Genomic DNA, 57,671 nt, shown 5'->3' on the forward strand with positions numbered 1-57,671 from the left:
GGTCAGCACCGACCCCCGACACCGACTGGAACACGCACCAGCTGGTGCAGCACGTCATCGAAGAACAGCAGTGGGTGCCGCTCCTGTTGGCCGGCCGCACGATACGCGAAGCGCAGCCCCTGATCGCGAGGCTGGGCGACGACCTGATCGCCGAGTGGCACAAGTACTCCACCGCTGCGGCCTCGGCGTGGTCCAAGGCCGACCGTGAAGCGCCGGTGCATGTCTCCTACGGCACCATCCCTGCTCATGAGTACCTCCGTGAGCAGGTCTCCGACGTGACCATCCACACGTGGGATCTCGCCCGCGCCACCCACTCCAGCGACACTCTCGCCCCGGCCCTCGTCGAGGCGGTCTACACCGTCTTCGAACCCCAGAAAGACACCCTGGAGGCGAGCGGGCTGTTCGCCTCCCCCGTTCCGGTCGCGGGCGACGCTCCGCTCCAGACCCGACTGCTCGCCCTGACCGGCAGGGACGACCGGGTGTGACTTCCGAACCAGCGCGCGACCGCCCCGCCATCCGCCATGACATCGACCTGCCCGACCTCACCGGTCGGCGGGCACTGGTCACGGGAGGCAACTCCGGACTCGGCCTCGAGACGGCCGCTCGCCTGGCTGCGGCCGGAGCCCACGTGACGATCACGTCCCGCTCCAGAGAGAAGGGCGAGGCTGCGCTGGGGCAGTTGCGCGGCCGCATTTCAGATGAGCACGCTGAGCTCCACCTCGCCGCGCTCGACTTGGCGAACCTCTCGTCTGTGGCGCGGCTCGCCGACGAGCTGGTCTCGTCCGGGCATCCGCTCGACCTGCTGTTCAACAACGCGGGAGTGATGGCCGTTCCAAGGCGCACCCCCACCGATGACGGCTTCGAGCTGCAGTTCGGCACCAACCACCTCGGCCACTTCGCCCTCACAGGCCGACTCATGCCCGCGCTCCTCCGTGCCGACCATCCCCGGGTCGTCACGATGTCGAGCATCGTGCACTGGATCGGGCGACTCGATTTCGATGACCTCCAGCGGGAGCACCGGTACAACGCGTGGACGGCCTACGGCCAGTCGAAGCTCGCAAACCTGATGTTCGCCAAGGAACTCGGCCGACGCAGCCAGGAACACGGCTGGGAGATCACCAGCGTCGCCGCCCACCCCGGCTTCAGCCGCACCAACCTCCAGTCGTCGGGCCCGAACCTCGGCCGGGCAAAACCCCGCACCAGCTCGGGGCGCGGCCTCACCGTCCCGGGGCTGTCGCAGTCCGCTGCGGAAGGAGCCCTGCCCGAACTCTTCGCCGCAACGACGCCAGAAGCCCTGAACGGTGACTACTACGGCCCGTCCGGCCTGTTCGAGCTGACCGGCAGCCCCGGCTTCGCCCACTTCACCAAGCGCGCGGAGAAGGAACGGGCCTCCCGTCACCTGTGGTCGGTATCGGAGGAGCTCACCGGGGTGACCTTCCCCTCAGACTGACCGCCTGGGCGAGGTGCAGGCCGCGGGCGACGCGGCCCCGCTCAGATTCCGAAGTCGCCGAAGTCGCCGCCGAAATCGGACCCGAAGTCTGTCTGGCCATCGAAGCCGGATCCTCCGTCGTCACCCGCCAGGACGGTTCCGTCGTCGACCGCACCGGCGTCTGTGCCAGAACCATCGCCGCCAGAACCATCGGCGCCCGAAGCATCGTTGCCCGATCCGTCCGCCGCTGCCGCCTCGGACCCGTCGCCCGTGCCGTCCGAGGCCTGGTCGTAGCCGACCGAGTCCGGGATGAACGCCTGCGCGATCGCCGACCCGATGACGAACCCGGCCACCGAACCGAGCAGCGAACTGGCGAACATCCCGCCGAACCCGAGTCCGCCGCCTCCACCGCCGAGACCAGCCGCGCCCGTACCACCGCCGGCGCCGGCCGCGCCGCGGCCCGCGAACGACTTCTCGAGCATGCCGGGCTGGCGGAGCTCCGACCGCGTCGCCGATCGCGCAAGGGATGCCGGCGACTCGTCGACCGGAGCGTCACCCGCGGAAGCGTTCTTCGTGAGTTCGTCGAACACCAGCGCACGCTGCTCGGTCGTCAGCTTTCCGAACGCTTCCGTGTGCACCTGCTCGATCGTCTCGGGCGGCGCGGTGCGCAACAGGTAGCGGTAGCGTTCGACCGCGATCTCGTCTTCACTGCGCGCCCCGGTCTGCCGGGCATCCGGAGCCCCCGTCGGTCGAGTCTCCGCGGGGGACTCTTCGCGGCCCAGGATCCGATCCAGAAAACCCATCGTTCTTCTCCCTCAAATGTTCCGACCGTGGTTGCTCCGTGGCGACCCGGCACCCTCCACGCTAGGGCGTGAGTTCGAGTCTTCGCTGAGCGAGCACGCGCCTCCGAGCGACGGAGGCGCGTGACATCCTCACCGTACCGGCCGGCTCAGCGGCCGGCCCATGATGGCCGACGTCAGCGCCTCGATCGGTTCAGCCGCCGCCAACGGATTGGACAGCAGCCGGAAGTCGACATGCCCGAGCTGCGGCAATGCGAACCTCTCCCCCACGATCACCAGATCGTCCGGGATCAGCGACTGCGGGAAAACGGCGATGCCGAGCCCCGCGCGCACTGCCGCCAGCATGCCGTTCACCTCCCGGGTGTTACAGGTGATGCGCCAGGTGCGCCCGCTCGCCTCGAGGGCGTCGATCGCGCTCTGCCTGCTGATGCTCGGAGCCTGGTACACGATCAGCGGCACATGCGCCCCCGGCTCGATGGTCGTGCGCTCCTGCCCGACCCAGACCAGGTCGTCGCGGCGCACGAGGGAGCCCTCATCCGAGTCCGAGAGTTGTTTGATGAAGATCAGGTCGAGCTGGCCGCTCTTCAGCCGCCGGTAGAGCGGGGTGCTCTGGTTCACCGTCAGCTCGAGGTTGATCTGCGGGTACAGCTGACGGAAGTGCCGGAGGATGCGCGGCAGCTGGGTGATCGCGAGATCGTCGGCGGCACCGAAGCGGAGCCGTCCGCGCATCGCTGACCCCGAGAAGTAGGCCTCGGCAGAGGAGTGCGCCGCGAGGATGGTTCGGGCGAACCCCGCCATGGCGTCGCCGTTGTCGGTGAGCCTCACGTCCCTGGTGTCGCGGGCCACCAGCTGCCGCTTCGCCGCCTCCTCGAGCTTGCGGATGTGCTGGCTGACCGTGGGCTGGCTGATGCCCAACCGGCTCGCCGCGAGCGTGAAACTGTGTGTTTCGGCTACAGCAAGGAACGTGGCCAACAGCACCGGATCGAACACGGGACGCACCTCTCATTCGAAAACGTAATGTTACTAATAGTCGCGATTCACCCTAACAATGAACACGATACCGGTACCGTCGAAAGGACATATACGAAACTTCTGAGGTTCTTCCGTGACTCCCCCCCACCACTCCGCACTGCAGCAGACCGCTCCCCTGGCCATCATCACCGAACGCCCGGCCTGGCGGGACACCCTCATCTCGCTCCGGATCCGCAACTACCGCCTCTTCACCTTCTCGAACATGCTCTCCATGACCGGCACGTGGATGCAGCGCATCGCCCAGGACTGGCTCGTGCTCGAACTCTCCGGCAGCGTCGCCGCCGTGGGCATCACCGTCGCCATGCAGTTCGCGCCGATGCTGCTGTTCGGGCTCTTCGGCGGAGTGTTCGTCGACCGCCACTCCCGGCGCGCCATCCTCATCGGCACCCAGATCGCGCTGTTCCTGTTCGCCTGCCTGCTCGCCGCCCTCACCCTCACCGGTGTCGTCGAGGTCTGGCACGTCTACGTGATCGCCTTCCTGGTCGGTTCGGTCACCGTTCTCGACAATCCGGCCCGGCAGGTCTTCGTGAACGAGCTGGTCGGGCCGGCGAACCTGCACAACGCGATCAGCATCAATTCGTCGGTCTTCCAGCTCGGCGGCCTGGTCGGTCCTGCGGTGAGCGGGGTGCTGCTGGTGGCGGTGGGGGCCGGATGGTCGTTCGCCATCAACGCCGTCAGCTGCCTGTTCGTCGTGGCCGCGCTGCTGATGTTGAAGGTCGACGAACTCCACCCGATGCAGCAGGCCCTGCGCGCCAAGGGGCAACTGCGCGAGGGGCTCCGCTACGTGGCATCCAAACCCGCCATCCTCTGGACGATCATCATGATCGCGGTGCTCTCGCTCTTCACCTTTTCGATGCCCGTGCTGCTGGCCGCCTTCGCGAACGACGTCTTCGTGGTCGGCGCGAGCGGGTACGGACTCTTCAACTCGCTGCTGGCGGTCGGAGCCTTCACGGGAGCGATCGCCTCGACGCGCCGCCGCGGCATCCGGCTCCGTACTGTCATCATCAGCGCCGGCGTGTTCGGCCTGCTCCAGGCGCTGGCCGGATTCATGACGAACCAGCTCTTCTTCTCGGCCGTGCTGATCGGAGTGGGCTTCGCCAACCTGCTCTTCATCACGGGCGCCAACTCGCTCGTGCAGATCTCGTCGAACACCACGGTGCGCGGCCGCGTGATGTCGGTCTACGTGCTGGTGCTGCTCGGCGGCCAGGCCATCGGCGGACCGCTGATGGGCTTCATCGTCGAGACCTGGGGCGCCCACGTGGGCATGGCGATCTCGGGGTTGGTGCCGGTGTTCGCGGCCTCCGTGATCGGTGTCATCCTCGCGCGCCAGGGGCGGCTCCGCCTCCGGCTGCACCTGCTGCGGGCCCCGCGGTTCGTGAGCATCGAGCCGCACCCCGGTTCGACTGGTACAGCCGCCCGAACGCAGTTGGTGACGAGCAGGACGCCCGGCTGAGCATCGGGGGGGCGGGGGGCAACCGTCTGGTGGGGCAGCTGACGGCGACTCGGATGCCCGGCTGAGCATCCGGCGTCGACCGACGTGGCAGGATTCCCCTCATGACCACTTCCCGGCCCGCCGCCCCTCGGCTGATGCACCGTTCCGCCGCCCGCGTCATCACAATGCTGATCGTCGGGGTCGTGGCGGGGGTACTCTGCGGGCTGCTCGGCTACTGGGCGGGAGCGGCGGTCGTGGGCTGGATCTTCGCCGCGGCCATCTACATCGGAGTGGTCGCGGTGCGAACCCACGGGATGGCTGCCGACCAGACAGCGAAGCACGCGACACGGGAGGATCCGTCGCGCGGGGCGAGTGAGCTGCTCATCCTGTTGGCGAGTCTCGCGAGCATCGCGGCCGTGGTGATCGTGCTGCTCGGGTCATCCGACTCGCGCGGTGTCGAGCGCTTCGGCGTCGGCGCCCTGGCCGTGCTGAGCCTGACGCTGTCGTGGATGCTCGTGCACACACTCTTCATGCTGCGGTACGCGTCGCTCTACTATCGGGGGCCTGATGGCGGGATCGACTTCAACCAGAAGGAACCGCCGCGCTACAGCGACTTCGCGTACATCGCCTTCACGATCGGCATGACCTACCAGGTGTCGGACACGAGCTTCCAAACGAGCGACTTCCGCTCGGCGGCCCTCCGGCACGCGCTGCTGTCGTACCTGTTCGGGGCGGTCATCCTGGCGGCGACGATCAACCTCATCGCCGGGCTCGCCGGCTGAACGGGGGCTGTCGCCGGCTGATGCCGGCAACAGCCGGGTCAGGCGTTCGCGCGCTCCAGCACCAGCTCGCGCACGCGCGCTGCATCAGCCTGGCCCTTCATCGCCTTCATCACGGCGCCGATGACGGCCCCGGCGGCCTGCACCTTGCCGTCGCGGATCTTCGCGAGCACGTCCGGCTGCGACGCGAGTGCGTCGTCGATCGCCGCGATGAGCGCCCCATCGTCGGAGACGACGGCGAGCCCACGGCCCGCAACCACCTCGTCGGGCGTGCCCTCACCGTCGATGACACCCTCGAGCACCTGGCGGGCGAGCCGGTCGGTGAGCGTTCCGGCGTCGACCAGCGCGACGAGTTCCGACACGTGCAGGGGCGACACCAGCGTCGAGGCGTCCACCCCGCGAGCGTTGGCGACTCGCGCGATCTCTCCGGTCCACCATTTGCGGGCGGACTGGGCGGAGGCCCCGGCGGCCGTCGTCTCGATGATCTCGGTCAGGAGACCCGAGTTGACCACGTCCTGGAACTCCAGGTCGGTGAAGCCCCAGTCCGCCTTCAGCCGGCGCCGGCGAACGGCAGGCGCCTCGGGGAGCGCAGCGCGCAGCTCCTCGATCAGTTCGGCGGAAGGTTCGACCGGCAGCAGGTCGGGCTCCGGGAAGTAACGGTAGTCGTCAGCGTCGCTCTTCGGCCGGCCCGCGGAGGTCTGCCCCGTGTCTTCGTGCCAGTGGCGGGTCTCCTGGATGATCGTTCCGCCACCATCGAGAATCGCCGCCTGGCGCTGGATCTCGTACCGGATCGCGCGCTCGACCGACCGCAGCGAGTTGACGTTCTTCGTCTCGGTGCGGGTGCCGAGCTTTGCGGCCGGTTCCCCGGGACCGGTGCGGCGGCGCAGCGAGATGTTCGCGTCGCAGCGCAGGTTGCCGCGTTCCATCTTCGCGTCGGAGATGCCGAGCGACACCACGATGTCGCGGATCGTCGAGACGTAGGCCTTCGCCAGCTCGGGCGCGTCGTACTCGGCGCCGTAGATGATGTCGGTGACGATCTCCACCAGCGGAACCCCCGCGCGGTTGTAGTCGACGAGCGAGTACTCGGCACCCTGGATGCGGCCCGTCGCCCCGCCGACATGCGTCAGCTTGCCGGCATCCTCTTCCATGTGGGCCCGCTCGATCGGCACCGTGAAGAGCCGCCCGTCCGGCAGTTCGACCTCGACCGAACCACCGAAGGCGATGGGCTCGTCGAACTGCGAGATCTGGTAGTTCTTCGCCAGGTCGGGGTAGAAGTAGTTCTTGCGGGCGAAGCGCGACGAAGGTGCGATCAAGCAGCCGAGAGCCAGCCCCAGGCTGATCGAGTACTTCACCGCCTGCTCGTTCACCACCGGCAGGGAGCCCGGGAGCCCGAGGTCCACCGGCGTCACGTTCGTGTTCGGTTCACCGCCGAAGAAGTTCGGAGCGTCGGAGAACATCTTGGTCTTCGTGTTCAGCTCGACGTGCACCTCGAACCCGAGAACCGGCTCGAACAGCTCGAGAGCCCTGTCGTAATCCATCAATTCGGCCTTGGCCATCAGACTGCACCTTCTTCGGACGCGAACATTTCCTGCGGGGCGAGATCCGGGGCCTGGCTGAGCAGGGCGTGGCCCCAGCGGTCTTCGAGCAGCGCTTCGAGCGTCGCTCCCACCGAGTAGAGCCGGGCATCCTCACGCGCCGGCGCCATGAACTGGATGCCCACCGGCAGCCCGTCTTCGGGCGCGAGCCCGACGGGCAGGCTGATCCCGGGCACGCCTGCGAGGTTCGCCGGGATCGTGGTCAGGTCGTTGAGGTACATCGACAGCGGGTCGTCGAGCTTCTCGCCGAGCTTGAAGGCTGTGGTGGGCGCGCTCGGGCTGACCAGCACGTCGACGTCGGAGAAGACCCGGGCAAAGTCGCGCTGGATGAGCGTGCGCACCTTCTGCGCGCTGCCGTAGTACGCGTCGTAGTAGCCGGCGCTGAGGGCGTAGGTGCCGAGGATGATGCGCCGCTTCACCTCCGGGCCGAAACCGGCCTCCCGGGTTGCCGCCATCACGTCTTCGACCGTGCCGCCGCCTGTGGGGTTCACGCGGAGGCCGAAGCGCACGGAGTCGAACTTGGCGAGGTTCGACGAGGCCTCGGCGGGCAGGATCAGGTAGTACGCCGCGATCGCGTACTCGAAGCTCGGGGTGCTGACCTCGACGACTTCTGCTCCGGCCGAGGTGAGCAGCTCGAGAGCCTCCTGGAATCGCTGGGTGACGCCGGCCTGGAAACCATCGCCGCCGAGTTCCTTCACGACGCCGATCTTCAGGCCCTTCAGACTGAGGTTCTGCTGGCCGGCCCGGGCGGCTGCCGCGAAACTCGGCCAGGCGTCCTTCAGGCTGGTCGAGTCGCGCGGGTCGTGGCCACCGATCACGTCGTGGAGCAGCGCAGCGTCGAGCACGGTACGACTGACCGGACCGACCTGGTCGAGGCTCGAGGCGAGGGCGATGGCACCGTAGCGGGAGACACCGCCGTAGGTGGGCTTCATCCCCACCGAACCGGTGACGGCTGCAGGCTGGCGGATCGATCCGCCGGTGTCGCTGCCGAGGGCGAGGGGCGCCTCGAAAGCGGCGACGGCAGCGGCCGAACCACCGCCGGAACCGCCGGGGATCCGGTCGAGATCCCACGGGTTGTGTGTCGGACCGTAGGCGGAGTGCTCAGTGGAGGACCCCATGGCGAACTCGTCCATGTTCGTCTTGCCGAGCGGAATCAGGTCGGCATCGCGGAGCTTGAGCACGACCGTCGCATCGTAGGGCGGCACCCAGCCCTGGAGGATCTTCGAGCCGGCCGTCGAGGGCATGTCGATGGTGCAGAGCACGTCTTTGATGGCGATCGGAACGCCGGCGAGCGCGCCGAGCGTCTCACCGGCGGCGCGCCGGGCATCGACGGCTCTCGCCGCGGCCCGGGCCCCGTCGGCCGCGACGTGCAGGAACGCGTGCACGTCCGAGTCGACAGCATGGATCCGGTCGAGGTGGGCATCCGTCGCCTCGAGGCTCGAGACGTCACCGCTCGCGAGCTTCGACGCGAGGTCGGCCGCGCTCAGGCGGGTCAGGTCGTGGCTCACTGCTCTTCTCCCAGGATCGCGGACACCCGGAAACGGCTGCCGTCATGGTCGGGCGCACCCGAGAGCGCCTGTTCCTGCGTCAGCGTGACGCCGACGACGTCGGGGCGGTAGACGTTGGCGAGCGGGATCGGGTGGCTGGTCGCGGGCACGTCGGGCGTGGCGACCTCGGTCACCTTGGCCACGTTCTCGACGATGGCGGCCAGTTCACCGGTGAGCTTGGTGATCTCGTCGGGCGAGAGGTTGATGCGCGCCAGACCCGCGAGGTGTGCGACCTGCGCGGTCGTGATCTCACCGGGCTCGCCCGATCCGGCCGGACGGCTGTTGGCGCTCGTGCTGACGGTCGGGGGTGTTTCAGATGACATGCGACTCCGTAATGCTTCTGCCCGCAGGAGAACGGGCTGGACAACCACACAATTCTATTCGCTGGCGCTTTCCAGCGTCGGCGCAGGCGTCTGTTCAGACGCCAGCTCCGGCGTCTCGGTCAACGTCGCTGGGGCGGCCGGCTCGGCCTTCGCCTTTCCGCGACCCCGCGATCTCGTCGGCGTCTTCTCGGCTGGAGGCCCGACCGGGGCGGAATCGTCTTCGCCTGCTTCCGGGATGACCGCCGCGGGGAGCGCTTCCGGCCCTTCGGCCAGCAGGAGCGCGAACTGCGCGGCATCGATGATGCGCACGCCGAGCGCCTCGGCTTTCGGCAGCTTCGAGCCGGCACCGGGGCCCGCGGCCACGAAGTCCGTCTTCTTGCTGACGGAGGATGCGGCCTTACCGCCGGCGGCGATGATGGCCTCGATGGCGCCTTCCCGAGTGAACCCGTCGAGGCTGCCCGTCGCCACCACGGTCAGCCCGTCGAGCGTTCCGCCCGCGCCCGTCGCCGCGCCGGGACCCGGGTGCCCCGGTGTGCTGAACTGCACGCCGGCCGCCGCCCAGCGTTCGACGATCTCGGCGTGCCAGTCGACACCGAACCAGTCGATGAGCGCATCGGCGATGATCCCGCCCACGCCGTCGACCGCGGCCAGCTCTTCGCGGGTGGCCGCGCGGATGGCGTCGAGCGATCCGAAGTAGTCGGCCAGGGCGCGCGCCGCGACCGGACCGACGTGCCGGATGCTGAGCGAGACCAGGATCCGCCAGAGCGGGCTGGTACGGGCCTTCTGGATGTTCTCGATGAGCTTCAGCGCGTTGCTCGACGGCACGAACAACTCGTCTCCGTCGAACGGCCCCTCCGGATCGAAGACGCCGTCCTTCTTCTGCCGTCGGCGACGGAACGGTGACTCCCGTTTGGGCGCACCGGTCTCGCCCAGCTTCTCGAGCCCGGTCTCTGAATCGCGCACGACCGTCGTGATCGGGAAGATCTGCTCGACGGTGAGCTCGAACATGCCGGCCTCGGTGTCGAGCGGCGGTTCAGCGGGTTCCACGGGCTGGGTCAGCGCGGCCGCGGCAACCTCGCCCAGCACCTCGATGTCGAGGGCACCTCGGGATCCGACGTGCTCGACCCGCCCGCGCACCTGCGCCGGGCAACTCCGCGCGTTGGGGCAGCGGAGGTCGATGTCGTTCTCCTTGGCAGGAGCGAGCTTCGTGCCGCACTCCGGGCAGAACTCGGGCATCACGAACTCACGCTCCGTGCCATCGCGCAGTTCGACAACAGGCCCGAGCACCTCGGGGATGACGTCGCCCGCCTTGCGGAGCACGACCGTGTCGCCGATCAGCACACCCTTCGCCTTCACCACGTCTTGGTTGTGGAGCGTCGCCTGCCGCACCTCTGAGCCTGCGACGCGCACCTTCTGCATGACGGCGAACGGCGTCGCGCGGCCGGTGCGGCCCACGCTCACCACGATGTCGAGCAGTTTCGTCTGCACCTGCTCGGGCGGGTACTTGTAGGCGATCGCCCAGCGCGGTGCCCGGCTGGTCGCACCGAGTTCGGTGTGCAGCGCGAGCTCGTCGACCTTGACGACGACGCCGTCGATCTCGTGTTCGACGCTGTACCGATGCTGCCCGAAGTATTCGATGAACTCGGCGGCGCCGGCCCGGTCGGGCTTCACCCGGTAGTGCGAACTCGTCGGCAGCCCCCAGGACTGCAGCAGCGTGTAGACCTCGGACTGCGAGTCCACGGGAGGGTTCGGCCACGCGCCGATGCCGTGCACGAGCATCCGGAGCCGACCGAGCCGTGCACGCATGAGGGCGAGCTGTGCCTCGGTCTTGTTCTCGGACTTCTGCCGGAGCGAACCGCTCGCGGCGTTGCGGGCGTTGGCGAAGAGGCGGTCGCCGGCAGCCAGTTGCGCGGCGTTCAGGTCATCGAACGCGGCGGTCGGGAAGAAGATCTCCCCACGCACCTCCATGAGCGCCGGCGGCGCCACCGGTTCACCGGGCCGGGTGCCCTCCGCTCCGCTCTGCCATTCGAGCGACTTCGGGATACCTGGAATGAGTGCGACGTTCTCGGTGACATCTTCGCCGACGACCCCGTCGCCCCGGGTCGCCGCGGAGACCAGCTCACCGTTCTCGTACCGGAGGTTCATCGCCAGTCCGTCGATCTTGAGCTCGCAGAGGTAGTGCACGCTTCGCCCAGAGTCTCGTTCGACCTTCGACGCCCACTCCGCGAACTCGTCGAGCGAGAAGACGTTGTCGAGGCTCAGCATGCGTTCGGCATGCTCGACCGGCGAGAACAGGGTGGTCTCGGCCCGGCCCCCGACGGTCTGGGTCGGGCTGTCCTGGCTCTGCAGCTCGGGGAACAGCCGCTCGAGCTCGCCGAGCCGGCGGAGCAGGGAGTCGTATTCCTCATCGGAGACGAGCGACGCATCACGGTCGTAGTAGGAGTCGCGCAGCTGCTGGATCTTCGCCGTCGCCGACGATGCCTCGGCCGCTGCCGCTTCGAGGCTCAGGTCTTCGGTGTTCTCAGCCATGGCTCAGGAGGCGTCCGCCGGAGCCCGACCCGCCGACACCGCTCCGACAGGCACAGCACTCACCGTGCGATCGATGGTCGTCTGCCCGAGAACGCGCGTGCCGATGTAGACCACCGCCGTCTGCCCGGGTGAGACGCCCACCAGCGGCTCGTGCGGACGGATGACCAGCTCCCGCGCACCGTCGACCGCACCCCCGGCAATTCCGTCGACAGAACCCCCGGCGGGAACGCCAGCACCATCGAGCCCCCCGGATGCCATCACCACCGGCGCCGTCACGACCTGCGCTGTCGCCGGCACCGGGTCGGCGTGCGCACGGATTTGCACCTCACACTCGAACGCCAGCTCCGGATGCTCGGGGGCGAGCCCCGCCCAGGTGAACCGTGACCCGGCGATCTCACCGATGGCCAGCGCCTCCTTCGGGCCGACCACCACCGTGTTCGTCGCCGGCTTCACCTCGAGCACGAAGCGGCGTCGGCCGTCTTCGGCCAGGCTGCCGAGGTGGAGACCCCGCCGCTGACCGACCGTGAACCCCCTCGCGCCGTCGTGGCTGCCCACCACTGTTCCGTCGCGTTCGACGATCTCGCCGCCCGGCTGGGTGCCGACCTTGTCGGCCAGCCAGCCGCGGGTGTCTCCGTCGGGGATGAAGCAGATGTCGTGACTGTCTGGCTTGTTGGCCACGCTGAAGCCGCGCTCCGCCGCCTCCGCGCGCACGAGCGCCTTCGATGGCGTCGCTCCGAGCGGGAACATCGAGTGCGCGAGCTGCTCCGCGGTCAGCACCCCCAGCACGTAGCTCTGGTCTTTCGCCCAGGCGCTCGCCCGGTGCAGCTCACGATTGCCGTCGGCATCGGTGAGGATCGTGGCGTAGTGACCGGTGGCGACCGCGTCGAAACCCAGGTCGAGCGCCTTCTCGAGGAGGGCGGCGAACTTGATGCGCTCGTTGCACCTCATGCAGGGGTTGGGTGTGCGGCCGGCCTCGTATTCCGCGATGAAGTCGTCGACCACGTCGAGCTTGAACCGCTCGGAGAAGTCCCACACGTAATAGGGGATGCCGATGATGTTCGCTGCCCGCTGCGCGTCGGAGGAGTCTTCGATGGTGCAGCACCCCCGGCTGCCGGTTCGGAGGGTGCCGGGCATCCGGCTGAGAGCCAGGTGCACCCCCACGACGTCGTGCCCCGCCTCCACCGCGCGTGCCGCGGCCACCGCGGAATCGACGCCGCCACTCATTGCTGCCAGAACCTTCATGTTTAAAGTGTAGGTGCCGCCACCGACGCCGGCCGGGGCTTGCTCACATCTGTGGAGAACTCGCGACACGGCCCGGCTGTGGAGGACGCTGACACGAAGTCTCCAGACTGTTCGGCGATGATGGCAGGGATGTCGTTGCTCTCCTCTCCTCCCCGCACCCCGTCGGCCCCCGCCGGCGCGTTCGGCGCGGCCACCGACGGATCGGCTGGCCAGCGCTCCCGGCAGCAGCGCCTCCGCCGGCCCGCTCTCGCCGTGTGCGTGGTGCTCTTCTCCGTGCTGCTGGCGGCCCTCTTCCTCTTCCACCGCTCGGTTCCGGATGTCGCGGGCGTCGGGCTGCTCGTCGACAGTGTCTCGCCGTGGTTCGGCCTGTTCATCCCGGTGCTGGCCGCTCTCGCCCTCGCGAGCCGCTACCGCCGGACGCTCGCCGGAGTGCTGGTGCCGGTCGTGGTCTGGGCGCTGCTGTTCGGTCCGGGCATCCTGCCGCTGCAGACCGACGCGGCGGCCTCGACCGGTACAGCAGCCACGGCCGATACAGCAGCCACGGCCGGCGCGACCACCGCCGAGCTGACCGTCGCCAGCCAGAACATCGAGGCCTCGTCGGGAACGGGTGACATCTCGGCCCGCGCTCTGGCCGCCACGGGCGCCGACGTGATCGCACTCGAAGAGATGACCACCGACGACTTCGACGCGATCTCCGCGACGCTCGCCGCCCAGTATCCCTACTCCTACGGGGTCGGAACGGTGGGGCTCTGGAGCACGTACCCCGTCGTGAACGCACAGCCGCTCACCCTCGGGCTCGGCTGGAACCGTGCCCTCGCCGCCGACCTCCAGACGCCGCAGGGGCTGGTGAGCATCTACGTGATCCATGCCGCGTCGGCCCGGCCCGGCGACGTCTCCGCGCGCGACTCGATGCTCGAGGCGCTGGCCGAAACGCTGCCGAACGACGAGAACGAGCGCGTCATCGCTGTGGGCGACTTCAACGCGGCATCCACCGACCGTTCGCTCGTCGGGATCGACGGCCAGCTCGCCGAACCCAACCAGACCGACGGAATGTTCGGCAACACCTGGCCGTCGAACCTCCCCGTGACGCGCCTCGACCACCTCTTCCAACGCGGAATGACGCCGACGTCGAACACGACGTTCCCGGCCGGGGCCAGCGACCACCGGGCAATCCTGACGACACTCCGGCTCTGAGCCGCTCGGCCGGACCGACCGGTGGCGCGAGTCGCGTGGCCACGCGCGGGGCGAGCACGCCGCGGGCACGGCGGATCTCGCGGGCATGCGGGTCGCCCCGGTGCCACTCGCGCCGGGTGGCGTGGGCGGAACGCTGCCGCGCAACATCCTTCTCGACGGGGCTGGGCCGTTCTAAGCTGACGGAATGACCGACGACGCGCTCCGAATCGCCCAAGAGGAGGCCGCCGCAGCGGTCGAAGCCGCCCGCCAGGCGCAGGAGGCAGCCGAGGCCGCGCTGAAGCGGGCGCAGGATGCCCAGGCCACCGCCGTGGCGAACGCCGCCGCCGCGCAGGCCGCTGCCGCGCAGGCCGCCGCGACCGCGTCCACCACGGCTGTTGATGCCGAGCCCGCCCCCACGGTGCCCGCCAGTGCCGCCGCCGCCAGCCCCACGACATCCACCACAGCACCAGCGACCGGCGCCACCCCGCCCGCCGCACCCGCCAGCCCCGCGACATCCACCAGCGCCGCCACCGCTGCAACCGCCGGCGCCACCCCAGCCATCGGCCCCCTCGACCCCGCCGCCGTCGACACCATCCGCGCCGGCTACGCCTTCACCGGCCCCGCCCTCGAGATGGGTGCGCTCGTCAACGGCGACGCCCTCCCCGGAGTGCAGGTGCGCATCCCGCTCGCCATGACCAACCGCCACGGGCTCGTCGCCGGCGCCACCGGAACCGGCAAGACAAAGACTCTGCAGGTGCTCGCCGAACAGCTGGCGGCAGCCGGGGTTCCCGTCTTCGCCGCCGACATCAAGGGCGACCTCTCGGGGATCGCCAGCGCCGGCGCCAGCAGTCCGAAACTGCTCGAACGCACCGGCGGCATCGGCCAGGACTGGCAACCGCAAGCCACGACGACCGAATTCTTCAGCCTCGGCGGCATCGGAAGAGGCGTGCCGATCCGAGCCACCGTCGCCGGCTTCGGCCCCCTCCTGATGAGCAAAGTGCTGGGCCTGAACGACACCCAGGAGTCGAGTCTCGGCCTCGTCTTCCACTACGCCGACACAGCCGGCCTGCCGCTCCTCGACCTGAGCGACCTCCGCGCGGTGCTGAGCTTCCTCGCCAGCGACGACGGACGGAAGGAACTCGTCGACCTCGGCGGCATCTCCCCCGCGACCGTCGGCGTGATCCTCCGCGAGCTCATCACGTTCGCCGACCAGGGTGCCGACGTGTTCTTCGGCGAGACCGAGATCGACACGGCCGAGTTCCTCCGCACGACCGCCGACGGCCGCGGCATCGTCAGCCTGCTCGAAGTGCCGGGCGTCGCCGACAAACCCGCGCTCTTCTCCACGTTCCTCATGTGGTTGCTGGCGGACCTCTACAACGACCTGCCCGAGGTCGGCGACCTCGACAAGCCGAAACTCGTCTTCTTCTTCGACGAGGCGCACCTGCTCTTCTCCGGTGCGTCCAAGGATTTCATCACCTCCATCACCCAGACCGTGCGACTGATCCGCTCGAAGGGCGTCGGCATCTTCTTCGTCACGCAGACCCCGAAGGACGTGCCCGGCGATGTGCTCGCCCAGCTCGGCTCGCGCATCCAGCACCAGCTGCGCGCTTTCACCCCCGACGATGCGAAATCGCTCCGCGCGACCGTCTCGACCTACCCGAAATCGGACTACGACCTTGCCGAAGTGCTACAGAATCTCGCAACCGGGGAGGCGATCGTCACGGTCATGAACGAGCGCGGCGCCCCCAGCCCCGTCGCGTGGACGCGCCTCCGTGCGCCACAGGGGTCGATGTCTCCGACTCCGGATGATCGGATCGACGCTGCCGTTGCAGCCTCCCCGCTCCTGCCGACGTACGGACCGGTCATCGATCGCGAGTCCGCGCGAGAGATCCTCACGGCGAAACTCAATGCCGCGTCGGATGCCGCAGCCGCCGCCGCGCAGGCGGTCGCCGACGCGAAAGCTGCCGCGGAGGCCGCCAAGCAGCAGGCCGCCGCCGCGAAGGCGCAGCAGAAGGCGGCCTCCGACGCGGCCAGAGCGGAGGCGAAGGCCGAGGCCGACTACGAACGGCAGCTCGCGAAGGCACGGGCGGCGGATGCGGCGGCCGACCGCGAGCGGAACCGCCGGGCATCCGGCACCCGCACCACCTCCCGCGCCCAGCCGAACATCCTCGAAGACGTGCTCGGCTCGAAGGCGACCCGCTCCATCCTCACCAGCGTCGTCTCCGGCATCTTCGGCACCCGCCGCCGCCGCTGACCCCCGCCCCTCGCACCCCTCCCCCTCCCTCACCCAATCGAGTGGGCGGTTTGGGCCCCAAAATCCGGCAGGAAGGGCCCAAAACGCCCACTCGATGGAATGCGCGGGGAGGGAGGGGGGCGCGGGGCGCGGGTTGGGGCAGGGCGGGGGTCAGGCCACGACGCGGTCGGCGAAGCCGGCCTTCGCGGCACGCGCGACCGCGGCGGGGAGGGCCGCCACGAGCGCGTCGACGTCTGCGGCCGTCGAATCGTGGCCGAGCGTCATCCGGAGGGCGCCGCGCGCCTCCTGCTCGGGCACTCCCATGGCCGTCAGCACGTGCGACACCTCCGGCACCCCGGCCTGGCAGGCGGAGCCCGTCGAAACGGAGAAGCCGGCGACATCCAGAACGAACAGCAGCGAATCACCCTCGCAACCCGGGAAAGTGAAGTGCGCATTGCCCGGCAACCGTCCCTCTGGCGAAGGGTCACCGCGGAGCACTGCGGACGGCACAGCCGTGTGGATGCCCGCCACCAGCCGGTCGCGAAGCGCCCCCACGTGGGCAGCGAACGCGGGCAGCGCCGCAACGGCCTCGGTCGCAGCGGCGGCGAACGCGGCGGCGCCGGCGGCGTCCTGTGTGCCGGAGCGTCCGCGCTGCTGCCCGCCCCCGTGGATGAGCGGCACGACCTCGGCCGTGCGCGACAGGAGCAGCGCCCCCACGCCGACCGGCCCGCCGATCTTGTGCGCCGAGACGCTGAGCGCGGCGACGCCCAACGCGTCGAAGTCGATCGGCACATACCCGTAGGCCGACACGGCGTCGACGTGCACCGGAACCCCGTAGCGAGCGGCGACCGCCGCCAGCTCGGCCACCGGCTGGATCGTCCCCACCTCATTGTTCCCCCACAGGAACGTCACGAGCGCCACATCGTCAGCGCCCCGCCCTGCCGCGCCTTCGTGCGCGGCCAAGGGACCCATATCGCGGTTGCGAGTGCCCGTCAGCGCGATATCGGCCCCTTCGACGTCTTCGGCCGCAACGCTTCCCGGGGTCGTACCCGCGAGCGCCTCCTCGAGCACCTCGGGCGTGAGACGGCCGAACGCGTCGACGGGCAGCCATTCGACGACGGCGCCCTCATATTGCACGAGCCACTCGACCGCGTCGTTCGTCGCGTGGTGCTCCCCGCCCGGCACCAGCACGCGCGGACGCCGCGCGCCACCAGCCTGCCGCGCCCAGAACAGCCCCTTCACCCCGAGGTTGATCGACTCCGTGCCGCCCGATGTGAACACCACCTCGACCGGCTCCGCCCCGAGCGACGTGGCGACTGCCTCGCGGGCCTCTTCGAGCATCCGTTTCGCCTGCTGCCCCTGGCTGTGGATCGACGACGGGTTGCCGACCACGCCCAGCGCCCCGACGTACGCCGCGAGCGCGGTGGGGGTCAGCGGCGTGGTCGCCGCATGATCGAGGTACACCACCAAACCCGAGCGCCCTCTCCCAAAACATTGCTGTAACAACCACTCACTACTCTAAGACTCATGACTCATGCCGATCCTTTCGCCCACCTCGGCATCCGTCAGACGGCGGCGGGGGGCGAACTGCGTGTGTGGTCGGAGAACGCCACAGCCGTCGAGCTGTGCCTCTTCGACAACCGCGACGCGAACTGGATCTTCAAGACCGTCACCATGGTGCGCGACGAGAACAACGTCTGGATGGCGCGCACGAAGTCGCTGAGCCCCGGCCGCAAGTACGCCCTGCGCGTCACAGGACCGAACGGCCCCGACCACCCCCGGAACTCGTTCGACCCGAACACGCTCATGCTCGACCCGTACGCCCGCGGCCTCACCCGCACCGGCCCCGACCTCTGGCGCGGTGTCGTGGTCGACGACGAGTTCGACTGGCACGGTGCGACGAAGCCGAACACGCCGATGGACCACACCGTGATCTACGAGGGCCACGTGAAGGGCCTCAGCAAGCTGAACACGCGGATGCCCGAGAACCTCCGCGGCACCTACGCCGGCCTTGCGCACGAGACCACCATCGGCTACCTGAAGAAGCTCGGCGTCACCGCGGTGCAGCTGCTGCCGGTGCACGCCTTCGTGAGCGAACGGCGCCTGATGAAGCAGGGCCTCACGAACTACTGGGGCTACAACACGCTCAACTTCTTCAGCCCGCACTCGTTCTACGGCACCAAAGCGGCGCAGCAGGGCGGGCCGAGTGCGGTGCTCCGCGAGTTCAAGGGCATGGTGAAGCTGTTGCACGAGGCGGGACTGGAGGTCATCCTCGACGTCGTCTACAACCACACGGCCGAGGAGGGGATCACCGGTGCCCGCTCCAGCTTCCGCGGCATCGACAACGCGAACTACTACCGCCAGACGAAGGCGGGCACCTACATCGACGTGACCGGCTGCGGCAACAGTGTGGACACCAGCGTCCCGGCCGTCTCCCGCCTGATTCTCGATTCGCTCAAGTACTGGGCGAACGACGTGCAGGTCGACGGCTTCCGCTTCGACCTGGCCGCCACGCTCGGACGGAACTCCGACGTGTACTTCGACCCCGATCATCCACTGCTCGAAGCGATCACGAACGACCCCGACCTCGCGAACGTGAAGATGATCGCCGAACCCTGGGACGTCGGCATGGGCGGCTGGCAGACCGGTAACTTCAAGCCGGGCTGGCACGAGTGGAACGACCGCTACCGCGACCGCATGCGGAAGTTCTGGTTGCGCGACACCAAATCGATCCGCGAGCACGGTTCGCCGGGCGATGGGGTCGGGATGCTCGCCACGAGGCTCGCCGGGTCGGCGAACACCTTCCAGCAGCACCGTGGCCCGCTCGCGTCGATCAACTTCATCACCGCCCACGACGGGTTCACGCTGGCCGACCTCACGGCGTACGACGTGAAGCACAACGTGGGCAACGGCGAGTCGAACCGCGACGGCACCGACAACAACATGTCGTACAACCACGGGGTCGAGGGCGCCACGCCCAACCGCACGATCGAGGCGACCAGGCGGCGCACCATCCGGAACCTGATGGGTACCCTGCTGCTCTCCGCCGGAGTGCCGATGATCACGGCGGGCGACGAGTTCGGGCGGAGCCAGAAGGGCAACAACAACGCCTACTGCCACGACTCCGAGCTGACCTGGCTGAGCTGGGACCGGCGGCGCTGGCAGAACGGGCTCTGGCAGACCACGCAGCACCTCCTGAAGCTCCGGCGCGAGAACCCGGCGCTCCGGCCAGCCCATTTCGGCATCTTCGGCGAGACCACACCGAGCGCCAGCCAGATGGACTGGTACGACCTCAACGGCGAGGAGATGAGCAACACGGAGTGGAACAGCCCCGAGAACCGCACCCTGCAGTTCCTGGCGGCGTCGACCCCCGAACACGAGGAGTTCAACCGGGTGCTCGTCGTGATCCACGGCGTCGAGGAGCCGACCACGATCACGCTCCCCGAGCACGAGGGGGTCGAGTCGTACGAGCTGCTCTGGGACAGCGCCGACGACGCGCCGACGGCTCCGGATGCCCAGCTCCCCTCTCTCGAACCGGGAGTCCGGGTACCCGTCGCGAGCTCGTCGATGCAGCTGTACCGCGCGCACTGACCCGCGCACCACATTTACCGAGCTTTATTCGCTTATGATGGGTCATGCGTTTTCCCTCCCTGCGCCGGCGCCTCGTCGCCTGCAGCATCGCCGCACTCTGTGCCGTGGCCCTCACCAGCTGCGTCAGTCAGTCGAAGGAAGACGCCACCAGCATCGCCGGATGGGTCTCCACCCAACCTCACGTGCTCGCGGCTACCGCTGACGTCGTCACCTCCGACCCCGTCTTCACCGACTACCTTCTCGGCGTCGAAGTCACTGTCGATCCCGCGATCTCCGACCCTGACCTCACCGCCCTCTACGACTCGACGAGAGCACGGGTGCAAGCGGCCGGATGGTCCCTCTCCAACGTCGTCTTCGACTTGGGCTCGGGTCGAACCGTCGCGAACGCAAGCACCGTGCTGCTCGCCGTCTTCGAACAGGTGCGCGAGGACCCCCGCTTCCTCACCGTCACGGGTCTGCGCGGCGCAGGCTGCTCCGCTGACTTCTGCGTCACCCTGGATCAGAGTGACCCGATAGCCCTCCAGCAGATCGTCGACGAGGTGATGACGCTGGCCGACGAGTCTGGCGGCGTCCAGCCGGCGAGCGAGTTCGCCGCGTCGAACGCCGACGGCCGGTTCGTCGTGAGGTCGACGCCCGCTGCCCGCACGGACAGAGCGGTCACTCTGTGGCGACAGATCGCGCAGCAGGCCACGGTAAACAGGGCCCTCGCTTACTCGCTGCCCGGCCGCCGCTCGGAACCCAGCACACAGTACCTCTTCATCGACGTGTCGACCGCCAGTGAAAAAGACCGAACGGAGGCACTCGCGGAGGCCCAGCACGATGTCGACGTGAAAGTCACGGTCAACAGGGCACCGGGCGGCTGACCTCGCGAGGCGCGGGCCGGCCGGAACGCCTACCGCGCCGCGGCGATCAGCCCGAGCTCCGCCGACGACGCGAGGTTCTCGTGCCGCGGCACCACGCGCACGGTGTAGCCGAACGACCCGGCCTTCTCGAGCACGACAGTGCCCGAGAACCCGTACAGCCCCTCAGCGTCGCTGTGCGCCGCCGTTCCGTCTGGCGTCACGACGGTGATCGGGGTTGTCGCCGTCGAGAGCACAGCCGGCGACAGGGCGACGGTGCGGGCATCCGCCAGCTGGTCGCCGTTCGTCGTGTGCCCGTAGACAACCTGCACCGACACGTCGTCGGGCGTGAGCGAACCGAGGTTCACCCGGGCCCGCACCTGTAGCTCATCGCCCACTTGCGGGGTGTCGTCGAGCCCACCGGACTCGACGTGCACGACTGCCACTGACGGCCAGGCCGCGCGCTCGCGCTCCTTCCACTCCGAGAGGGAGGCGGCAACCGAGTAGTCTCCGTCGATCACCGCATGCGCGGCTGCCGCTGCCGGCAGATACAGGCGAGACGCGTACTCCCGCACCATCCGCTCGGCCGACAGCGACGGCGACAGCGTCGAGAGCGTGTGGCGGATCGACTGCGTCCAGCGCTCGGGCACGCCCTGCGCGTTGCGGTCGTAGAACCGCGGCGCGACCTGGTGCTCGATGAGGTCGTAGAGCGCCTCGGATTCCAGCTGGTCCCGTTCCTCTGGCGTGTCGACCGAGTCGGCCGTCGGGATCGCCCAGCCGTTCTCCCCGTCGTAGTACTCGTTCCACCAGCCGTCGAGGATCGACAGGTTGAGCCCGCCGTTCAGTGCCGCCTTCATTCCGGATGTTCCGCACGCCTCGAGCGGGCGGAGCGGATTGTTCAGCCAGACATCCGTGCCCGGGTAGAGCTTCTGCGCCATGCCGATGTCGTAGTTCGGCAGGAACACGATGCGCTGCCGCACCTCGGGGTCGCTGGCGAACTGCACGAGCTTCTGGATGAGCCGCTTGCCCTCCTCGTCGGCAGGGTGCGACTTGCCGGCGATGACCAGCTGCACGGGCTGCGTGGGGTTCAGGAGGATCGACTTCAGCCGCACGGGGTCGTGCAGCATCAGCGTGAGGCGCTTGTAGGTCGGAACCCGGCGCGCGAAACCGATGGTGAGAACGGCAGGGTCGAGCAGCCCGCGGTACCAGGCCGGCGGGATGGAGCCCGGGCTCTGCTCGAGCCACGCCTCCGTCACGCGATGGCGCGCATCGAAGACGAGCTGGCGCCGCATGTCGTTCCGCACGGCCCAGAGGTCGTCGTCGGTGACGTCGGGCGAGGCCCAGTTCGCCGTGGCGGTCTCCGAGGTACCGAGCTTGTTCTCAGCGAGCTCGATCAGCAGCGGGTCAGTCCAGGTCGGAGCGTGCACGCCGTTCGTCACCGAGGTGATCGGCACCTCCGACTGGTCGAATCCGGGCCAGAGCCCCGCGAACATCCCGCGGCTCACTTCGCCGTGCAGCTGCGACACCCCGTTGGCACGCTGTGCGAGACGGAGGCCCATCACGGCCATGTTGAACATGCCGGCGACGCCGCCGTTCGCGATCTCGTTGCCGAGCGCGAGCACCGAGTGCGCATCGACGCCCGGGAGCAGGTCGGTGGAGAAGTAGCGCTCGACGAGCGAGGCGTCGAAACGGTCGATGCCGGCGGGCACGGGCGTGTGGGTCGTGAAGACCGTACCGGCGCGCACCACCTGCAGGGCCACGTCGAACGAGAGGCCCTCGCCGATCAGGTCGCAGATGCGCTCGAGGCCCTGGAAGCCGGCGTGCCCCTCGTTGGTGTGGAACACCTCGGGCTCCGCCGTCTCGGTGAGTTCGCTGTAGATCTTCAGCGCGCGAACGCCGCCGATGCCGAGCAGCAGCTCCTGCAGCAGACGGTGCTCTCCCCCGCCGCCGTACAGGCGGTCGGTCACCGAACGCAGGTCGTCGTCGTTGTCGGGGATGTCGGTGTCGAGCAGCAGCAGCTTCACGCGGCCGACCTGGGCCTGCCAGATGCGCGCGTAGAGGGCCCGGTCATCCGGAAGCGCCAGCACCACCTGGGCCGGCGAACCGTCGGCGAGCCGCAGCACGCTCAGCGGCAGGCCGTCGGGGTCGAGCACGGGGTAGCTCTCCTGCTGCCAGCCGTCGCGCGAGATCGCCTGGCGGAAGTACCCGGCCCGGTAGAACAGTCCGACGCCGATGATCGGCACGCCGAGGTCGCTGGCCGCCTTCAGGTGGTCGCCGGCGAGGATGCCGAGGCCGCCGGAGTACTGCGGAAGGGCGGCGGCGATGCCGAACTCGGGCGAGAAGTAACCGATGCTCGACGGCTTCGGTTCCTCCTGCGCCTGGTACCAGCGCGGCTCGGAGAGGTAGCGGTTGAGGTCGTCGCGCAGGCTGTTCGCCCAGGCCACGAAGCCTTCGTCGGCGGCGAGCTGCGTGAGGCGGTCGGGGCTGACCGCGCCCAGCAGGGCGATCGGATCGCCGGTGGTCGCCTCCCAGTCGTCGGGCGAGATGTGCGCGAGGAGCTTGCGGGTGGGCTCGTGCCACGACCAGCGCAGGTTGGCGACGAGTTCGCCGACGGCCGACAGTTCGGGCGGCAGCACGGATCGAACGGTGAATTTCCTGATGGCCTTCACGCACAGCTCCTTCGAGTTTTGCCAAAGCCTAGAACGAATAGGTTACGGAACGCCAAACGCGCAAGGGTCGAATGTTGACGGGCGGTTCACCCAGCTTTGTCGGTAGGGTCGAACCGTGGCTAAGACAGTGGCGAAAACGACCGTAAAAGGCACGACGATCAAGCAGTCCAAGGCGGAGGCTGCCGCGACTGGGGCGGAGGAGTTCATTCCCGCCATCGGGCGCATCCCGATCGTGGATGTCTTCCCCTCCGTCTCGGCGGGCCGATGGCCGGCCAAGGCCTACGCCGGGGAGGTCGTGCCCTTCGGCGCCACCGTCTTCCGGGAGGGCCACGATGCGGTGGGGGCGCGCCTCGAACTGCGAGACCCGGCCGGTGTCGTCTCCAGCTTTGGGCTCAGGATGATCGGGGTCGGCCTCGACCGGTACCAGACGCTCGCCCAGCTGCCCACCGAGGGCGCCTGGCAGTTCCGCATCCGCGCGTTCAGCGACGACTACGAGACCTGGCACCACAACGCGACGATCAAGGTGCCGGCCGGCATCGACGTCGAGCTGATGTTCCAGATCGCGGGTGAGCTCTTCACGCGCGCCGGCGCCGACAGTGCCCGGCCGACCGCCGAACGCACCCTGTTCCTCGACCTCGCGGCGACCGTCCTCGACAGCACAGCCCCCGCGGCCGACCGGCTCGCCGCAGGCACGTCGCCGGCGGTCGTCGCCGCGGTGGAGGCCAGCCCGATCGCCAGCCTCGACACCTACTCCGAGTGGCTCGCGCTGAACGTCGAGCGCCAGCGGGCCGGCTTCGGCTCCTGGTACGAGTTCTTCCCGCGCTCTCTCGGCGCCTCGAAGGCCGACGACGGCACGTGGACGAGCGGAACCTTCCGCACGGCAGCAGCCCGCCTCCCCGAGGTGGCCGCCATGGGCTTCGACGTGCTCTACCTGCCGCCGATCCACCCGATCGGCGAAGCCTTCCGCAAGGGCCCGAACAACTCGCTGACCGTCGAGCCGGGCGACCCCGGCTCCCCATGGGCGATCGGCGGCACGGCCGGCGGGCACGACGCCGTGCACCCCGACCTCGGCGGCATGGCGGCGTTCAAGATCTTCGTGGAAGCGGCGAACAAGGCGGGGCTCGAAGTCGCGCTGGACTTCGCGCTGCAGGCCTCCCCCGATCATCCATGGGTGGAAGAGCACCCGGAGTGGTTCACGACCCTCCCCGACGGCTCGATCGCGTACGCCGAAAACCCGCCGAAGAAGTACCAGGACATCTACCCCATCAACTTCGACAACGACCCGTCGGGCATCCGCGCCGAGGCGCTGCGGATCATCCGGTTCTGGATCGCGGCCGGGGTGAAGATCTTCCGCGTCGACAACCCGCACACCAAACCGCTCGACTTCTGGGAGTGGCTGATCGGCACCGTCAACGCCGAGACACCCGGCATCATCTGGCTCGCCGAGGCGTTCACCCGGCCGGCCCTGATGCAGACGCTCGCGAAGGTCGGCTTCACGCAGTCGTACACCTATTTCACGTGGCGGAACACGAAAGAAGAGCTCGAGGAGTTCCTCGACGGGCTCTCGCACGAGACGGCTGCGTTCTTCCGTCCGAACCTCTTCGTGAACACCCCCGACATCCTGCACGCCTACCTGCAGTTCGGCGGGCGCCCGGCCTACAAGGTGCGGGCCGCGATCGCTGCGACCGGCGCACCGACCTGGGGTGTCTACTCGGGCTACGAGCTCGTCGAGAACGTGGCGCGGCCGGGCTCCGAAGAGAACATCGACAACGAGAAGTACGAGTACCGGCCGCGCGACTTCGCCGCCGCCGAGGCCTCGGGGCTCTCGCTCGCGCCGTACATCACGCGCCTCAACCAGATCCGGAACGAGCACCCTGCCCTCGCCCAGCTGCGGAACCTCGACATCCACGCCGCCGACGACGACTCGATCCTCGTGTTCAGCAAGTACATCGCGGGCGAGTACACGGCCAGCGGGCGACCCGACGGCATCCTGGTCGTGGCGAACGTCGACCCGCACTCGGTGCGGGAGACCACGGTTCGCCTCGACGTGTCGAAGTTCGGAATCGAGCCCGGTTCCACCTTCCGGGTCACCGACCAGATCACGGGTGACTCGTGGATCTGGGGAGCCGACAACTACGTGCGCCTGAACGCCTTTGCGGAGCCGGTGCACATCTTCTCTGTGCACTACGAGCCCGACCCGTCGGCCGAGCCCGATGTTCCCGCCACACCCGGCACCACCACAGTCTCCTCCGACGGAACGGATTCCCTCTGATGTCCCAGATCGACGGCCTCACCGCCCTCAGCCACAGCGACGTGCCCGAGCACGTGCTGCAGCAGGTGGCGACCGGCTCCTACTACGACCCGCACTCCGTTCTCGGCCAGCACCTCGTCGACCCGTCGAGCGAGGGTGACGCCGTCACGGTCATCCGTACTCTCCGCCCGCTCGCGAGCGAGGTCAGCGCCGTGCTTGCGAACGGCGCCCGCACGTCACTCCAGCACCTCTACGGCGGAATCTGGCAGGGCTTCACGATCACCGGGCTCGAGGACTACACCATCGACGCCACCTACGACGACGGATCGGTCTGGAGCGCCGATGACCCGTACCGCTTCGCCCCCACGCTCGGCGAGCTCGATCTGCACCTGATCGGCGAGGGCCGCCACGAGCAGCTCTGGGACGTTCTGGGGGCCCACTACCGCACCCAGCAGGGCGTCAACGCCGCGTTCGCCGGCACCGCGTTCAGCGTCTGGGCGCCGCACGCCCGCGCCGTGCGTGTCATCGGCGACTTCAACGGCTGGGACGGCACGCGCCACTCGATGCGGAGCCTCGGCTCGACCGGCATCTGGGAGGTCTTCGTCCCCGACCTCGAACCCGGCAGCACCTACAAGTTCGAACTCCTCTCCCAGCACGGCGGCTGGGTGCAGAAGGCCGACCCGATGGCGCGCCGCTCCGAGGTTCCGCCGCTGACGGCATCCGTCATCACCGACTCGTTCTACGAGTGGGGCGACACGGCGTGGATGACCAAGCGCGCTGAGACCGACCCGCACAACTCAGCAATGAGCGTCTACGAGATGCACCTCGGCTCCTGGCGGCCCGGGCTCGACTACCGCACGCTCGCCGATCCGCTGATCGACTACCTGAACGAGCTCGGCTTCACCCACGTCGAGTTCATGCCGCTCGCGGAGCATCCGTTCGGCGGCTCCTGGGGCTACCAGGTGTCGGGCTACTACGCGCCGACCGCACGGTTCGGAACTCCGGATGACCTGCGCTACCTCATCGACCGCCTGCACCAGGCGGGCTTCGGCGTGCTGCTCGACTGGGTTCCGGGCCACTTCCCGAAAGACGCGTTCGCGCTGGCGAACTTCGACGGGCAGCCCCTGTACGAGCATCCAGACCCGCGGCGCGGGGAGCAGCCGGACTGGGGCACCCTGGTGTTCAACTTCGGCGACTCCCAGGTGCGGAACTTCCTGGTCGCGAACGCCCTGTACTGGTTCGAGGAGTTCCACATCGACGGCCTGCGGGTCGACGCCGTGGCCTCGATGCTCTACCTCGACTACTCGCGGAAAGACGGCGAGTGGCTGCCGAACCAGTACGGCGGGCGGGAGAACCTCGAGGCGATCAGCCTGCTGCAGGAAGCGAACGCCACGGCTTACAAGCGCTACCCGGGCATCGTGATGATCGCTGAGGAGTCCACCAGCTGGCCGGGCGTCACCAAGCCCACGTCACAGGGTGGCCTCGGCTTCGGCATCAAGTGGAACATGGGCTGGATGCACGACACCCTCCAGTACATCGAGACCGACCCGCTCTACCGCTCGTACCACCACGGTGAGATCACGTTCTCGTTCATCTACGCGTTCAGCGAGAACTTCATGCTGCCGATCTCGCACGACGAGGTCGTGCACGGCAAGGGATCCCTGCTCTCGAAGATGCCCGGGGACCACTGGCAGAAGCTGGCGAACCTGCGCGCCTACCTCGGATTCATGTGGGCGCACCCGGGCAAGCAGCTGCTCTTCATGGGCCAGGAGTTCGGCCAGCCGTCGGAGTGGAGCGAGGAGCGCGGCCTCGACTGGTGGATCCTCGACCAGCCGGTGCACCGCTCCCTGCTGCACCTCGTCTCGTCGCTGAACAGGGTCTACCGCGAGAACCCGGCGCTCTGGCTCCGCGACAACGAGTCGGCCGGCTTCGAGTGGATCGACGGCGGGTCGAGCGAGAAGAACCTCGTGTCGTTCCTGCGCTGGGATGCGGACGGCAACCCGATCGCGGTGCTGATGAACTTCAGCGGCGCCCCGGTTGGCCCCTACCGCGTCTCGCTGCCGTTCGGCGGCGTCTGGGACGAGATCATCAACACCGATGCACTCGAATACGGTGGCTCGGGCGTCGGCAACTTCGGCGCGGTCACGGCCGAGAACGTCCCCTGGCAGGGTCGTCCCGCCTCGGTGGAGCTCACCCTCCCCCCCCTCGCGGCCCTCTACCTGAAGCCCCGCACCCGCCCCTAGCCCCTGCGCACCTAGCCCCCGCGCACCTCATCGAGTGGGCGGTTTGGGCCCCAAACCTCCGGTTTTAGGGCCCAAACCGCCCACTCGATTGGCGTGCCGCCCTGGGGGTGGGCGCCCGTTCAGGGCGCCCACCGGGCTCACTTATTTGGCGTCCTGCTGGGGGAAGACGACCTTCTCGATGATGATGATGACCGAGGCCGCGATGGGGATGGCCACGAGAGCGCCGAGCACGCCGCCGATCGTTCCGCCCGCGACAGCGCCGATCACGACGATGGCTCCCGGAACCGAGACCGCCTTGTTCATGATGCGCGGGCTCAGGATGTATGCCTCCACCTGCATGTAGACGAGGTAGTAGATCGCCGCCACGAGAGCGGTCAGAGGGGACGCGAAGAGGCTGATCAGCACGATGATGGCCGATCCGGTCACGGTCCCGACCAGCGGCACGAGCGACAGCAGGAACGCGATGAATGCCAGCAGTACGGGCAGCGGTGCCTGGATGATCGTCAGGAAGATGAAGCTCAGCACACCGTTCACCAGTGCCAGCGAGATCTGGCCGACCACGTAACGGCCGACGGCCTGGGTGATCTGCTCGGTGATCTCGGCGAACCCGGCGCGCTTCGTCGCCGGCACGAACCGGTACACGATCCGCTTCATCGACCGGAGGGACGCGAGGAAGTACAGCGTCAGGATGAGCACGATGACCGTACCCGTGACACCACTCGCGACACCTGCGCCCACCGCCAGCAGGCCGCCGCCGATGCCGAGGAGCTTGTCGGGGCTGAAGAACGACTGCACGTTCGAAATGACGTCGTCGACGCTGACGACCCCTGACAGTTGCTGCTCGAGGCTCTTCACCCAGTCCGCGTTCTGCAGGCTGGTGAAGTAGCCCGGCAGATCGTTGATGAGGTTTGTCGTCTGACCGACGATGATCGGGATGATCGTCAGCAGCAGTCCCGCGATGACAGCGACCACGAGGGCGAAGACAAGGCCGATGGCGAGACCCCGTGGCATCCGCTTCGCCAGGCGTGACACCAGCGGATCGATACCGAGCGAGATGAACAGAGCCACGCCCACATAGATCAGCACTGTTCCGAGCTGGGAGACGATTCCGCCGATCACCAGCGCGACGAGAACCCCGAGCGCGCCGAGCAGTCCGATCTTGAACGCATTGATCTGCGCGAAGGACTGCGCACCCTCAGACGCGACGGTGACCTCAGGCGCGATCTTCGCCTGGGACGGAACGGGGGCGGGGCGGGAGCGTCGTAACCACATAGCTCGACTGTATTGCAGCTGGATGCCCGGGGTGGGTCATTGACACAGCGTCGACTGGTGTGTGCACCGACGGCGCCGGGCCTGCCGCGCGTGACGGCGCCGTCGAGATCAGTACAGGAGCATGGTGAGCCGGCGGCGCGCAGCCGTGACCCGGGGATCGTCGAGGCCGGCGACCTCGAACAGTTCGAGCAGCCGCGTGCGGAGCAGGTCTTTGTCGGCCTGGTCGGACTTCGGGAAGAGAGTCAGGATGCGGTCGAACGCGTCGTCGACGTGTCCGCCCGAGAGATCGAGGTCGGCCACCAGCAGTTGCGCTTCGACGCTGTCGGGCGACGCGGCTGCCGCGCTCCGGATCTCGTCGAGCGACTTTCCGTCGAGCCGGTCGAGCAGCTTCACCTGCGCCAGGCCGGCGATCGCCAGCTGGTCGCGGGGGCTCTGCGCGATGGCTTTCTCGTACTCCGCGATGGCACCCTTGTAGTCGCCGCGCGAGATGGCGTCGAACGCCTCAGCATGGTGCGGCGGCAGGGGCTCCTCCACCGGTTCGGCGTCGGCGCCGTCTTCGCCCGCGGCGGCGTCGGCCGCGCCGATCCGCCCGTCGGCCGGGATCGCCGACCCGGTCACGCCGTTCTGCAGAGCGAGCTGCAGCACCTGCTCGAACACCTCACGCACGGCGGCTTCGGGCTGCGCGCCCTCGAAGAGAGCGACGGGCCGGCCCGCGATGATCGCGGCGACAGTCGGGACCGTCTGGGCCTGGAACGCGGCCGTCAGCTGGGGGTTGGTCTCGGTGTCGACCCGCACGAGCACGAAACGACCACCGTATTCGAGCACCACCTTCTGCATGACCGGTGCGAGAACGCGCGAGGCGTCCGCGTAGCTCGCCCAGAGTTCGACGATGACCGGAACGGCGTTCGAGAGGTCGAGTACCTGCGAGATCGTCGCATCCGTGGCGTCGAGCAGGAGGCTCGGAACGCTCACGCCGGGCCCCGGAGGCCCCCCAGCGGCTGATACGCCCGCGCCCGCTGCAGCAGGTGCCCCAGCGGGAGTGGCTGCGCGGTTCACGAGCGACGAGAGGTCGACAGCACCTCGCAGGGATGCGGCTGAGGGGGGAACCTGGCTCACGGCAACTCCTTGGCAGACAACAGGCCCTGGGCGAAGCCGAGAAGTTTGACCTTCGATGCATCACCCGATGGCGGAATGTAGAACAGCAACTGGTAATCGTAGATCGCTTCGGTGCCCTTGGTCGACGTCGTCAGCCCGGAGGCCGCCGCAACCGCGCCCGACACGGTGACGGTCGCACCGGCCTCGACGACCTTGGCCGTCTCCGACTCCCGGATGTTCAGGGCGACGATCGCCCCGGACTGGTTCGTCGCCAGTGCGATGCTGTCGCCGGGGCCGGCGACCTTGGCATAGTCGAGCGTGGCCGTGTTCTTGAGGTTGGCCTTCTTGTCGGCCTTGAAGGCCGCCCCCACGCTGGTCAGCAGCGTGTCGTTCGTGGTGTCGAACTGGGTGAAGTACGGGCTGGCATCTCCGACGGCGAGGATGTCGGCATAGCCCGCGGCCACGTCGGCGGGCGTCTCCGACAGGAGCTTGGTGTCGTTGGCGAGCTTCGAGGTGCCGAGGGTGACGGGTGCGACCGGCGGGAGCGTCGTGTTCGGCTCGAGGGCGATCGAGTAGTAGACCTTGTAGACGCTCCGCGGGGTGTCCTGGATGAGCATCAGTGACAGTGGGGCGATCGTCTTGTCGTCGGGGTTCTCGACGATCGTGAACACCGTACGCGGCCAGGAGTCGGTGGCCTGCGGCAGGATGACCGACGAGGGCCCGACCGGAATGGGCTGCGGCACGGCATAGGCCGGGAAGGTCTTGCGGATCGCGTAGGTCTCGGTGCGGAGGTCGAGCGCCGGCCCCGTGAACCGGGTGGCGAGGGCCGCCGCGTCGGACGCGGCATCCGCTGCCGTGGTGGAGGCCGAGATCTTCGCGAGGATGCTGTTCAGCTGCGCCTCGGTCACCGCAGGCGGCGGACCGGTCGTCTCGTCCGTCGGCACCGGGGTCGGCAGCGCTGTCGATGTGTCTGTGGGTACCGGCGTCGTCGTGTCTTGTGTGGTGACGGTGGGTTCGGGGGTGGGAACCGGACTGGTCTCGGCGTACGCCTGCGAACCGATCGCCAGGCTGGCCAGCAGGGTCAGCGGCACAGCGATGGCCACCGACCTCGTGATCGACCGGCGCCCGCGACGCCCCACCCCGGATTCGATCGCGTTCGTGCGGGACGACGAGAAGCGCTTGCCCTTCGGCAGCGCCGGCGGCTTGCGTCTCGGACCCTGCGACTTTCTCATGTGGTGGAGGCCGAGCAGCAGCAGCACGAGCCCGGCGATGAGGAAGAAGGCGCCGGCCAGGAGGAAGGGCACGGCGAGCGGCGTGCTGTTGTCGAGGGGCCAGGAGATCTGCACCGAGTTCGGTGCGGGCGACGTGCCGTCGGTCGCGACGATCAGCGAGTACCCGGCCGGGAGGTTGAACGTGCGGTTCATCGCACCGTCGCTGGTGAACTCCTCGAGCCAGAGGTCCGAGCCTTGAGGGTTGCCCGAGCCGCTGGCGACGTTCGCCTCCCCGTCGGGCGAGGCAGCGACGGTCGTCGCGGTCAGGGTGCGGGAGCTGTCGTCGGTCGCACCGAAGCCCACGCTGTCGTACGACGACCCGTTCAGCCACGCCTTCACATCGTCGGTGCGCCCGTAGGCCGCGAAGACGCTGGCCGTGCCGCCGAGCGTCACGGTCTGGTTGCCGCTCTCGGCCTGCAGTACCGCACTGTCGATGTAGAGGTAGGGCGAACCGTCGCTCGTGGTGGTCGAGACGGTCAGCGACGACGGCGGCAGGAGCACGGTGCGTTCGGCGATACCGATGCCGATGAGCGCCGTCGCAACGACGAAGGCGAAGATGGCAAGTATGAATCGCACGTGAGAACTCCAGACAAGGACATTAAAAGATAGCTGATCCTCCTTGGGTATGCTCCCAGACTTCGGAGCGTGCGGGTAATCCGGCCCGCGTCCGGGCTCGTGGGTGAGCCCCTAGAATGTCCCTGCACCCCGGGATCCCGGGCTTTACGAGGAGAAACTGTGAAGATTCAGAACGCCTTCGTGTTCGGTCTGGTCGGCACCCTCGGCGTGGGTCTCGGGCTCCTCATCCTCTTCATGGTGGGCAGCCTCGCCACCGTGCTGACCTATGTCGGAATCGCCATCTTCCTGGCGCTCGGGCTCGACCCGCTCGTGTCCTGGCTGCAGCGCAAGAAGGTGCCCCGGGCGCTCGCCATCCTCATCGTCGTCATCGCGGTCGCCGGCGTGATCACGGGCCTGGTCTTCGCCGTACTGCCGATCATCATCCAGCAGCTGACCCAGCTGTTCGACCAGCTGCCGGTGCTCTTCACTCAGCTGACGTCCTCGGACTTCGCCGCGAATCTCACGCGGCAGCTCGGCGGCTACATCGATGTGCAGGCAGTCGTGGATGCCGTCACCAACTATCTGCGGGACCCGGGCAACATCACCACCATCGCCGGCGGTGCGCTGCAGGTCGGCATCGGAATCGCGAACGGTGTCTTCGGCATCGTGATCGTGATCATCCTCACCCTCTTCTTCACGGCGAACCTCGGCATGATGAAGCGCACGGTGTACCTGCTGGTGCCGGCCACCAAGCGGGAGCGTTTCGCCGACCTCGGCGAGCAGATCACCGACGCCGTCGGGCGTTATGTCGTGGGACAGGTCGCGCTGGCCGCGTGCAACGGCGTGCTGAGCTTCATCTTCCTGTCGATCATCCAGGCCCCGTACGCCGCCGTGCTGGCGTTCATCGCGGGCGTGCTCTCGCTCATCCCGCTCGTCGGCACGATCTCCGGCTCGGTCATCATCGTCGGTATCTGCCTGATCCCGACGATCGGCTCACCACTGACCGCACTCGTCGCCGCGATCTACTACCTCATCTACATGCAGGTGGAGGCATATCTCCTGAGCCCGAACATCATGCGGCGGGCGGTCTCCGTGCCGGGCTCGATCGTCGTCATCGCGGCCCTCGCCGGCGGCTCCCTGCTGGGGGTGCTCGGAGCGCTCGTGGCGATCCCCGTCGCCGCGTCGATCATGCTGATCGTCAAGCAGGTCGTGATCCCCGCGCAGAACGAGCGCTGAGCGCTGGAGTGCAGCGAGCCGCGGCCTGTGGCCCGTGGCGGGCGGGGGCATGCCGGGCGCAGTACTACTCGCTCTCGTACGTCTCCGGCAGCGGTGCCCGCGACGGATTGACCCGCGAGACGATCTCGTTCAGCACGCGACGGGTCTGCGTCTCCCCCACCCAGAGATGCTTCGCGCCCTCCACGGCCACCAGGTCGACATCCGGTACGAGCGCGAACCGCTCCCGGGCTTCGGCCGGCCGCAGGAAGTCGTCGAGCTCGGGTACGAGCGCGACCAGCGGAACATCGGCTGCCGCCCACGCGCGCAACTCGTCGTCCGTCGCGCGGTGCAGCGGCGGCGACAGCAGGATCGCCCCGTCGATCTCGTGCGACAGCCCGTACTTCAGGGCCAGCTCGGTGCCGAACGACCAGCCCACGAGCCACGGATGCGGCAGCCCGCGTTCGGCGACGAAGGCCATCGCCGCGTCGACGTCGAGCCGTTCATCCACTCCCTCACCGAAGCTGCCGGCACTCGTTCCGCGGGGCGAGGAGGTTCCGCGGGTGTTGAAGCGCAGCACCGCGAGATCGGCGAGGGCGGGCAGGCGCCAGGCCGCCTTCCGGAGGATGTGCGAGTCCATGAAGCCGCCGGCGGTGGGCAGTGGATGAAGCGTCACGAGGGTCGCGACCGGCGGGCGTCCGACAGGCAGCGCCAGTTCGCCCACCAGGGTGAGCCCGTCGGTGGTGTGCAGCTCGATGTCTTCCCGCACGGCGGGCAGCACGACGGTCGAGCGGATGTCGATGGTGGTCATGAGACGCCGATCCTCCAGCAGTGGTTGTGCCAGTGCCGGCGCGCGGCGAGGTCACTGGCGTCGCCCAGCACGCCGTCGGCGCGCCAGGTCACGACATGGGCCGTTCCGACGGTGATGGGCAGCGAGCATCCGGGGCAGACGTAGTCTTTCGTCGCCTGGCCGACGGAGATCGGCTGCACGTTCCAGTCGTGACCGCGCCGCCACTCGACGGTGCGCGAGCCTGTCATCATCCGTTCGATGCCTTCCGCAGCCGCGTCATCGGGTTGCCCCTTCGCGCGGCGGGACCGGTTGCTGCGGGGCATTACGGGCGGACCGCCACCATGACGTCGACGACGGCATCGAGCACGAGGTCGACCTGGGTCTCGTTGTAGCCGCCCAGCTTCGGGGTGAAGAGAGCGCCGCGCACCGTCTCGACCGGCAGCGGTGCGCCGTTCCGGAAGTAGGCGACGAGCCGGTCGCAGAACGCGTCGACCTGGCGGCGGTCGTATCCCCCGCTCAGAGCTCCGGCCCGGCGGAACCGGTGGCCCGGCTCCCGCTCCAGCCGCGCGAGGATCTCGCGTGCACGATCCCTGTTCAGGTCATACCATTCGGCGTCACCGAGGTCGCGTTTGCCGGTCGCCCGTTCGCGCGCGGCGAAAGCCTCTTCGAGCCGTTCCAGCGCTGCGTCGACGTGGAGGGTCGAGTAGCCGCCCTTCTGCAGGTCGAAGGAGGTGCTCCGGATGCTCCGCGAATCGATCGCGGCAGACGATGTCACCGCGGCCCCTGCGCCTGCTCCCGCCCCGGCACCGGCACTGGCCTGCGCCTCGTACGCGAGCCGGGCATCCGCCAGGAACTTCTCGACTTCGTCGACGCTGTAGCCGAGTTCCGAGCGACGGCTGAGGGGGAATGTTTGGCTCACACCGTCATTCTGCCACTGCCGGGTGTGAAGACCCGCCGCGCGGTGGGGCGTCTACGAGAAGATGATGTAGAGCACGTACGCCGCGGCGGCTGACGGCAGCATCGAGTCGAGCCGGTCGAGGAACCCGCCGTGGCCGGGCAGCCAGGTGCTCATGTCCTTGATGCCCATGTCGCGTTTCAGCAGTGATTCGGCCAGGTCGCCGAAGGTCGCGGTGAGCGTCAGCACCAGGCCGAAGAGGAGCCCGAACCACCACGGCTCCTGCAGAAGAAGCACCGACAGCAGCACGCCGGCGATCAGGGCGACGAGCAGGGCGCCTGCGAAACCCTCCCAGGTCTTCTTCGGGCTGATCCGCGGGGCCATCGGGTGCTTGCCGAAATTGAGGCCGGCGGCATAGGCGCCTGTGTCAACACAGATCACGACGACCATGAACGACAACACCCACCAGCGGCCGTCGGGCTGTGCCACGAGCAGGATGGAGATGCTGCCGAGGAAGACGACATAGGCCTGCACCAGCACGGCTGCCGCGACATCCCGGGCCAGTTGGCGGGCACCGCCGACACGATGGGCGGGAATCACCAGCACCACGAGCCGCCACACGACGACGAGCCCGATGCCGGCGAGGAGGGTCAGCCACTGGCCGGATGCGTCGCCGTAGAAAGCCGCCACGGACACCGCAGCGGCCGAGATCACCGAAGGCACGACCGGAACGTAGCGGCCCGACTTCTTCAGGGCCCCCACGAGTTCCACGCTGCCGACGCAGGCAATGAGCCCGACGAAGACCAGGAACAATTCGGTGATGAACACCAGGCTGACCACCATCAACGCAGCCAGCACGACCCCGATGGCAACGGCGCTCAGCAGGTTGCGGCCGGAGCGGGCGGTGATCTTGTCGTTGGCCTCTTCGAACTGCTCCCGGCGTGCCCGTACGCGCTCTTCGAGCTCGGCCCGCGAGATTCCCGTCGGGCGCTTCTGCTTCGACGGGCCTCGCCCACCTGGTTCGTCAGTCACGAAGGGCCCGCGCCTAGATTTCCAGCAGCTCGGCTTCTTTGCGCTTCAGAGCGTCGTCGATGGCGTCGACCACAGCCTTCGTGCTCGCCTCCAGCTCCTTCTCAGCGCGTGCGACCTCGTCGTCGCCGACTTCGCTCTTCAGGGCATCCAGATCGTCTTTCGCCTTGCGGCGGATGTTGCGGACGGAGACCTTGCCGTCTTCGGCCTTGCCCTTCACGACCTTGACGAACTCCTTGCGGCGCTCCTCGGTGAGGTCGGGCAGCGTGACGCGGATGATCGAACCGTCGTTCGTCGGGTTCGCACCCAGGTTCGGCATGTCGCGGAGGGCCTGCTCGATGTCGCGGAGCGCGCCCTTGTCGTAGGGCGTCACCAGGATGGTGCGAGCCTCGGGGTTCTGCAGCGACGCCAGCTGTTCGAGAGGTGTCGGCGACCCGTAGTAGTCGACCAGGAGCTTCTGGAACAGTGCGGGGTTCGCCCGCCCGGTGCGCACGGTCGCAAAGTCGTCTTTCGTCGATTCGAGCGCCTTGCGCATCCGCTCGGCGGTATCGGTCAGTACATCGGCAATCACGGTAACTCCTTCAGAAATCCTGTGGCCCAGTTTAGTTCGGTTGCCGGTGTCACTGGTGCGTGGTGTGGACCAGGGTGCCGATCTGCTCACCGAGGATCGCCTTCGTGACGTTGCCGGTCGGTTCCATGCCGAAGACCATCATCGGCATGTTGTTGTCCATGCAGAGGCTGAACGCGGTGGAGTCCACGACCTTCAGCTCGCGCTGGAGCGCGTCGAGGTAGGTCAGGCGGTCGATCTTCTTCGCGTCGGGATTCGATCGGGGATCGGCGTCGTAGACACCGTCGACACCGTTCTTGGCGACCAGCACGACATCCGCACCGATCTCGAGCGCACGCTGCGCGGCGACGGTGTCGGTGGAGAAGTACGGCAGCCCGGCGCCGGCACCGAAGATGACGACGCGGCCCTTCTCAAGGTGCCGCTCGGCACGGCGCGGGATGTACGGCTCGGCCACCTGCGTCATCGAGATGGCCGACTGCACCCGTGTGGCGGCGCCGGCCTGCTCGAGGAAGTCCTGCAGCGCGAGGGCGTTCATCACGGTGCCGAGCATGCCCATGTAGTCGGCGCGGCCCCGGTCCATTCCGCGCTGGGAGAGTTCCGCGCCGCGGAAGAAGTTGCCGCCACCGACGACGATCGCGATCTCGACCTGCTTGGCGGCCTCGGCGATCTCGCGGGCCAGCTCGCCGACCACATCGGGGTTCACACCGAGGGAGCCGCCACCGAAGGCTTCACCCGAGAGCTTCAGCAGAACCCGACGACGGCCTGTGCTTTCAGACATGGTGGTTGTCCCTTCGTTCGTTCGCTGTTCAGGCTACCGGTAAACAAAAAGCCCCGACGCCGTTACGGGCGTCGGGGCTTTGTGGTGGTGGAGCTTACGCGCCGACCTTGAAGCGGGCGAAGCCGGTGACCGTGAGGCCAGCGTCTGCCAGCACCTTGGCGACGGAGAGCTTGTTGTCCTTCGCGTAGTCCTGGTCGAGCAGAGCGACCTGCTTGAAGTACCCGGTGAGACGGCCTTCGATGATCTTGGGCAGGGCCGCAGCGGGCTTGCCCTCATTCTCGGCGATCTCGGTCACGATCTTGCGCTCGGCGTCGACAGCGTCGGCGGGAACGTCGTCACGGCTGAGGTACTCGGGGTTCGCGAACGAGATGTGCTGCGCGATGCTCCGTGCGGTCTCTGCATCGTCACCGGTGTAACCGACGACGACACCGACCTGCGGGGGCAGGTCTTTGCTCGTGCGGTGCAAGTAGATGGCGAAGTGCTCGCCGCTGACCTTCGCGATACGGCGGAGTTCGAGCTTCTCGCCGAGGATCGCAGCCTCGTCGGAGATGGTCGCTGCGACCGTCTGCGAGCCGGCGTCGGCCGCGAGGGCCTCATCGAGAGTGGATGCTCCGGACGCGGTGACCGCATCCAGAACCTTCTCGCTCAGATCGATGAACTTCTGGTTCTTCGCGACGAAGTCGGTCTCGCTGGCGAGCTCGATGAGGGTGGCTGTGTCGCCGTTCTCCTTCGCTGCCACGAGGCCTTCGCTGGTGGCGCGGCCCTCGCGCTTGGCGACGCCCTTCTGGCCCTTGAGGCGCAGGATCTCGATGGCCTTCTCGATGTCACCATCGGCCTCGACGAGAGCGTTCTTGCTGTCTACCATTCCGGCGCCGAGACGGTCGCGGAGGATCTTAACGTCGGCAACGTTGAAATTTGCCATGGTACTGGTTGCTCCTTAGCTGAATGGCTGTGCCCGGGGCCCGCGACCAATGGGTGCAGTCCCGGGCACAGCTGAGATGTGTGACGAGGCGGGGAGGTTAGACTTCCTGCGCCGGGTCGACGGTGCGTGCCTCGGCGACGGGGTGCTCGACCGGGTCACCGATGTTCTTGCCGATGAGCTGCGCGTCAGCGTCGTTCTCCTCGGTGTTCGGCTCTTCGGCCAGCTCGGCCACGTCGGCGTCGATGACGGCGGCGTCGGCCTGGGCGGCCTCGACGACGGCAGCGTCAGCGCCCTCGGTGGCGAGGGTCTCCGCAACAGCGGTCTCGTCAGCGGCCAGCTCGACGGTCGAGGTCTCGAGGAGCTCGCGCTCCCACTCGGCCAGGGGCTCGACGGCCGACACGTTGCCGGTCTCCTCGGGCTTCTGGTGGCGCTGGATGAGGCCCTCAGCAGCGGCGTCGGCGATGATGCGGGTCAGCAGGCCCACCGAACGGATCGCGTCGTCGTTGCCCGGGATCGGGTACTGCACTTCGTCGGGGTCGCAGTTCGTGTCGAGGATGCCGATGACGGGGATACCGAGCTTCCGCGCCTCGTCGATCGCGAGGTGCTCCTTCTTGGTGTCGACGACCCAGAGGGCGGACGGGGTCTTCGCGAGGTTGCGGATACCGCCGAGGCTCTTGTGCAGCTTGTCGAGCTCGCGCTTCTTGATGAGCAGCTCTTTCTTCGTGAAACCGCTCTTCGCGGTGTCTTCGAAGTCGAGCTCCTCGAGCTCCTTCATGCGGGCGAGGCGCTTCGAGACCGTCTGGAAGTTGGTCAGGAGGCCACCGAGCCAGCGCTGGTTGACGTAGGGCTGGCCGACGCGGGTCGCCTGCTCGGCGATCGCTTCCTGCGCCTGCTTCTTGGTGCCGACGAAGAGGATGGTGCCGCCGTGGGCGACGGTCTCCTTGACGAAGTCGTAGGCCTTGTCGATGAAGCCGAGCGACTGCTGGAGGTCGATGATGTAGATGCCGGAACGCTCGGTGAAGATGAATCGCTTCATCTTCGGGTTCCAACGGCGGGTCTGGTGCCCGAAGTGCACGCCGCTGTCGAGCAGCTGGCGGATGGTTACGACGGCCATGAGCCGTTCTCCTGTTCTCCCGGCGTCTGTGCGCACGGATGCACGGCAGAGCCGAATCGGTTGCTAGCGGCGACCGGATGATCGCCCCTCCTGGTGCCCGGCCGAAACCCCGCCCGGACTCGTGACGAGTCGCAGGACCGAATGGGGAGTGGCGGCCGAATGGGCACGCGTAGTCACCGCGACGAGCGCGGTGCTACGAAAAGGATAGCACCGATTGGGAGAGCCCCGGCAGGGAACTACGCCGAGGTCTTGAGGGCTGCCGCCGCCTTGGCCGCTCGCCCTCCGCGATCGACCTTCAGGTCATCCATGCTCTCGAGCGACCGGCCCTTCGTCTCCGGCACCGCGAAGAACACGAAGATGAACGAGAGCAGGGCGAAGAACGCGTACATCCCGTACGTGAACGGCAGCGAGAAGGCCGACAGGGCCGGGAAGGTCTCGGTGACGGCGAAGTTCGTGAGCCACTGGGCCGCCGCGGCGATGCCGAGCGCCTTGCCGCGGATCCGGTTCGGGAAGATCTCACCGAGCAGCACCCACACCAGCGGTCCCCAGGTGGCGCCGAACGAGACGACGAAGAGGTTGGCCGCGACAAGGGCGATCGGGCCCCAGGCGCCGGGCAGCGACGGGTTGCCGTCGACCTGCACCGACTGCGCGAACGACAGAGCCATCACGGCGAGGGAGATGACCATGCCGATGGACCCGATGAGCAGCAGCGGCCGGCGGCCGGTCTTGTCGACGGTGAAGATGGCGACGAAGGTGACGAGCACGTTGACCACAGCCGTGACCACCGAGATCGTGAGGGAGGTGCCTGCGTTGCCGGTGTCGAAACCGACCGACGACCAGAGCGACGTGGAGTAGTAGAAGATCACATTGATGCCCACCAGCTGCTGGAACATCGACAGCAGGATGCCCACCCAGACCACCGGCAGCAGGCCGAACAGCTTGCCGCGGAGGCTCGCGGTGCGGGCGTTCTCCTTGTCCTCCTTCAGCGACTGCTCGATCTCGGCGAGCGCATCGTCCACCTGCGCCTTCGGCATGACGCTCGCGAGCACGTCCTTCGCATCCTCGTGGCGACCCTTGCCGGCGAGGTAGCGCGGCGATTCGGGCAGGCGCCAGGCCAGCAGGCCGTAGACGATCGCGGGCACGGCGCAGACCACGAACATCCACCGCCAGGCATCCACACCGAACCAGAGCGGGCTGTTCGCATCGCCCGCGCTGTTCGCGAGGATCGCATCGGAGAGCAGGGCGGCGAAGATGCCGAGGGTGATGGCGAGCTGCTGCAGCGAGCCGAGGCTGCCACGCACCGCCTTCGGCGCGATCTCGGCGATGTAGGCCGGCGCGATGACGCTGGCGATGCCGATTCCGAGGCCGCCGAGCACACGCCAGAGAATGAGGTCGGTGACGCTGAAGGCGAAAGCCGAGCCGATCGAGCTCAGCAGGAAGAGGGCTGCACCGATGAGCATGACCGGCACGCGGCCGATCCGGTCGGCGATGCGGCCGGCGAAGTAGGCACCGATGGCGCAGCCGAGCAGAGCGGATGCCACGGCGAAACCGCTGAGGAACGGCAGGGTGTCGAGGCCGAAGTCCGTCTTGATCGCGTCGACGGCTCCGTTGATGACCGAGGAGTCGAAGCCGAACAGGAAGCCGCCGAGCGCGGCGGCGATCGAGAGGGCCAGGACCTTTCGGTTCAGCCGTTTCTGCAGGTCCTTCTCGGACTGTGCGCTTGTGGTGCTGGTGTTGTTCGTGCTCCCGGCCATGGCCTGCCCCTCTGGTGATGTGTTCCTGTGGGAGCGGGAGGGGAGGGGCGACGCTGCCCCGGGCTCTTCTCGCCCACACCTTCGATCTTGCCACGATGTTCCACAGATGGCGCGAATGCCGGGCGGGCTTGCGCTGGAACGCGGAGGCTGATGACATGTACGCAATCACTTCGACCAGGGCCGTCGCTGTCGGCCTGCTGGTGCTCGGGATGCTCGGGATGACGGGGGTGCCCGGGGTGTCTGGGGTGCCCGGGTTCCTCGAGCCACTCCCCGGCCAGGTCTCTTCTCTCGGGCCGGCGCTTCCCCGGGCATCCGGATCTGCCATCGGTCGCGGGCGCGGCGTCTGGCCGACGGATGCGCCGCACCCCGTCGTGCGACCGTTCGAAGCCCCCGCCACCCGTTACTCCGCCGGGCACCGGGGCATCGACATCGCGGCCATCCCCGGCCAGCCCGTCTATGCCGTGCTGGCCGGCACGGTGACGTTCTCCGGCCTCGTCGTCGACCGCCCCCTCGTCTCCGTCAGCCACGGCGACGGAGTGCTCTCGACCGTCGAACCGGTCACCCCGACCGTCCGTGCGGGTGAGACCGTGGCCGCCGGCCAGCAGATCGGCGTGGTCGCCGGATCGTCGTCGCACTGCGAACCCGTCTGCCTGCACCTCGGGCTGCGGCTGAACGGGGAGTACGTCTCCCCGCTCCTCGTGCTCGGCGGCATCCCGCGCGCCGTGCTGCTTCCGCTTGATGGCGACGGCGGCGGCGGCGATACAGGGTGAGACGGATGCCCACCCCCCACCCGTCGTCAGGCGCGGGGATGGGCCGCGAGGTAGGTGCTCCGCAGACGTTCCGTCGTCACATGCGTGTAGATCTGTGTCGTGCCGAGGCTGGAGTGACCGAGCATCTCCTGCACCGCGCGGAGATCCGCTCCCCCGTCGAGCAGGTGCGTCGCCGCCGTGTGGCGGAACGCGTGCGGGCCCTCCGGACCCGTTCCGGGAACCCGGCTGAGCAGTTCGGAGACCACCGCGTAGACAGACCGGGTGCCGACCCTTTCCCCGCGCGTGTTCAGGAACAGTGCGCTCGACACGCGCATCTGCGACTCCTGCCCGGGCGCCGTGCTGATGAGCTGTTCCCGCCGGCCGTTCTGCCGGTACTGCGTCACCGCCGCGAGCGCCGGTGCTCCGAAGGGGACCACCCGCTGCTTGGACCCCTTGCCGGTCACCAGCACGGTACGGCGCTCCTCGTCGAGGTCGTCGACGTCGATTCCCACGATCTCCGACACCCGGAGCGCCGAGGCGTAGAGCAGTTCGACGATCGCCCGGTTGCGTTCACCGATCGGATCCCCGTCGGACGCCCGCTCGTCCAGCAGGTCGAAGATCGACTGCACGGATGCCCGGCTGAGCACGCGCGGCAGAGACCGGTCCGCTCGGGGTGCACGCAACCGTACGGCCGCGTCGCCGGTCTGCAGCCCCGTTCTCGTCAGCCAGGCCGAGAAGCTCTTCGCCGTCGCGGAGCGCCTGGCCATCGTCGCCTTCGACAGTCCCCCGTTGGAGGCGGCCCACAACCAGTCGCGCAGCAGATCGAGCGTCATCCCGGCTGACCCTTCAGCACCCGCTGTCTCAGCTCCCACCGACTCAGCACCCACCGACTCAGCACCCACCGTCTCCGTGCCGGCCTGTGCGCGGCGGTCCGCGGCGAAGGCGAGCAGGTTCGCGAGGTCGGAGCGGTAGGCCCGAACGGTGTTCTCGGAGTAGCCGCGCTCGAGCGCCAGGTGCGACAGGAAGTCGTCGGCGTTCTGTTCGAGGCTCATGCTCCAAGGATGCCCGACAGGCGTTGCGGATCAGCCGGCCGTCGGGGCGTGGCGGGAGAACGCGTCGCGCTGGCCCTCAGGGCTGAGGGCCTCGATCCGTCGCACGACCTCCGTCGGGAAGCTGTTGATGACCTCGTAGTCGCCGACCGGCACGATGGAGTGCACGACCTGCTCCGGGTAGACGTGCACCAGGTTGAACGACTGTCCTCCACCCAGCCCGTCGAGATGGTCGGGCCCCGCCGACAGATCCATCGTGTAGCAGGTGGCGGCGGCCACCGAGATCGGCACTCCAGCGAACAGGGACGTCGTCGAGTAGTGGAGGTGCCCGCCGAGGATGCCGCGTACGTCCGTTCCCCGGATGACATCGGCGAGCAGCTCCTGCTCCTGCAGCTCCAGGATCGGCATCAGCGGGAGAGTCGTCGGAATCGGCGGGTGGTGCAGGGCGACCAGCGTGCCGTGGGGGGCGGGCGTTCGGAGTTCGTCTCGCAGCCAGTCGAGCTGCCCGGACGTGAGCTCACCGTGATGGAATCCCGGCACAGACGTGTCGAGCGCGATCAGCCGCAGCCCGCCGAGGTCGAAGACCCGGTCGACCGGCTCCTCGGTGCCGGGCTGATCGAGCAGTTCCACCCGCAGGCGCCCCCGTGCATCGTGGTTGCCCATCACCCAGACCAGTTCGGCCCCCATCCGCTCCGCGGCCGGCTCCACCAGCGCCCGGATCCGGGTGTAGGCGTCGGCCTCGCCGAGGTCGGTGAGGTCTCCCGTGAAGACGAGGGCGTCGGGCCTGATCCCGGACCGTTCCAGCTGCATCAGCGCGCGGGCCAGGGTCGAGTCGGTGTCGACCTTTCCGTAGAGCTTCGCTCGACCGGCCAGGAAGTGGGTGTCGCTGAGATGGGCGATCACATGGGTGGGAGCGTTCGTCGGTGCCATCCCCCCATCCTGCCAAACCCGTCCGACGCTGCACCCCCGCCCGGTGCCCTCCACCGTTGCGGGCGCCCCGGCGCCCACCCATCGTCGCGGGCGCTCCGGCACCTACCCATCGTTGCGGGCGGCCCCGGCGCCCACCCATCGTTCTGGGCGCCCCGGCGCCCACCCGCGCCGCCCGCGCGCCTCACCCGGCCGGCACGGCGCGCCACCCGCCGTCCTTCTCCTCGACGACCCCCTCGAGCCCGAGCGCTCCGAGCGCCGCCTGGGCCGATCCGACGCTGAGCCCGGCCCGCTGGGCGACCTCCTCCGCCGAGCGGAGGGCGCGCCGGCTGACCGCGTCGAGCACCCGCACGTGTTCGGCCGGCCTCCGCCGCCCGCCAACCGGCCCCGCCACATCGCCCCGTGGCCCGGCTCGCTGCGGCGCTTCCAGAGCGGGCAGCCCGCGGAGTTCCGGCTGGAACTGCCCGGGGGCCGGTTCTGCGACCAGTTGCACGACCTCCTCGGCGGTGGTGACGCAGACCGCGTCGAACTCACGGAGGAGCCGGTGGCAGCCCGCCGACGACGGTGACGTCACCGGGCCGGGTACAGCGCCGAGCGGCCGACCGAGCGCAGCGGCATGGGCGGCCGTGTTCAGTGAACCGCTCCGCACACCGGCCTCGACCACCACTGTCGCAAGCGACGCGGCTGCGATGAGCCGGTTGCGCTGCAGGAACCTCCATTTCGTCGGAGCCGAGCCGCAGGGCAGCTCCGAGAGCACGACCCCGACCTCAGCGATCCGGGCCAGGAGGGCATCGTGGCCCGTGGGGTAGAAACGGTCCACGCCCCCGGCGAGGAAGGCGAACGTCTGGCCGGAGCTCGCGAGCGCCGACCGGTGCGCCATCCCGTCGATGCCGTATGCAGCCCCGGAGGCGACACCGAACCCCCGATCGGCGAGACCCGCCGACAGTTCCATCGCCACGTGCTCGCCGTAGCCGCTCGCCGCCCGGGCACCCACGATGGCGATGGCGCTCCGGAGCCCCAGAACGGCGTTCGGTCTGCCGCGCACCCACAGCGCCAGCGGCTGGTGCGGGCCGAGACCGGCGAAGCCTGCTGGCCATTCGCGATCGCCGGGGACGACCAGCCGGGCACCGCACCGGTGGGCCTGTCTCAGGGCGGTCAGGGCCGACGAAGCCGCCAATCGGGGTCGCCACCGCTCCAGGCCCGCCTCGACCGCCGCGTCGTTCGGCGCATCGCCGCCCGCATCCTGGAGCAGTCCGATGATCGAGGCGGCTGGGAGTCGGTCGACCAGGCAGCGCAGCGCATCAGCGGCCCCCAGCGTGGAAACGAGATGACCCGCCACCGCATCACCGGGCTCGGCGATACCACTCCAGCAAGCGCGGGCGAAGCGTTCTGCGGCAGCCTCGGCGGCACCGGCCTCCCCGACCGCACCTGCCTCCCCTGCTCCTTCGGCTTGTTCGGGTTCTCCGGGAGCCCACCCCGGGCTGACGGCGGCGACGGCTTCGATGACGAGTGTCTCGTCCAGCGAGAAGATGTTCACAGTGTGAGGGACTTTCTGAGGTAGAGGGCCCGGCCGATCTGGTCGGTGCCGGGGCGGGGAACAGCGTCGAGGTCGGCCAACGTCCACGCCACGCGGAGGATGCGGTCGTACCCCCGCATTGTGATGAGTCCGCGTTCGAGAGCACGGTCGAGCACGAGAGTGGTGTCGCGGGGCAGCTTCTGCGGCCCGCTCCGAAGCCAGGTACCGAGCACCTCACCGTTCAGCTTCCAGGGCGTCTCACTGAGGCGCGCAGCCATCCGCTCCCGCGCCTCCCGGACCCGGTTCCGGGCCTCAACTGTCGTGAGTCGTTCGCCCGAGCCATCGAGCCTGAGTTCGGCGGCAGACACCCGCCGCACCTGCACCTGGATGTCGATGCGGTCCAGCAGCGGCCCCGACAGCCGCCCGAGGTAGCGACGCCGCGTGTTCGGCGTGCAGAGGCAGTTCAGCTCGGCGGTGCCGTACTGCCCGCAGGGGCACGGGTTCGCCGCCATCACCAACTGGAACCGCCCGGGGAAGAGCGCGACCGCGTTGGCCCTGTGGATGCTGATGACCCCGGACTCGAGCGGCTGGCGCAGCGTGTCGAGCACGTTTGTCGCGAACTCCGGTGCCTCGTCGAGGAAGAGCACCCCGTGCGACGCTCGGGCCGCCGCGCCGGGCCGGATCTGCTTCGAGCCTCCGCCGATGAGCGCACCCGCCGAGGCGGAGTGGTGCGGGCTCTCGAAGGGTGGACGAGTGGCGAGCGTGCGCGGCACCGACGCTCCGGCGAGCGAGCGGATCGAGCTCACCTCGAGCGCCGATGCGGCGTCGAGGTCGGGCAGCAGGCCCGGAAGCCTCATCGCCAGCATCGTCTTGCCCGCTCCGGGAGGACCCAGCATGAAGATGTGGTGTCCGCCCGCTGCCGCTGCGACGAGCGCCAGCACCGCGTCGGCATTTCCGATGACGTCGGAGAGTTCGTGCTCGGGCGGCTCCGTGTCGTAGACCCGGGCCCCCTCGATCACGTCGAGCGGTATCGGGTCGAGAGCCGCACCGTGGTGGATCGCCGCGTCCCGCAGGGAGATGACGGGCACGATCGTCACCCCGGGCACCAGCGACGCCTCGTGCCGGTTGCCGGCCGGAACCACGAAGGTGCGGTATCCGGCCCGTGCCGCAGCGGCGATCGCCGGCAGCACGCCGTTCATCGGCCGGAGCCGTCCGTCGAGGCTCAGCTCACCGAGGTGGACAACCCGTTCGACCGACCCCGCGGAGACGGTTCCAGCCGCGGCGAGAATGGCCATCGCGATGCCGAGATCGAACGTCGAGCCGTGTTTGGGGAGGGCCGCGGGCGAGAGGTTCACGGTGATCTTGCTGGTCGGCAGCGGGCAGCCGGAGTTGGTCGCCGCTGCCCGAACGCGATCCCGGGCATCCGACAGCGCCGTGTCGGGAAGCCCGATGATCATCAGGGTCGGCAAGCCGTTCCCGATGTCTGCTTCGACCTCCACCATCGACCCTGTCATACCGAGCAGAGCCACGGAATGGGTGCGCGCCACCATCAGAAGATCCCGACGAGGTGCTCGATGACGACCGGTTGGCGGGGCGGAACCAGCACGCCGATCGCGTCGATGCGGATCTGTCGACGCCCAGGCTTCGCCGTCTCGCACCACGCGCTGGCCAACCGCCGGAGCCGCGCCAGCTTGGCGATGGTGATTGCCTCGAACGGATGCCCGTAACGGAGCCCCGACCGCGTCTTCACCTCGACGAAGACGGTGACGCCCTCGTGCTCGGCCACCACGTCGATCTCGCCCTGGCGACACCGCCAGTTGCGCTCGAGGATGCTGTACCCCTGCTCAAGCAGGTAGTCAGCGGCGAGATCCTCGCCGCGCCTGCCCACTTCGTCTTTTGCCTTCATGTTCTGCCTCCGCCACCAGAGTGGCAAGCAGAGCAGAGGCAGACGGGCGCTGAGACCGGATCAGTGGAGAGTCCCGGAGATCAGTCACCTGTGGAGGACAGGAGGAACCCGAGGGCTACTCGTCGAGCGCGAGCTCCTTGGGCAGCTCGAAGTCCTTCGACGACAGCTCCTCGATGTTCACGTCTTTGAACGTCAGCACCCGAACCGACTTCACGAAACGGTCGGAACGGTACACGTCCCACACCCACACGTCGCTCATCGTCAGCTCGAAGTAGAAGTCGTGCTCGGTGTCGCGGCGCACGAGGTCGACGTCGTTCGCCAGGTAGAACCGGCGCTCCGTCTCGATCACATACTTGAACTGCGATACGACGTCGCGGTACTCGCGGTAGAGCGCCAGCTCCACCTCGCGGTCATAGTCCTCGAACTCGTCTTCTTCCATGGTGCTCCAAGTCTATGCCAGCACGTTCGACGCCGAAACGTCGGGCACGGGGTCCGCCTCGTCGTCGGCCCCGGTCATCCGATCGCCCTTCAACCAGGTTCGCCGGTGATGGTCGGAGGGTCCGAGCAGTTGCAGGCCCTCGAAGTGCGCAGCGCTGCCGTAGCCCTTGTTGCTCGACCAGGCGTAGCCCGGGTGCTCGGCATCGAGGGCGATCATCAGCCGGTCGCGATGCACCTTCGCCACCACCGAGGCCGCAGAGACCGAGGCGCAGTCGCGGTCGGCCTTGATCTTCGTCGTGACCCGCACCTCGTCGCCGGTGTGCGCCGCGAGGTAGTCGTGGTTGCCGTCCAACAGCAGAATCGCGTCGGACAGGTCGACCCCGACAGTCCGCAACTGGGTGAGCGCACGCGCGCCGGCGAGGCCCAGGCAGGCGATGATTCCGAGCCGGTCGACCTCGTCGGCACTCGCCAGTCCGACGGCGGATGCCCACGCCCACGCTGAAGCGAGGGGGGCGAGCTGCTCGCGCTTCGCCTCGGACAGCAGCTTCGAATCCCGGAGGCCCACCGGGAACTTCCGGCGGCTGGTCGGGTCGATGACGCACATGCCGACGGCCACCGGGCCCGCGATCGCACCGCGCCCGACCTCGTCGACCCCGATCACCAGGCGCGCGCCAGCCCGCCCGAGGGCTCGCTCGTGGCGGAGGTGCGGGTCGCTGACCGGTGTCACCCGGAACCACCCGACGCCGAGGACGGCGCCGCCTCCGCCGCCCCCCGGAACACCGACGAGAAGTTGTCGAGGAACGTCCACCGGCCGATCGGGAACGTGATCCAGAGCGCACGCCCGACGACGTCGGCCTCGGGCACGAACCCGCCCCCCGGGTTCGTCTGGTTGTACCGCGAGTCCGCCGAGTTGCCTCGATTGTCGCCCATCACCCACAGCGAGTTCTCTGGCACGGTCACGTCGAATGCCAGGTCCGAGGCTTTGGTATCACCGGGCTGCAGCTTCAGGTACGGCTCATTCAGCGGTACCCCGTTGACCATCATCTGGCCGAGCGCGTTGCAGCATTCCACATGATCGCCCGGCAGGCCGATCACGCGTTTGATCAGGTGGTCGTTGCTGTCTGTGGCAGCCAGCCCGACAGCGTCGAGCACCCAGTTGACGGCCCCCACAAGGGGAGTGGTGGGTGCTTCTGGTGCCGTGTGCAGCCAGCCGCCCGGGTCTTTGAACACGACGACGTCGCCCCGCTCGATGGGGATGATCCCCGGTTCGAGTTCGTTGACGAGGATGCGGTCCCCGATCTGCAGCGTGTTCTCCATCGACCCCGAGGGGATGTAGAACGAGCGCACCAGGAAGGTCTTGATGAGAACGGATGCGAGCAGGGCGACCAGGAAGATGATGACGATGTCACGAATGAAGAGGGCGGCGCTCTTCTGGCGTCGCCCCTTGCGTCTGCCACCACGATCCGATCGTGGCCGCAACGATGTTTCTGTCATTTAACCGCCTGAGCTCCCGACCCATTTTATGGGGCAGGAGCTCAGGGAAATGGTCGACCCGCGTGGCGGAACCGGCGTATTCCCAGACGCGTTATCCAAATGTTAGGACGACGCTCAGAAAATGTTGCCGAATGCCAGCAGAGGACCGAGAAGCCGGCGAGAGACTACGCGTCGCGCTTCTCTTTGATCTTGGCCTTCTTGCCACGGAGTGCCCGCAGGTAGTACAGCTTCGCGCGGCGCACGTCGCCGCGGGTGACGACCTCGATGTGGTCGATGATCGGCGAGTGCACCGGGAAGGTACGCTCGACGCCGACCTGGAAGCTGACCTTGCGCACGCAGAACGTCTCGCGGACGCCCTCACCCGAGCGGCCGATGACGATGCCCTGGAAGACCTGCACACGGGAGCGCGTGCCTTCGATGATGTTCACGTGAACGCGAACGGTGTCGCCGGCGCGGAAGTCGGGGACGTCGCTCCGCAGGGATGCTGCGTCGACGCTGTCGAGAATATGCATGGTGTTTCGCTCTCTGCAACCGCCACAGGTCGACTACGTTTTTGAGGCCCGAACGGGCCAGTCAGTGAAAGGGTGTGCGATCGAGAATGCAGAACTCCCCTGTGGCAGAGTCTGGCGGTGGCACAATCGAACATTCTGCCACGAGACAGCCACCAATAGCAAAGAGCACGGGCCCCTCGGCGGCGAGCCACTGCAGGGCTCCGGATGCCCGGGGGCTACTTCTGGGCGCTGCGACCGGTCTCGATGACGATGTACTCGCCCTCGGCGACCAGCGGTTCACGAACGGCCCGGGGCGACTCCCCCATCTGTGCGGCGTACTGGAAGGTGTCGAAGACACCCTGCACGCGCTTCCTGGTTTCGCCGAGCAGCTGCGCGATCGAACTCCAGAAGGCGACGAGTCCCAGCACGACGGAGGCCACCGCGATGATCGACCCGGCGGGGAAGAAGAACCCCACCGCGATGATCGACACCTGCCAGAGCGCAACCACGAGCATATCCTGCCAGGAGACGGTCCGGGTCAGTCGCACCTGCTTCCGCGCGAAAGTGAGCAGCGCGACAGCGGCCATTGCGAGAGCGAGCACCCCGCAGGAGAGCATGACGATGAGGAACTGCCAGACCTGGCCGCCGAAGACGGACCAGCCGATCAGCACCCACAGCGGCAGCACAACGACGGCAGCGACCTGCCAGTAGTAGAAAGCCCGGCGAACGAACATGGCTCAAGAATACGGCGAGTAACGTGGACAGTGCCATGTGCGCTTCGAAAGCACAGGCAAGTCAAAGGGAATCACCATGATCGAACTCAGAACGCCCGCCGAAATCGAGCAGATGCGACCCGCCGGGGCCTTCGTCGGCGCGGTGCTGACCGAGCTCGCCTCGCGGGCGGCAGTCGGCGTCAACCTGCTGAAGCTCGACGCCATAGCGCATGACATGATCCGGGCGCGTGGTGCCGAGTCGTGCTACATCACCTACCACCCCTCGTTCGGCGCGAGCCCGTTCGGCAAGGTGCTCTGCACCTCGGTCAACGACGCCGTCCTGCACGGTCTCCCGCATGACTACCGCCTGCGCGACGGCGACATGCTCACGCTCGACTTCGCCGCTTCGGTCGACGGCTGGGTCGCCGACTCCGCGATCACCGTCATCGTCGGCACACCGCGGCCGCAGGATGCCCGGCTCATCGACACCACGACGCGCGCCCTCGACGCGGGCATCGCCGCCGCGCAGCCCGGCGGCCGGGTCGGCGACATCTCAGCCGCGATCGCAGCTGTCGCCCTGGCCGACGGCTACTCGATCAACACGGACTTCGGCGGGCACGGCGTCGGCCGCACCATGCACGGCGATCCGCACATCCCGAACAACGGTCGCCCGGGGCGCGGTGTGCACCTCGACCCCGGCCTCGTGATCGCCATCGAGCCGTGGTTCCTCGAGAGCACGAACAAGATCGTGACGGACCGCGACGGCTGGACACTGCGGAGTGCCGACGGCTCCCGCGGCGCCCACATGGAGCACACCATCGCGATCACCCCCGACGGCCCCCTCATCCTGAGCGCCCGCGCCTGACAGCTGGACGTTCCGGAGAGGCGCGCGTCACTCGGGCGGCAGGAGGTCCGGGCGTACGCGCCGGGTGCGCTCGAGTTGGGCATCGCGGCGCCAGGCGGCAATGGCACCGTGGTTGCCGCCGATCAGCACCGGTGGGACATCCAGACCCCGCCAGCTCGACGGCTTCGTGTAGCTCGGATACTCGAGCAGGCCGTCTTCATGGGACTCCTCGACGAGGCTCTCGGGATTGCCGATGACGCCCGGGATCAGCCGGCCGATCGCCTCGATCATCGCCATCACGGCGACCTCGCCCCCGTTCAGCACATAGTCGCCGAGGCTCACCAGCCGAACGGATGCGCGGCTGCCCGCATAGTCGAACACCCTCTGGTCGATGCCCTCGTAACGCCCGCAGCCGAAGACGAGGTGGCTCGCGCCGCTCAACTCGCGGGCCATCGCCTGCGTGAAAACCTCGCCGGCGGGTGAGGGGAAGATCACAATCGGGCCGGCGCCGCTCGCGACATCCGGGATCTCCGCCGGCAGGATCGTGTCGAGCGCCTCCCCCCACGGCTCCGGCTTCATCACCATTCCGGCGCCGCCGCCGTAGGGCTTGTCGTCGACGGTGCGGTGCCGGTCGTGTGTGAACGTGCGGAGGTCGTGCACCTCGACCTCGAGGATGCCGTCCTCCCGCGCCCGGCCGAGCAGCGAGATGTCGAGCGCATCGAAGAACGTGGGGAAGATCGTGACAATGTCGATGCGCATCCGAAAACCCTAGCGCCCCCGCCCGGGCGGTCCGCCCGCCTGCCCCGCCGGGTGGCGCAGCACCAAATGGGCGGCCCTGCTCCGATCCGGCGCGGATAGCGCGGAGGATCAGTGCAGGGCCGCCGATCGGGTGACTACTCGGGCTTGGCAGCCTCGTCAGCGGGAGCATCGGGCGCAGCTTCAGCAGCGCCTGAGTCGGCAGCGTCCGCGTCAGCGGCATCCGTCGACACGCCGGCCGGCAGCACGACGGCGGCCAGGGCCTCCGAATCCGGCAGGGCCGACTCGGGCAGTTCCTCGAAGAGGCCAGGGGGCGGGGTCACCGTGATGGTGCCGCCCGCGACATCCACCGAGGGAACGATCGCCTTGACGAACGGTACGAGCACTTCGCCCGACACCGTCGACACATGCAGGAGGTCCTGCGCCGGGAGATGATCGATCTGGGTCATCGTACCGATGCGCACGCCGTCACGCACGACGGCAAGGCCGACGAGCTGGTGGTCGAACCACGCATCCTCCTCGTCGGTGACCTCGGTGAGGTCGTGGTCGATCCAGAGGATGGCCTTCGCCAGGGACTCGGCCGCAGTGCGGTCAGGTACGCCGACAAAGAAGCCGACAGCATGCCCGTTGTACCAGCGGAGTTCCGCCAGTTCGAGGGTCTTGCCGTGCCAGGGCGAGGTGGTGGGCACTTGCAGCGTGAACACCGAGCCCGGAACGAAGCGTCGTTCCGGGTCGTCGGTGAACAGCTCGAGCTTGATCGCACCCTTCAGCCCGTGGGCTTTCGTGAGGCGACCGACTCTCAGTTGCGTTTCGTTCTTAGAAATCTGTATCAACCACGTCAACACGTACGCGCTTGCCATCGGCAAGTGCGGCGACGAGCGTGCGCAACGCCTTGGCGGTGCGGCCCGAGCGGCCGATCACGCGACCGAGGTCGTCGGGGTTCACACGAACCTCGAGGACCTCGCCGCGCGGAGAGTTCTTTGCCACGACGCGCACATCGCCGGGATTGTCGACAATCCCTTTGACGAGGTGCTCGAGGGCGGGGGCGAGCAAGACTTACGCCTCGGTCGTTGCAGCGTCGTCGTCGGCAGGAGCCGATTCGGCGACGGGAGCCGCGGCGGGGGCTGCAGGAGCCTCGGCCTTGGGGCGGAGCACCGGCTTCTTCTTCTCGTCGGCGACGAAAGCCTCTTTCGGAGCCTTGACGCGAACGGTCGACACCGAGGTGGCGGCATCCTTCTTGAAGATGCCCCAGTCACCGGTGAGCTTCAGCAGTGCGGTGACCTGCTCGGTCGGCTGCGCGCCGACGCCGAGCCAGTACTGCGCACGGTCGCTCTTGACCTCGATGAGCGACGGCTCCTCGGTCGGGTGGTACTTGCCGATCTCTTCGATGACACGGCCGTCACGCTTGGTGCGCGAGTCGGCGACGACAATACGGTAGTAAGGAGCGCGGATCTTGCCCATGCGCTTCAAACGGATTTTTACAGCCACAATTCTCCTGAGTATTTTTATGGGGCGAACTGCCGGCCGTGAGCGTGGGGGCACACTCGGCCAAGAAAAAGTTCTAAGGTTCTGCGCCACGCCTGATTAGAGGGTCGGACGCGGGCAGACTCGACTGACCATTCTGTCAGAAAAAATGGCCATAGAGTAATCACGACCGCAAATCCGCACCGTGTGCACGGTTCGCCGGCACAGATACAGTCAGGGGCAGGCCGATGGAGATCACCTTCGCGCACTCCGAGCGATCCACTCTCGGCATCGAATGGGAGATCGCCCTGGTCGATCGGGTCAGCGGCGACCTGGTCTCGGTGGCCGGTGAGGTCCTGGAGGCTCTCCGCCAGAGTGATGGCTCCGAGCATCCGCAGATCACGGGTGAGCTTCTCCTCAACACCGTCGAACTCGTCACAACTGTCCACAGATCGGTTCCGGATGCTGTGGCCGACCTTCTGGGCATGTTGGATGAAGTGCGGGCCATCACCGACCCGCTCGATGTGGAGTTGATGTGTGCAGGCAGTCATCCGTTCGCCCAGTGGTTCGACCAGGAGGTGACCGACAAGGAGCGCTACCACCGCCTCGTCGACCGCACCCAGTGGTGGGGTCGCAACATGCTCATCTGGGGCATCCACGTGCATGTGGGGGTCGAGAGCCGTGACAAGGTGCTGCCCCTGGTCAACGGACTGCTGACGTACTACCCGCACCTGCAGGCGCTGAGCGCGTCGAGCCCGTTCTGGGGCGGGGTCAACACGGGCTACGCCTCCAACCGGGCGTTGATGTTCCAGCAGCTGCCGACGGCGGGGCTCCCCTACCAGTTCGGCAGTTGGGCGAACTACGAGGAGTACGTGGCCGACATGATGACCACGGGCATCATCGACGACCACACCGAGGTGAGGTGGGACATCCGCCCGTCACCGCAGTGGGGCACCGTCGAGATGCGCGCGTGCGACGGACTGTCGAGCCCCGAGGAGATCGGGGCGGTCGCGGCGCTCATCCAGTGCCTTGTCGACCACATGAGCGACCGTCTGGATGCGGGCGAGGAGCTCGTGACCCTCCAGCCGTGGTTCGTGCGCGAGAACAAGTGGCGCGCAGCGCGGTACGGGCTGGACGCCGAGATCATCCTGAACCCCGCGGGCGACGAGCGACTGGTGACCGACGACATCCGCGAGCTGCTGGTCACGCTGGCGCCGACGGCCGAGAGACTCGGATGCTCTGCGGAACTCGCGCAGGTGAACCTCATCCTCGAGAAGGGTGCCAGCTACCAGCGCCAGCTGCACGTCGCGGAGCAGAACGGCGGCAGCCTGCAGTCGGTCGTCTCGTCGCTGACGCACGAGCTGCGGCACGGCCTCGGCGGCTGACGCACGAGCTGCGGCACGGCCTCGGCGGCTGACGCCGCGCGCCCGAACGGAGCACCGCACGGCTGCCGCTGAGGGGCGAGTTCGTGCGGCGCGCCGGGGGCGGCGGCGGGGCGGCTCAGTCCGCGTTCTTCGCGTCGCGCCAGGCGAGCAGGTCGGTGACCTGGGAGGCGTCGAGGCCGGGGCCCGAGATTCCGAGGGTGAACAGGGTCGCGCCGAGCGCGTGCTGCGCGTCGAGCGCATCCGTGTCCGACGAGCCGACGCCCGCGCGCACGCTGGCGCCCGTCGAGATCTCGATCTCGTCGAAGTCGCGCCCGATCTCCTCGCAGTGCGAGCGCAGGATGCCGAGCTTCCGTTCGAGCGTCTCGGTGTCGGCGAAGCTGTGCCAGATGTCCGCGTGCTTCGCGACGATCCGCAGGGTCTTCTTCTCTCCGCCGCCGCCGATCAGCACCGGGATCTTCCGGGTGGGGGGCGGGGTCAGCTTCGACCAGCGCGACTCGATGCGGGGCATGGCTTCGGCCAGGGCATCCAGTCGCTGTCCGACCGTGCCGAACTCGTAGCCGTACTCGTCGTAGTCGCGCTCGAACCAGCCCGACCCGATGCCGAAGATGAGCCGTCCGGCGGCACCGTTCTTCGCGCTGATGTGGTCGACGGTACGGGCCATGTCGGCGAGCAGGTCGGGGTTCCGGTAGGTGTTGCAGGTCACCAGCGGACCGAATTCGATGGTCGTGGTCTGCTCCGCCCACGCGGCGAGCATGCTCCAGCCCTCGAAATGGGTGCCCTCGGGGTCACCGGAGAGCGGGTAGAAGTGGTCCCAGTTGAAGGCCACGTCGACGCCGAGCTCCTCGAGCGTCGTGAGGGTGTCGCGGATCTCGGTGTAGGTGGAGTGCTGCGGGGCGATCTGCACGCCGATACGGACGGGACGGAGGCTCGAAGAAGTCATGCTCCGATCCTACGACCGCAGAACGCCGCGCCGCCGACGGCGATCGGCGCCCGCCTCAGCGCCCGAGGAACCTCTGCAGCGACTCGAGTTCCTTCTCGCTCGGCCCGCCGGCCGGAGCTGCGCCCGCACCCGCGGCACCGCGCTTGCCGCCGAGGCCGAAGCCCGAACCGGCGGGAGCGCCGCTGCCCGCACCGTCTGTGCCCGGCAGCTTCTCACCTGACGCGATCGCCGCGTTCTCCGCGGCACGCTTGGCCGGGTTGCCCGACTTCGAGCCCTTCTTCGCCTGCACCTTCCTGCCGCGGCCACCCGCGAAGCCCGCACCGGCCATCGGCCCCATACCGGGGATCTGCGGCACACCGCCCTTGGCGACGGTCTTCATCATCTTCGAGGCCTGCTCGAAGCGCTGCACGAGCTGGTTGACGTCGGTGACGGTCATGCCGGATCCGCGGGCGATCCGCACGCGACGCGATCCGTTCAGCAGTTTCGGGTTCGTGCGCTCGGCCTTGGTCATCGACTGGATGATGGCCTCGGTGCGCACGATCTCGCGCTCGTCGAAGTTGTTCAGCTGCTCCTTCATGGCCCCGGCGCCCGGGAGCATGCCGATCATCTTCTTGAGCGAACCGGCACCCCGCAGCTGCTGCATCTGGCCGAGGAAGTCGTCGAGCGTGAACGAGTCGGTGCGGAACTTCTCCGCGACCTTCGCCGCCTCCTCCTCGTCGAACGCGCCCTGCGCCTGCTCGATGAGGGTGAGGATGTCGCCGAGGTCGAGGATGCGCGACGCCATGCGATCGGGGTAGAAGGGCTCGAAGTCGTCGAGCGACTCACCCGTCGACGCGAAGATGATGGGTCGGCCGGTCACCGAGGCGACCGAGAGCGCCGCCCCACCTCGGGCGTCGCCGTCGAGCTTCGTGAGCACGACACCGGTGAAGTCGACGCCGTCCTGGAAGGCCTTGGCGGTCGCGACCGCGTCCTGCCCGATCATCGCGTCGATGACGAACAGCACCTCGTCGGGCTGCACCGCCTTCCGGATGTCTGCGGCCTGCTTCATCATGTCGGCGTCGACACCGAGGCGACCCGCCGTGTCGACGATGACGACGTCGTACTGCTTGTCGATGGCCCACTTGATGCTGTCTTTGGCGACCTTGACGGGGTTTCCCACGCCGTTGCCGGGTTCGGGCGCGTAGACCGCGACACCCGCCTGGCCGGCGACGACCTGCAGCTGCTGCACCGCATTCGGGCGCTGGAGGTCGGCCGCGACGAGCAGCGGCGTGTGCTGCTGCTTCGCGAGCCACTTGGCCAGCTTGCCGGCAAGAGTGGTCTTACCGGCACCCTGGAGGCCCGCGAGCATGATGATGGTCGGCGGCTTCTTCGCGAACTGGATCTTGCGTGCCTCACCGCCGAGGATGGCGATGAGCTCCTCGTTGACGATCTGCACGACCTGCTGCGCCGGGTTCAGCGCCTTGTTGACCTCGTCGCCGAGGGCCCGCTCCCGCACCTTGGAAGTGAAATCTTTAACAACCTCGAGCGCGACGTCGGCGTCGAGCAGGGCGCGGCGGATCTCGCGTACCGTGCTGTCGACGTCGGCAGGGCTGAGCTTGCCCTTGGTGCGGAGGTTTCTGAACGTCTCCGCCAAGCGGTCAGACAGGTTTCCAAAAGTTGCCATGGTGCGACAATCTTAACCGCTCCGGCTGGGGGAGGATGCTCAGCCGATGAGATTCTGCACGAAGACGTGCGGGGTGAAACCGGTGAGGTCGTTGATGCCCTCGCCCTGGCCGATCAGTTTGATCGGGATGCCCGTGCGTTCCTGCACCGCGAGAACGAAGCCGGCTTTCGCCGATCCGTCGAGTTTCGTCAGCACCAGCCCCGTCACGCCGGCGTGCTCGATGAACGCCTCGGCCTGGAGCAGCCCGTTCTGGCCGGTCGTTGCGTCGAGAACGAGCAGCACCTCGGAGACCGGTGCCTGTTTCTCGATGACCCGCCTGATCTTGGTGAGTTCGTCCATCAGCCCACCCTTGGTCTGCAGGCGGCCGGCCGTGT

At 68.2% G+C, this 57,671-nt stretch carries 51 protein-coding genes and 1 pseudogene (2 of these 52 cut by a window edge); 14 read left to right on the plus strand and 38 right to left on the minus strand.

Features of this window, described 5'->3' with window-relative positions; translation table 11 throughout:
* Positions 1 to 485, plus strand: partial view of a TIGR03086 family metal-binding protein gene (locus FB464_RS09070; protein ID WP_116414154.1) — the 3' portion only. Its footprint begins 76 nt before the window's first position; 485 of the gene's 561 nt are visible here — the last part of the coding sequence; its start codon lies off the left edge, out of view; it ends in the stop codon at positions 483 to 485.
* Positions 482 to 1,450 (plus strand): SDR family oxidoreductase, encoded by a 969-nt coding sequence (locus tag FB464_RS09075; protein WP_246092991.1) that lies wholly within the window; start codon positions 482 to 484, stop codon positions 1,448 to 1,450. Before FB464_RS09070 ends, FB464_RS09075 begins: the two co-directional genes overlap by 4 nt.
* A gap of 41 nt (positions 1,451 to 1,491) precedes the next feature.
* Here FB464_RS09075 and FB464_RS09080 read toward each other — a convergent pair whose 3' ends face one another.
* Together FB464_RS09080 and FB464_RS09085 are read right to left on the minus strand one after the other, a co-directional pair.
* Positions 1,492 to 2,232, minus strand: coding sequence for a hypothetical protein (locus tag FB464_RS09080; protein ID WP_116414153.1), 741 nt, complete (start codon positions 2,230 to 2,232; stop codon positions 1,492 to 1,494).
* A gap of 129 nt (positions 2,233 to 2,361) precedes the next feature.
* On the minus strand, positions 2,362 to 3,219 hold the full coding sequence (locus FB464_RS09085; protein WP_116416490.1) for a LysR substrate-binding domain-containing protein: 858 nt from the start codon (positions 3,217 to 3,219) through the stop codon (positions 2,362 to 2,364).
* Positions 3,220 to 3,334: 115 nt separating this feature from the next.
* Between FB464_RS09085 and FB464_RS09090 the strand changes: the two genes are divergently transcribed.
* A complete protein-coding gene (locus FB464_RS09090; RefSeq protein ID WP_246092992.1) occupies positions 3,335 to 4,714 on the plus strand; it encodes an MFS transporter in 1,380 nt (459 codons plus the stop codon).
* Between the two features lie 101 nt (positions 4,715 to 4,815).
* Positions 4,816 to 5,475 carry a DUF1345 domain-containing protein gene (locus FB464_RS09095; protein ID WP_246092993.1) on the plus strand — a complete coding sequence of 220 codons (660 nt, stop codon included), beginning with the start codon at positions 4,816 to 4,818 and terminating at the stop codon, positions 5,473 to 5,475.
* A gap of 38 nt (positions 5,476 to 5,513) precedes the next feature.
* Here FB464_RS09095 and gatB read toward each other — a convergent pair whose 3' ends face one another.
* The 5 genes from gatB to mnmA are packed head-to-tail and all read right to left on the minus strand — an operon-like array spanning position 5,514 to position 12,708.
* On the minus strand, positions 5,514 to 7,028 hold the full coding sequence (gene gatB, locus FB464_RS09100; RefSeq protein WP_116414152.1) for an Asp-tRNA(Asn)/Glu-tRNA(Gln) amidotransferase subunit GatB: 1,515 nt from the start codon (positions 7,026 to 7,028) through the stop codon (positions 5,514 to 5,516).
* Positions 7,028 to 8,575, minus strand: a complete 1,548-nt coding sequence (gene gatA / locus FB464_RS09105) for an Asp-tRNA(Asn)/Glu-tRNA(Gln) amidotransferase subunit GatA (RefSeq protein WP_116414151.1) — start codon at positions 8,573 to 8,575, stop codon at positions 7,028 to 7,030. Before gatA ends, gatB begins: the two co-directional genes overlap by 1 nt.
* Positions 8,572 to 8,937 (minus strand): Asp-tRNA(Asn)/Glu-tRNA(Gln) amidotransferase subunit GatC, encoded by a 366-nt coding sequence (gene gatC, locus FB464_RS09110; protein WP_116414150.1) that lies wholly within the window; start codon positions 8,935 to 8,937, stop codon positions 8,572 to 8,574. Before gatC ends, gatA begins: the two co-directional genes overlap by 4 nt.
* 54 nt (positions 8,938 to 8,991) lie before the next feature.
* Positions 8,992 to 11,466, minus strand: coding sequence for an NAD-dependent DNA ligase LigA (gene ligA / locus FB464_RS09115; protein ID WP_116414149.1), 2,475 nt, complete (start codon positions 11,464 to 11,466; stop codon positions 8,992 to 8,994).
* Between the two features lie 3 nt (positions 11,467 to 11,469).
* Positions 11,470 to 12,708 carry a tRNA 2-thiouridine(34) synthase MnmA gene (gene mnmA, locus FB464_RS09120; RefSeq protein WP_116414148.1) on the minus strand — a complete coding sequence of 413 codons (1,239 nt, stop codon included), beginning with the start codon at positions 12,706 to 12,708 and terminating at the stop codon, positions 11,470 to 11,472.
* Positions 12,709 to 12,837: 129 nt separating this feature from the next.
* On the opposite strand from mnmA, the gene FB464_RS09125 reads away from it, so the two are divergent.
* The gene (locus FB464_RS09125) at positions 12,838 to 13,902 is read left to right on the plus strand and encodes an endonuclease/exonuclease/phosphatase family protein (RefSeq protein ID WP_116414147.1); all 1,065 of its coding nucleotides are present in this window, start codon (positions 12,838 to 12,840) and stop codon (positions 13,900 to 13,902) included.
* A 184-nt stretch (positions 13,903 to 14,086) separates the two neighbouring features.
* Entirely contained in the window at positions 14,087 to 16,135 is a 2,049-nt protein-coding gene (locus FB464_RS09130) for a helicase HerA-like domain-containing protein (protein WP_116414146.1), read from the plus strand.
* A gap of 150 nt (positions 16,136 to 16,285) precedes the next feature.
* On the opposite strand, the gene FB464_RS20210 is transcribed toward FB464_RS09130, so the two are convergent.
* A complete protein-coding gene (locus FB464_RS20210) occupies positions 16,286 to 17,584 on the minus strand; it encodes a cysteine desulfurase family protein (protein ID WP_116414145.1) in 1,299 nt (432 codons plus the stop codon).
* 57 nt (positions 17,585 to 17,641) lie between these two features.
* On the opposite strand from FB464_RS20210, the gene glgX reads away from it, so the two are divergent.
* Complete coding sequence (gene glgX / locus FB464_RS09140) at positions 17,642 to 19,705, plus strand: glycogen debranching protein GlgX (protein ID WP_116414144.1); 2,064 nt, start codon at positions 17,642 to 17,644, stop codon at positions 19,703 to 19,705.
* A 44-nt stretch (positions 19,706 to 19,749) separates the two neighbouring features.
* Positions 19,750 to 20,568: a hypothetical protein gene (locus FB464_RS09145; protein WP_116414143.1), complete on the plus strand. Its 819-nt coding sequence runs from the start codon at positions 19,750 to 19,752 to the stop codon at positions 20,566 to 20,568.
* Between the two features lie 29 nt (positions 20,569 to 20,597).
* Here the strand turns inward: FB464_RS09145 and glgP are convergent, their stop codons facing one another.
* Positions 20,598 to 23,213: an alpha-glucan family phosphorylase gene (gene glgP / locus FB464_RS09150; protein WP_116414142.1), complete on the minus strand. Its 2,616-nt coding sequence runs from the start codon at positions 23,211 to 23,213 to the stop codon at positions 20,598 to 20,600.
* Between the two features lie 115 nt (positions 23,214 to 23,328).
* On the opposite strand from glgP, the gene FB464_RS09155 reads away from it, so the two are divergent.
* Both FB464_RS09155 and glgB read left to right on the plus strand, forming a co-directional pair.
* Positions 23,329 to 25,485, plus strand: coding sequence for an alpha-1,4-glucan--maltose-1-phosphate maltosyltransferase (locus FB464_RS09155; protein WP_425472407.1), 2,157 nt, complete (start codon positions 23,329 to 23,331; stop codon positions 25,483 to 25,485).
* The gene (gene glgB / locus FB464_RS09160) at positions 25,485 to 27,707 is read left to right on the plus strand and encodes a 1,4-alpha-glucan branching protein GlgB (protein ID WP_116414141.1); all 2,223 of its coding nucleotides are present in this window, start codon (positions 25,485 to 25,487) and stop codon (positions 27,705 to 27,707) included. Before FB464_RS09155 ends, glgB begins: the two co-directional genes overlap by 1 nt.
* Positions 27,708 to 27,848: 141 nt before the next feature.
* On the opposite strand, the gene FB464_RS09165 is transcribed toward glgB, so the two are convergent.
* The 3 genes from FB464_RS09165 to FB464_RS09175 all read right to left on the minus strand — a co-directional run bounded on the left by FB464_RS09165 (position 27,849) and on the right by FB464_RS09175 (position 31,921).
* Complete coding sequence (locus tag FB464_RS09165) at positions 27,849 to 28,979, minus strand: AI-2E family transporter (RefSeq protein WP_116414140.1); 1,131 nt, start codon at positions 28,977 to 28,979, stop codon at positions 27,849 to 27,851.
* A 108-nt stretch (positions 28,980 to 29,087) separates the two neighbouring features.
* On the minus strand, positions 29,088 to 30,095 hold the full coding sequence (locus FB464_RS09170; RefSeq protein WP_116414139.1) for a tetratricopeptide repeat protein: 1,008 nt from the start codon (positions 30,093 to 30,095) through the stop codon (positions 29,088 to 29,090).
* Positions 30,092 to 31,921 (minus strand): DUF8094 domain-containing protein, encoded by a 1,830-nt coding sequence (locus tag FB464_RS09175; RefSeq protein ID WP_116414138.1) that lies wholly within the window; start codon positions 31,919 to 31,921, stop codon positions 30,092 to 30,094. Before FB464_RS09175 ends, FB464_RS09170 begins: the two co-directional genes overlap by 4 nt.
* A 159-nt stretch (positions 31,922 to 32,080) precedes the next feature.
* Here FB464_RS09175 and FB464_RS09180 point away from each other — a divergent pair, with 159 nt between their 5' ends.
* The gene (locus tag FB464_RS09180) at positions 32,081 to 33,136 is read left to right on the plus strand and encodes an AI-2E family transporter (RefSeq protein WP_116414137.1); all 1,056 of its coding nucleotides are present in this window, start codon (positions 32,081 to 32,083) and stop codon (positions 33,134 to 33,136) included.
* A gap of 64 nt (positions 33,137 to 33,200) precedes the next feature.
* Here FB464_RS09180 and FB464_RS09185 read toward each other — a convergent pair whose 3' ends face one another.
* The 9 genes and pseudogenes from FB464_RS09185 to FB464_RS09225 all read right to left on the minus strand — a co-directional run.
* Positions 33,201 to 33,923: an alpha/beta hydrolase gene (locus tag FB464_RS09185; protein WP_116414136.1), complete on the minus strand. Its 723-nt coding sequence runs from the start codon at positions 33,921 to 33,923 to the stop codon at positions 33,201 to 33,203.
* The gene (locus tag FB464_RS09190; protein ID WP_116414135.1) at positions 33,920 to 34,225 is read right to left on the minus strand and encodes a hypothetical protein; all 306 of its coding nucleotides are present in this window, start codon (positions 34,223 to 34,225) and stop codon (positions 33,920 to 33,922) included. The genes FB464_RS09185 and FB464_RS09190 overlap by 4 nt, the downstream gene beginning before the upstream one ends.
* A complete protein-coding gene (locus FB464_RS09195; protein WP_116414134.1) occupies positions 34,225 to 34,821 on the minus strand; it encodes a DivIVA domain-containing protein in 597 nt (198 codons plus the stop codon). Before FB464_RS09195 ends, FB464_RS09190 begins: the two co-directional genes overlap by 1 nt.
* A gap of 51 nt (positions 34,822 to 34,872) precedes the next feature.
* Positions 34,873 to 35,829, minus strand: coding sequence for a phosphatidate cytidylyltransferase (locus tag FB464_RS09200; protein WP_116414133.1), 957 nt, complete (start codon positions 35,827 to 35,829; stop codon positions 34,873 to 34,875).
* Between the two features lie 13 nt (positions 35,830 to 35,842).
* Positions 35,843 to 36,397, minus strand: a complete 555-nt coding sequence (gene frr / locus FB464_RS09205; RefSeq protein WP_116414132.1) for a ribosome recycling factor — start codon at positions 36,395 to 36,397, stop codon at positions 35,843 to 35,845.
* Positions 36,398 to 36,446: 49 nt separating this feature from the next.
* Complete coding sequence (gene pyrH, locus FB464_RS09210; protein ID WP_116414131.1) at positions 36,447 to 37,172, minus strand: UMP kinase; 726 nt, start codon at positions 37,170 to 37,172, stop codon at positions 36,447 to 36,449.
* Between the two features lie 94 nt (positions 37,173 to 37,266).
* Positions 37,267 to 38,094 (minus strand): translation elongation factor Ts, encoded by an 828-nt coding sequence (gene tsf, locus FB464_RS09215; protein WP_116414130.1) that lies wholly within the window; start codon positions 38,092 to 38,094, stop codon positions 37,267 to 37,269.
* 97 nt (positions 38,095 to 38,191) lie between these two features.
* Positions 38,192 to 39,208, minus strand: coding sequence for a 30S ribosomal protein S2 (gene rpsB, locus FB464_RS09220; protein ID WP_116414129.1), 1,017 nt, complete (start codon positions 39,206 to 39,208; stop codon positions 38,192 to 38,194).
* Positions 39,209 to 39,444: 236 nt separating this feature from the next.
* A pseudogene (locus FB464_RS09225) lies at positions 39,445 to 40,983 on the minus strand (sugar porter family MFS transporter); the annotation flags it as partial.
* A gap of 134 nt (positions 40,984 to 41,117) precedes the next feature.
* On the opposite strand from FB464_RS09225, the gene FB464_RS09230 reads away from it, so the two are divergent.
* Entirely contained in the window at positions 41,118 to 41,732 is a 615-nt protein-coding gene (locus FB464_RS09230; protein ID WP_116414127.1) for a murein hydrolase activator EnvC family protein, read from the plus strand.
* Between the two features lie 26 nt (positions 41,733 to 41,758).
* Here the strand turns inward: FB464_RS09230 and FB464_RS09235 are convergent, their stop codons facing one another.
* The 10 genes from FB464_RS09235 to FB464_RS09280 all read right to left on the minus strand — a co-directional run bounded on the left by FB464_RS09235 (position 41,759) and on the right by FB464_RS09280 (position 50,266).
* A complete protein-coding gene (locus FB464_RS09235; RefSeq protein WP_116414126.1) occupies positions 41,759 to 42,763 on the minus strand; it encodes a tyrosine-type recombinase/integrase in 1,005 nt (334 codons plus the stop codon).
* A 30-nt stretch (positions 42,764 to 42,793) separates the two neighbouring features.
* A complete protein-coding gene (locus tag FB464_RS09240; protein ID WP_116414125.1) occupies positions 42,794 to 43,690 on the minus strand; it encodes a phosphodiesterase in 897 nt (298 codons plus the stop codon).
* Positions 43,691 to 43,871: 181 nt separating this feature from the next.
* On the minus strand, positions 43,872 to 45,224 hold the full coding sequence (dprA, locus tag FB464_RS09245) for a DNA-processing protein DprA (RefSeq protein ID WP_246092994.1): 1,353 nt from the start codon (positions 45,222 to 45,224) through the stop codon (positions 43,872 to 43,874).
* Positions 45,221 to 46,756, minus strand: coding sequence for a YifB family Mg chelatase-like AAA ATPase (locus tag FB464_RS09250; protein WP_116416485.1), 1,536 nt, complete (start codon positions 46,754 to 46,756; stop codon positions 45,221 to 45,223). Before FB464_RS09250 ends, dprA begins: the two co-directional genes overlap by 4 nt.
* On the minus strand, positions 46,753 to 47,109 hold the full coding sequence (locus FB464_RS09255; RefSeq protein WP_116414124.1) for a YraN family protein: 357 nt from the start codon (positions 47,107 to 47,109) through the stop codon (positions 46,753 to 46,755). Before FB464_RS09255 ends, FB464_RS09250 begins: the two co-directional genes overlap by 4 nt.
* Positions 47,110 to 47,224: 115 nt before the next feature.
* Entirely contained in the window at positions 47,225 to 47,548 is a 324-nt protein-coding gene (locus FB464_RS09260) for a DUF2469 domain-containing protein (protein ID WP_104244363.1), read from the minus strand.
* A 12-nt stretch (positions 47,549 to 47,560) separates the two neighbouring features.
* On the minus strand, positions 47,561 to 48,274 hold the full coding sequence (locus FB464_RS09265; protein WP_116414123.1) for a ribonuclease HII: 714 nt from the start codon (positions 48,272 to 48,274) through the stop codon (positions 47,561 to 47,563).
* Positions 48,271 to 49,041 (minus strand): signal peptidase I, encoded by a 771-nt coding sequence (lepB, locus tag FB464_RS09270; RefSeq protein ID WP_116414122.1) that lies wholly within the window; start codon positions 49,039 to 49,041, stop codon positions 48,271 to 48,273. Before lepB ends, FB464_RS09265 begins: the two co-directional genes overlap by 4 nt.
* A 164-nt stretch (positions 49,042 to 49,205) precedes the next feature.
* Complete coding sequence (gene rplS, locus FB464_RS09275) at positions 49,206 to 49,553, minus strand: 50S ribosomal protein L19 (protein ID WP_116414121.1); 348 nt, start codon at positions 49,551 to 49,553, stop codon at positions 49,206 to 49,208.
* Positions 49,554 to 49,768: 215 nt separating this feature from the next.
* The gene (locus tag FB464_RS09280) at positions 49,769 to 50,266 is read right to left on the minus strand and encodes an MFS transporter (protein WP_116414120.1); all 498 of its coding nucleotides are present in this window, start codon (positions 50,264 to 50,266) and stop codon (positions 49,769 to 49,771) included.
* Positions 50,267 to 50,342: 76 nt separating this feature from the next.
* Between FB464_RS09280 and map the strand changes: the two genes are divergently transcribed.
* A complete protein-coding gene (map, locus tag FB464_RS09285) occupies positions 50,343 to 51,110 on the plus strand; it encodes a type I methionyl aminopeptidase (protein WP_116414119.1) in 768 nt (255 codons plus the stop codon).
* A 27-nt stretch (positions 51,111 to 51,137) separates the two neighbouring features.
* On the opposite strand, the gene trmD is transcribed toward map, so the two are convergent.
* From trmD to rpsP, 4 genes are all read right to left on the minus strand, one after another.
* Positions 51,138 to 51,848 carry a tRNA (guanosine(37)-N1)-methyltransferase TrmD gene (gene trmD, locus FB464_RS09290; RefSeq protein ID WP_116414118.1) on the minus strand — a complete coding sequence of 237 codons (711 nt, stop codon included), beginning with the start codon at positions 51,846 to 51,848 and terminating at the stop codon, positions 51,138 to 51,140.
* A 134-nt stretch (positions 51,849 to 51,982) separates the two neighbouring features.
* Entirely contained in the window at positions 51,983 to 52,678 is a 696-nt protein-coding gene (gene rimM / locus FB464_RS09295; RefSeq protein ID WP_246092995.1) for a ribosome maturation factor RimM, read from the minus strand.
* The gene (locus tag FB464_RS09300) at positions 52,662 to 52,898 is read right to left on the minus strand and encodes an RNA-binding protein (protein WP_116414116.1); all 237 of its coding nucleotides are present in this window, start codon (positions 52,896 to 52,898) and stop codon (positions 52,662 to 52,664) included. Before FB464_RS09300 ends, rimM begins: the two co-directional genes overlap by 17 nt.
* 3 nt (positions 52,899 to 52,901) lie before the next feature.
* Positions 52,902 to 53,333 (minus strand): 30S ribosomal protein S16, encoded by a 432-nt coding sequence (gene rpsP, locus FB464_RS09305; RefSeq protein WP_116414115.1) that lies wholly within the window; start codon positions 53,331 to 53,333, stop codon positions 52,902 to 52,904.
* 224 nt (positions 53,334 to 53,557) lie between these two features.
* Between rpsP and FB464_RS09310 the strand changes: the two genes are divergently transcribed.
* Positions 53,558 to 54,694, plus strand: coding sequence for a glutamate--cysteine ligase (locus FB464_RS09310; protein WP_116414114.1), 1,137 nt, complete (start codon positions 53,558 to 53,560; stop codon positions 54,692 to 54,694).
* A gap of 115 nt (positions 54,695 to 54,809) precedes the next feature.
* Here FB464_RS09310 and FB464_RS09315 read toward each other — a convergent pair whose 3' ends face one another.
* The 3 genes in view from FB464_RS09315 to ftsY are tightly spaced (at most 55 nt apart) and all read right to left on the minus strand, a layout consistent with a single transcriptional unit that may run on beyond the window.
* Positions 54,810 to 55,634 (minus strand): LLM class F420-dependent oxidoreductase, encoded by an 825-nt coding sequence (locus FB464_RS09315; RefSeq protein WP_116414113.1) that lies wholly within the window; start codon positions 55,632 to 55,634, stop codon positions 54,810 to 54,812.
* Between the two features lie 55 nt (positions 55,635 to 55,689).
* The gene (gene ffh / locus FB464_RS09320; protein ID WP_116414112.1) at positions 55,690 to 57,297 is read right to left on the minus strand and encodes a signal recognition particle protein; all 1,608 of its coding nucleotides are present in this window, start codon (positions 57,295 to 57,297) and stop codon (positions 55,690 to 55,692) included.
* 39 nt (positions 57,298 to 57,336) lie between these two features.
* Positions 57,337 to 57,671: the end of a signal recognition particle-docking protein FtsY gene (gene ftsY, locus FB464_RS09325; RefSeq protein WP_116414111.1), read on the minus strand. It continues 541 nt past the right edge of the window; only the last 335 of its 876 coding nucleotides appear in the window; its start codon lies off the right edge, out of view; the stop codon is at positions 57,337 to 57,339.

This window comes from Subtercola boreus, from assembly GCF_006716115.1.
GTDB lineage: Bacteria > Actinomycetota > Actinomycetes > Actinomycetales > Microbacteriaceae > Subtercola > Subtercola boreus.

Bases quoted from the DNA above. Each gene is read 5' to 3' on its own strand.
- FB464_RS09080 (WP_116414153.1), bottom strand. From the start codon at position 2,232: ATGGGTTTTCTGGATCGGATCCTGGGCCGCGAAGAGTCCCCCGCGGAG.
- FB464_RS09095 (WP_246092993.1), top strand. From the start codon at position 4,816: ATGACCACTTCCCGGCCCGCCGCCCCTCGGCTGATGCACCGTTCCGCC.
- gatB (WP_116414152.1), bottom strand. From the start codon at position 7,028: ATGGCCAAGGCCGAATTGATGGATTACGACAGGGCTCTCGAGCTGTTC.
- gatC (WP_116414150.1), bottom strand. From the start codon at position 8,937: ATGTCATCTGAAACACCCCCGACCGTCAGCACGAGCGCCAACAGCCGT.
- ligA (WP_116414149.1), bottom strand. From the start codon at position 11,466: ATGGCTGAGAACACCGAAGACCTGAGCCTCGAAGCGGCAGCGGCCGAG.
- mnmA (WP_116414148.1), bottom strand. From the start codon at position 12,708: ATGAAGGTTCTGGCAGCAATGAGTGGCGGCGTCGATTCCGCGGTGGCC.
- FB464_RS09125 (WP_116414147.1), top strand. From the start codon at position 12,838: ATGTCGTTGCTCTCCTCTCCTCCCCGCACCCCGTCGGCCCCCGCCGGC.
- FB464_RS09130 (WP_116414146.1), top strand. From the start codon at position 14,087: ATGACCGACGACGCGCTCCGAATCGCCCAAGAGGAGGCCGCCGCAGCG.
- glgX (WP_116414144.1), top strand. From the start codon at position 17,642: ATGACTCATGCCGATCCTTTCGCCCACCTCGGCATCCGTCAGACGGCG.
- FB464_RS09145 (WP_116414143.1), top strand. From the start codon at position 19,750: ATGCGTTTTCCCTCCCTGCGCCGGCGCCTCGTCGCCTGCAGCATCGCC.
- glgB (WP_116414141.1), top strand. From the start codon at position 25,485: ATGTCCCAGATCGACGGCCTCACCGCCCTCAGCCACAGCGACGTGCCC.
- FB464_RS09165 (WP_116414140.1), bottom strand. From the start codon at position 28,979: ATGTGGTTACGACGCTCCCGCCCCGCCCCCGTTCCGTCCCAGGCGAAG.
- FB464_RS09185 (WP_116414136.1), bottom strand. From the start codon at position 33,923: ATGACCACCATCGACATCCGCTCGACCGTCGTGCTGCCCGCCGTGCGG.
- FB464_RS09190 (WP_116414135.1), bottom strand. From the start codon at position 34,225: ATGCCCCGCAGCAACCGGTCCCGCCGCGCGAAGGGGCAACCCGATGAC.
- pyrH (WP_116414131.1), bottom strand. From the start codon at position 37,172: ATGTCTGAAAGCACAGGCCGTCGTCGGGTTCTGCTGAAGCTCTCGGGT.
- tsf (WP_116414130.1), bottom strand. From the start codon at position 38,094: ATGGCAAATTTCAACGTTGCCGACGTTAAGATCCTCCGCGACCGTCTC.
- rpsB (WP_116414129.1), bottom strand. From the start codon at position 39,208: ATGGCCGTCGTAACCATCCGCCAGCTGCTCGACAGCGGCGTGCACTTC.
- FB464_RS09230 (WP_116414127.1), top strand. From the start codon at position 41,118: ATGTACGCAATCACTTCGACCAGGGCCGTCGCTGTCGGCCTGCTGGTG.
- FB464_RS09235 (WP_116414126.1), bottom strand. From the start codon at position 42,763: ATGAGCCTCGAACAGAACGCCGACGACTTCCTGTCGCACCTGGCGCTC.
- FB464_RS09240 (WP_116414125.1), bottom strand. From the start codon at position 43,690: ATGGCACCGACGAACGCTCCCACCCATGTGATCGCCCATCTCAGCGAC.
- FB464_RS09255 (WP_116414124.1), bottom strand. From the start codon at position 47,109: ATGAAGGCAAAAGACGAAGTGGGCAGGCGCGGCGAGGATCTCGCCGCT.
- FB464_RS09260 (WP_104244363.1), bottom strand. From the start codon at position 47,548: ATGGAAGAAGACGAGTTCGAGGACTATGACCGCGAGGTGGAGCTGGCG.
- lepB (WP_116414122.1), bottom strand. From the start codon at position 49,041: ATGACAGAAACATCGTTGCGGCCACGATCGGATCGTGGTGGCAGACGC.
- rplS (WP_116414121.1), bottom strand. From the start codon at position 49,553: ATGCATATTCTCGACAGCGTCGACGCAGCATCCCTGCGGAGCGACGTC.
- FB464_RS09280 (WP_116414120.1), bottom strand. From the start codon at position 50,266: ATGTTCGTTCGCCGGGCTTTCTACTACTGGCAGGTCGCTGCCGTCGTT.
- map (WP_116414119.1), top strand. From the start codon at position 50,343: ATGATCGAACTCAGAACGCCCGCCGAAATCGAGCAGATGCGACCCGCC.
- trmD (WP_116414118.1), bottom strand. From the start codon at position 51,848: ATGCGCATCGACATTGTCACGATCTTCCCCACGTTCTTCGATGCGCTC.
- FB464_RS09310 (WP_116414114.1), top strand. From the start codon at position 53,558: ATGGAGATCACCTTCGCGCACTCCGAGCGATCCACTCTCGGCATCGAA.
- FB464_RS09315 (WP_116414113.1), bottom strand. From the start codon at position 55,634: ATGACTTCTTCGAGCCTCCGTCCCGTCCGTATCGGCGTGCAGATCGCC.
- ffh (WP_116414112.1), bottom strand. From the start codon at position 57,297: ATGGCAACTTTTGGAAACCTGTCTGACCGCTTGGCGGAGACGTTCAGA.